Here is a 57120-nt window from a genome sequence, read left to right as displayed (position 1 = left end):
GGTGGCGAAATAATATGAACGGTTCCAGTTCATTAGTGCTTTATAATTATCGTAGGCTAAATACATACGCCCATCGACATTATCTGGCATCACCATCGCCGCTGTGATATCACGTTGCGGTAAGTCGCTGCCATCCATGCGTCGCACACCGAGTGCTTGCCACTGCGCTAAACTGCGCTCGGACTCACGCCAGTACTGCAACCATTGCTTATGGCTGCGGGTACCGCGCTGCAATATAGCGTTGCTGTCAAAATCCTTGGGTAATTTTACCTGTCGTCCCCAGGTCAGCGAGTCATTCCAGCCCACGCTTTTTAAGTAATTGGCGATGGAGGCAAACGCGTCTTCCTCGGTGGTCCAGATATCCTTGCGGCCATCGCCGTTGTAGTCTACGGCATAGGCATTAAAGGAGCTTGGCATAAACTGTGTTTGCCCCATAGCCCCGGCCCAAGAACCCTTGAAATGTTCAAGGTCAATATGGCCGTCTTTAAGAATATCTAACGCCGCCCAAAGCTGGCGTTTATATAGCGCCTCGCGGCGGCCATCATAAGCCAGTGTCACTAAACTTGAGATCACTGGGTGGCCACCTTGAATACGACCAAAGTTACTTTCTAACCCCCACAACGCAACGATAAAGCGGGCTTGCACGCCAAATTTATCAGCCACTTCTTCCAGTGTCTGTTTATGCTCTTTATAGAGTTTACGGGCGCGGTCTATTTTCCACTGAGGCACCCGTTTTGGTAGATAAGTCTCTAAGGTTTCTTTGACCTCAGGCTGGTTTTTATCGGCGCTGATCACCTTAGGCTTAAACTCTATGGTGGCAAACGCTGAATCAATTAAGGCTGCGTCATAGCCTTTTTCCAGCGCTTCGGAGCGCAGTTTTTTAACATAGGCGTCAAACTGCACCTGTTGTTGTTCAACACTTGCTACCTGCGAGTTTGCCAGAGACGGAAAAGTAATTGTTGCTGCGCCAGCCACACATAAGGTGGATAAGGCAACAGGCTTGAAGGCGCTGGCTATATACTTGCTGATGGTGTTAATCACGCTCTACTCCATTTTGCTGTCTTAATTCGTCCAACATATTCTCAGTTGGCGGTGGTAGTTGCAAATAGAACCCGTTGTCGCTTAATTCAGCCTTAACCTTGTCGATATCAGCAAGCGCCAAGCGCTTTTTTGTTGCTAAATTAATCAACATCACAAATTCTGGCGACCCAAAGCTGTCCATCAGCGGCTCAGGAACATCGTCAAAATGATCACGTTTGGGTACATATAAATAGGTATCTGCTTTTTTCTTGCTCTTGTATATGGCACATAGCATCTTAAGGCCTTTAAATTGTTGCGAAACACACCTTGACACTATACCATGAGAGCTAATCTATGTGGTAAGTTTAGTGGCCAAAGCTCAACGCTCATCACTGTTTGCGACTGCCAAGTTAAAAATGGCAACGCCACAGATAAGCGATAACAAATAATTCGGCCACACGAATACGAGCGCTTATGTCGGAACAATTATTCGAATTAAAAGGGAATCTCTTCACGTTATCCGTGTTGCGGTTATTAACACCGGATCTTGCAGCCTTATCTGAACAGCTTGATGCTAAAATAGCGCAAGCTCCGAAGTTTTTCGCAGGCGCGCCCATCGTTATCAATCTTGAAGCAATCCAAGATGCAACGCTTGATTTCACCCAGCTAAGAGACACATTAAAACGCCTTGCTTTTAACCCGGTTGGGGTATGCAGTGGCAGTGATAGTCAACATAGCAGTGCGAAAGAAGCCGGTTTATCGGTGCTTAACTATGCCAAAGACGCACAACAAAGCCAGCAAAAAGCCCCTTCTCCACAAGCTACAGCCAAAGTAGAAAATGAACCAACCTTGGTTGTAGAAGGCACCGTGCGTTCAGGTCAGCAGGTGTATGCTAAAGGACGTGATTTGATTGTCTTGGGCTCTGTCAGCCATGGCGCCGAGGTCATTGCTGACGGACACGTTCATATTTATGGCACTTTGCGAGGCCGAGCTATTGCCGGTGCGCAAGGTGACGCAAACGCCACAATCTTCTGCCAAAAACTTGAAGCCGAACTTGTTTCAGTCAATGGCAGCTATTGGATCAGTGATTCGTTACAAGGGGACTTATGGGGCCAGCCAGCCCAAGTTCGCCAACGCGATGACTCACTTCATTTATCAGCTTTGGTTAAAGGATAAAACACATGGCAAAAATTATTGTCGTTACTTCAGGTAAAGGTGGCGTTGGTAAAACAACTTCAAGCGCCGCAATCGGCACAGGCCTTGCCCTTAAAGGCTTTAAAACGGCGATCATTGACTTTGACATTGGCCTGCGCAACCTTGATTTAATCATGGGCTGTGAGCGCCGCGTGGTCTATGATTTTGTTAATGTGATCAATGGTGAAGCAAACCTCAACCAAGCACTTATTAAAGACAAGCGTGTTGATAAGCTGTTTTTGCTCCCCGCTTCGCAAACTCGCGACAAAGACGCGTTAACCAAAGAGGGTGTCGAAAAAGTCCTCAATGAAATGAAAGAGAGCTTTGACTATATTGTGTGTGATTCGCCAGCGGGTATTGAAGCCGGTGCGATGATGGCCCTATATTTTGCAGATGAAGCCATTGTGACCACCAACCCTGAGGTATCATCAGTACGCGATTCGGACCGTATCCTAGGTATTTTACAGAGCAAATCACGTCGTGCAGAGGAAGGTTTAGAGCCGGTAAAAGAGCATTTGCTGCTTACCCGTTATAACCCTGAGCGCGTGCAAAAAGGTGAAATGCTTTCGGTTGAAGACGTTAACGAAATTTTGGCTATTGATTTGTTGGGTGTTATCCCAGAGTCACAAGCGGTGCTTAATGCCTCAAACCAAGGTCAGCCTGTGGTATTGGACGCTGAGTCAGATGCCGGTCAAGCCTATTTAGATGCCATCAACCGTCTACTCGGTGAGCAAATTGAATTCCGATTTTTGGACGTTGAGAAGCGTGGTCTATTCAAACGGATTTTTGGAGGATAAGGTGTCATTACTAGATTATTTTCGTTCGCAGAAAAAATCCAGCGCATCGCTGGCTAAAGAGCGGCTGCAAATTATCGTCGCTCATGAGCGCTCACAGCGCGGCACCCCTGATTACTTGCCGCAGCTAAAACAAGACATCCTTGAAGTGATCCGTAAATACGTGGCCATTGATGCCGAAGCAGTGCAAGTGCAGCTAGAGCAAAATGAAGACGACTTAGCGGTATTAGAGCTCAATGTCACGCTACCTGATGACGAAAAATAACGTATCAGTGCAAATCACAAGAAAGAGGCTAAGTTAGCCTCTTTTTTTATCCTTGTCTCTTTTTGCACACAGACTGACCCAGCTCCAGATAATCGCTATCAGCAACAGCAAAGGCCAAGGGATGAGTAAGGCGTGGCTGTATTGCGCGGCGTTGATAAGCCCGACAATGATGATGCCCACACTCACTGCCAAGGCGATTATAAACGTAACCCATAAGCTGACTAAAACGCGGTCCAACCGCTTAGAGAGGGTCGGTGCATTCTCGGCGCAGGCCATGAACATCATCGCCATCGCAGCAAAGAACCCGATAAATATTTGCCCAATAAGCAATACCACTAGCAACCACGTAGGCATAAGGAACTCAGTTATCGTCACTCGTTGGAAGTAAGCACCCAATCAGAAAGTGCTTCGCGTACATAATCAAAACGCCAAGGTTGTAGTAAATCAGGCGCTAATAGCTGCTCGCGTTCATGCTCGTCGTACTTCCAATGCCAACTAATAAGTTGATTAATTTGTTTTTTACTGGCAAATACGTCGGCAGGTATACCGGTTTGCTTGGCAACGGTGGCTATCTTTTGCTTAATGTCTTTAGCCGTTTGTTTGTAGCCGCGATAATCCATTAATCTCGTTACGCGACTAGGAAGGCTTTGCTCAGGCACCGCTTTACCCCGCTCGATGCAAGCGAGGATTTCTTTACCTGAACGATTCACTTCCATCGGCTCGACGCCAGGGATATTACGCATACTATTGAGTGAGCTTGGCCGACGCTTGGCGATCTCTACCATATTGGCTTCTTTCAACACGAAATTAAGCGCTAAATTCTTTCGTTGTGCCTTTTGTCGGCGCCACATGGCCAGCTCTTTGAGTATCGCGAGATCCCGTGGCGCTAACTGCCAAGCCCCTTTCACCTCGCGGTATAACTGCTCATCGGGTATTTGATGGGCGCGCTTTTTCGACAACAACTGCGACTCTGCAATCACCAAATCAAACCACCCCTGAGCCCTTATCTGTGTCACTAATTCGTTATAGCAAGGCAATAGATGCGCAACATCAGCGGCGGCGTAGGCTAATTGGCTTTCTCTTAACGGCCGTTGTAGCCAATTGGTTCGCGACTCGCTTTTATCAATCTCTATATTAAGGCGTGAATTCACCATCGCTGCAAACCCCACGCAGTTCCCCTGCCCTAACAATTGCAATGCAAACTGGGTATCGAAAAGCGGCGCTGGCACAAAGCCGGCAAAGTTTTGGAAAACTTCGATGTCCTCAGAGGGGGAATGCAGCACTTTTAACACTTGTTCGCATTTAAGTAACTGCCAAAGTTGGGTGAAATCAAGAGGCTGTAACGGGTCAATAAGAGCAAGATGCTGACCATCAAAAATTTGCAGGAGTGCGATTTCGGGATAAAGCGTGCGCCGACGCATAAATTCAGTGTCTATTGCCAAGGTCTCAGCCTGACTAATAGCATTGACAAAGCTATCTAGTTCAGCCTGTTCAGTGATTAACTGGTAATCCACTTGTACTCCTTAAAAAACAAACCGGCGATTGCCGGTTTGTTTACTTATTCTTATTCGTCTTTAAGTGCGCGTCTGAGTATTTTACCGACGTTGGTTTTCGGTAATTCCTCTCTAAACTCAACTAATTTAGGCACTTTGTAATTGGTCAGGTTTTCGCGGCAGTGCTTAATGATGTCTTGCTCATTAATGGCTGCATCCTTTTTCACCACGAACAATTTAACTTGCTCACCACTGACATCATGAGGGACGCCAACAGCGGCGACTTCAAGCACGCCATCCATTGATGCGACCACTTCTTCTATTTCGTTCGGGAACACGTTAAAACCGGACACCAGAATCATATCCTTTTTCCGATCAACAATATAGAAAAAACCTTGGTCATCGTATGTAGCAATATCGCCGGTGGCAAACCAGCCGTCGCGCAGGCACTCTGCGGTAGCATCAGGGCGGTTGTAGTAACCTTTCATTACCTGAGGGCCTTTAACCCAGAGTTCACCGGGCTCGCCAGCGGGTGCTTCTTGGCCATCTTCAAGCATCAATTTGATGTCTGTGCTCGGTGCCGGCAAACCGATAGAGCCGTTGTAACCTTCCAAGTCATATGGGCAAACTGTGACCAACGGCGCACACTCGGTAAGACCGTAGCCTTCCACCAAACGCGTACCGGTTACTTTCTGCCAGCGTTCAGCAACCGGACGCTGGACCGCCATACCACCACCGAGCGACATTTTTAAGTTGGAAAAGTCTACGTCGGCGAAACCATCGGTATTAAGAAGACCATTAAATAAGGTGTTTACCCCAGTCATAACGGTGAATTTATTGTCGTTCAACTCTTTTACAAAGCCTTTCATGTCGCGTGGGTTGGTAATGAGTAGATTCAACCCACCATACTTCATAAAGGTTAAGCAGTTCGCCGTCAGTGCAAAGATGTGATACAGCGGCAGCGCCGTAACCACGATTTCTTTGCCTTTATCTAAAATATTATCGAGACAACCGGATACCTGTTCTAAGTTGCCCACCATGTTACCGTGGGTAAGCATGGCGCCTTTAGACACCCCAGTTGTACCACCTGTGTATTGTAAAAACGCGAGGTCGTCTAAGGTAATCTCTGGGCGAGTATAACGGCTGGCGTCACCGTTTTTTAACACATCCGTGAAAGCAATGGGGTTTGGCAGCTCAAAGCTCGGTACCATCTTTTTGATATGCTTAACAACGAAGTTGACCAGATGCTTTTTAAGGCCGCCCACCATGTCACCCACTTGGGTGACCACTATGTGTTTAACATTGGTTTTACCCAGTGCTTTTTCCAAGGTGTGAGCAAAGTTGGCAAGAATAAAAATGGCATCCGCTTCGGAGTCATTTAGTTGATGCTCCAGTTCACGCGCAGTATAAAGAGGGTTAACGTTAACAACCACGCACCCTGCCCGTAAAATACCGAGTATGGATACCGGTGTTTGCAATAAGTTGGGCATCATTACTGCCACTTTTGCACCTGGCTTTAAGCCCAGATCATTATTTATGTAGGACGCAACTTTCTTAGTTGCTTGGTCTAGCTCAGCATAGCTTAGCGTAACCCCCATATTTTTGAATGCAGGTAGTTGGGCGTAATCCGCAAAACTTTTCTCGAATAATGACAGTAAAGAGTCGTAATGAGCGGGATCGATGGTCTCTGGGCAACCTTTTGGATATCGCTTTAGCCAGATTTTTTCCACACTAAGCTCCTATTAATTTGTTCTTATAATGATTTGTCTTAGCAGTCATAAGTTTGGCAAATAGTAAGCACGACACTTAACCAATGCCCATATAGTTCGCTGTAGGGTGATAAACATTGCCACGCTTTTAGCGGGCTTGAGAGTTCATCGCCACAACAGTACTAACCTTAATCTAAGTTGCTATCTTTCACAATTGAGCAATTGCTCTAAATTGCTTTGATATTCCCACATTTATCGCAAAGTTACAATTATTCTGCGCTATTTTGATGCAAGTGCGCACCAATAAGGCGCGCGCATTGCTTCGGGCTTTGCATATGGCAATGATGGCCACCATCGACTGTATGTGTAACTAAGTCGTTGTAGCACTTACTAAATTCCTGTTCATTTTGGTGCACCATGGAATAACCTTGCGCCCCCTTTATCAATAAGGTGGGTACTTTTATAGGTGTTAACAAAGCATGCGCTTGCGCTTTAGTGTAGCGAAAAGCGGAATAATGCTTTAATCGCGGATCTGTTGTTAACATCACACCTTGCTCTTTTTTAACAATATTACGCGCCATTAGTTGCCGAGCGATATCAATATTGAAATCACTGACGGCCTCGCGGCGCTCATAGAGCTGTTCGGCACTTTCATAAATCGCCCCTTTCTTTGCGCGGGCTCGATGTTTAAGCGCCTGAATCAATAAATTTTTAGTGTCAGGCTCCTCTGCGGTGACCAGGCCAACCCCTTCAATGAGCGAAAGTGAGGTAATAGGCTCTGGAAAACACGCACAGTACAATGAAGCCACCATAGCGCCGAGGGAGTGTCCGATGATGTGCACATATTTGGCCTTGCAACGCGTCACAAGTTGATGAAGGTCATCAACATAATCAATAAAATAATAATGTGCGTCTTGGCCTCGCCACTGCGATAAACCGTGTCCGGGCCAATCAATTGCATAAACCGGTAAATCCTTACCTAAGGCAGACATTAAAGGCAAAAAACTGTTGCTGTTATCCTGCCATCCATGCACGGCGATCACCACGGTGTCAGTGTTATTTGTGATTGCCAACTCTGTGTTGCTTTGTCCTTGCAGCCGAAGATGGCGCAGTTTGACCGAAAAACTAGGCACTTGAACTCCTTTTTGCCGCATTGCGGTTTATTTATTGATTTGTGGGTTTAAAATGTTGCCAAGCCACAACAGGACTAAATTATGAAACGCACTCTAACATTCGCTTCGATGATCTGCGCAAGTTTTTTTGCCAACGCAGAGCAAGCAGCACCTAAGAACATTATTTATATGATTGGCGATGGTATGGGCCCTGCCTACACGAGCGCTTATCGCTACTACGTTGATGATAAAAGCACCAAGGTGGTAGAGCCCACCGTATTCGATTCCATCCTCGTGGGCATGGCACACACCTATCCTGATGACGATACCATCGTCACTGACAGCGCGGCTGGCGCAACGGCTCTGTCCACCGCAACGAAGAGCTACAATGGTGCCATCGCTGTGGATACTCACAAGCATGATCTTAAAACGATGCTTGAAATAGCCAAAGAACGCAAAATGACGACCGCGCTTGTCGCCACATCGCAGATCAACCATGCGACCCCTGCAAGCTTTGCTGCACATAACGAGTCTCGCCGTAACTACGATGACATTGCCAATGATTTCTTCGATAATAAAATCAATGGCGCTCTACCAGTGGATTTAATGCTTGGCGGAGGTACACAGTACTTTATTCGCGAAGATAGAAATTTAGTGAATGAGTTTATCGCTCAAGGCTATCAATACAGCGATAACCTCAGTCAATTAGAACAATTACAGCAAATTCCAGCCCTGGGTCTGTATGCCGCTAAAGGTTTGCCATTTGCCCTCGATGGAGAGAGTAAACGATTAACGAAAATGACCGATAAGGCACTGTCGCTACTCGCAGCCAATGAGAATCCGTTCTTTGTAATGATCGAAGGCAGCCAAATAGACTGGTGCGGCCATGCCAATGATATTGCTTGTGCCATGGCAGAAATGGACGATTTCGCCCATGCCATTGATAAAGCCAAAGCCTATGTTGATGCCCACCCAGACACACTATTGGTGATCACAGCCGATCACTCCACCGGTGGCTTGACCATAGGTGCCAATGGCCAATACTTGTGGCACGCCGATGTGGTTAAAGGCGTTACGGCCACAGCGGGTGTCATTGCTGAGCGATTGCTGGCGAGCGACGATATGACCACCGTATGGCAACAAACCACGGCATTGGAATTTACCGAAGCACGTAAGGTTTTACTTACCCAAGCGAAGAATGTGGGTGAAGATGCGCTGGTCATGACTGTTAAAAAGTTAATCAATGAAGCAAGTTTTACCGGATGGACCACCTCTGGTCATACTGCTATTGATGTTCCTGTGTTTGCCTATGGCAACGGCGCAGAACAATTTATAGGGTCGCAAAACAACACTGACATCGCACAAAAGCTAATTAACTTTATTAACAATAAATAACATTGTTGATCTTATTGTAATCATGCGTTAATGTTTTATTGCTTGTTAACATAGTTTAACAACCCTACTGAAAACTGAAGACTCAAAAGCCGCTCTTGGAGCGGCTTTTTTATTGCTTTAAATCACAGCTTAAGAACTACTGTATCTGCGCATCGCCTGTTCAAGCGTGAGTGGCATGTCAAAATAATAGCCTTGCATCAGATTCACAGGGAGCGTTGCTATGTAGTCAACGTGAAATGACGACTCCACCCCCTCAGCGACAACACTAAATCCTAACTTGTTACAAAGCTGTGACATATTTTCATATAAATAGGTGGCCTTGTCTTCGGCGTTAACCGGAAGCAAGCTGCGGTCAAACTTAATGGTATCGACATTAAGCTTACTTAAAATGTTTAAACATGAGTAGCCGGTACCAAAATCATCTACCGCACATAGAATCTGAGCGGCGCGCAATTTATCGACAATTTCTTTGGTGCGTTCAAAATTATTGTTGTAGGACGACTCAAGAATTTCAACCTCAACTTGCCCAGGAAACTTGGAGAACGCCTTGAGCACGCGGCGGTAACGACGGTTAATCAAATTATCGGGAGAAATATTAAAGCTAATTTTAGGGTTCATCTGATGGCGCTGAAACTGCAATAAATCAAGCTCTAACTGGTCAATCACAAAGCTGTCCACCACATCCATCATCTCAAAGCGCTCAAGCACGTCAATAAACCACGGTGCTTTGATTTGACCGTCCGCTTGCTTTAAGCGTAGTAGCGCTTCGAAGCCAATGATTTTATGCGTGGTGTTATCGACTTTGGGCTGGTAATACAAACACAGAGTGCCTTCTTTGAGGGCACTGATCACCTTATGTAGCTGGCGCTGGTCTGCAAACTGCGCGGTGTTACGCTTTGCGAATTGCGCTTCGACGTGGCGCTCAAGTTGCCGTCCTGCGCTGACTCGTTTCACTAAAATATCGAGCTCACGCCCACTAATATTATGGGCACTATTGGCGCGTACAAAGGGTAAATAAACAAGCGTATTGATAGCCACCAATCCCGCTTGCAGTGCCACACCAATAAAGCCACCAGTTAATAAGTAGCCGCTCAATAGCACCGGAGTGAACCAGGGTATCGAATCAATATTGCTTAGGGGTAAAGCGCCGCTTTGTAGTAGCGCATAGGCAATAGCTGCATTTACCAATGGACAAAGTAAAAAAGGAATAATGAAAAATGGATTAAACACCACAGGCACTGCATACATCATTATTTCACTGATATTGAAAAATGAAAATGGCGCGCTTAGTTTAGCAATCTGGCTCTCATGGCTTTGTTTTCCTTGTAATAAACAAGCGATTAGCAGACCCCAAATGCCACCACTGCCACCTAAAGCCACAAAGGTCGATAAGAAGCTGTAGTTACCTAGGCCGGGCACCACTTCGTAACCTGTGAGTTCTGCTGAGGCAAGTATGTGATAAGTGTTATCGCCATGAATACCAAAGAGCCAAAACACATGGCTAAATATAATTTGCGACATTAACTGCTGCCATTGGCCCCAATCGCTGTGACTTGCGCTTAGCCACGACAAGCAAGCGGCCAATCCAGAGTCAAAATAAGGAAATAAAACAAAGGTTACAAAAACGGTCAGCACATATGGCAGCATTAAATTGAGATGCTTGACCAAAAACAAGCTGACATTGCCCACAGACATAATTCTAAGCCAACGTAAGCTCAATGCAGAGCGCAACAGGTAGCAACAAAATATCGGCATAAGAATGGTGTACAGCACACCGGCGCGATTATTTATACCCACCCCACCGCTATCGAGCGCGTAGATATAGCCTGTAGCAACACAAAAACAAGTAAGCACTAAAATCGGTGCGGCGAAGGTATTTAACTTGAGGTTCTTCGCTAAATAGTAACTAAATGACAGCAATGTCGTTATCGGAAATAACGTCCATATTAGGTTATTAAAAGAATACAAATAGGCATAAGGGCCCTGTAAATGCTCGTAGCCAAGCCAGTGAGTCACCAAAGAAACTAGCGCCGCCATAATAAAGAATGGGATGAGGGCTATGTACCCTTCTCGCAGCGAGAGAATAACGGTGTTGGCCGCTAACTTGGCAGCGCCGCGAGCAAGTACATCAAATACGCGGTGAAGCACGAGTTAATCAACTTTTATTATTATTTTCTAAGAGCAGTTAAGTTAACGTTAATGAGAGGTAATGTCCATAATTTAAAAACGTCGCTCAGGTTATGCGTAGACACTCACGCTAAGCATGGACTGCACTTCTTGGCGACGCTCTAAAAACGCGTATTCTTTATACGTGGCAATCGCATTACTGGTGCGGGTATTGGCAGGTTGGTCGTAAATGGTCTGACGATATAAAGCATCCGCTAAGCGACGACCTTGACTGGAGTCTTTAACAGACGACGCAGGCTGCTCTAGAGCCGGTTTTTCTTGAGCGCGCCCATCTCCGACAGGCTGTTGATTTCTTTTCAGTTCCAGCGCTGGGTTAGTCGTGAGTGAATTGACCGTACGTATCGTCATACCATTAATATATAAAAATCTAGCGACTTATTGAGTGTGATATAAACAGCGAGTTTGCGCAATGTTTATTCGCGTCCGGGTAATTTCTTCCACGTTACCGTGTCACGAACATACACCGGCTGCGCTTCACTGGCACTGTGTTGTTGGCCTTGTGCAAATTGCTCTGCCACCAGCGCCAGCATAAACTGACTATTCGGTAAGGTAATATGCTCATCAACGCTAATGCCGGCTACTGAATGAGCTAAATCAGGGTAACTTTGCCACCCGGTGCCAACGGCAAGGGCCGCATCAAAAGGGACTGCGAGTGCTTCTGGCTTCACCACCTGCTGCGTGCCGACCAGCGTGGCAAGGCCATTGATATTCTCAAAAGCCCCCACATAAAGCTCACCCATACGCGCATCAATGGCCGACACTACTTGGTTTACACCACGTTGCTCTATCGCTTGCTGCGCCATCATGGCCAGCGAAGAGATACCGACAACGGGCTTTTGCGCTGAAAATGCGAGCCCTTGAGCCACCGAGACGCTGATGCGCACGCCGGTGAAGCTACCTGGTCCTTCGCAATAGCCGATAACGTCCACCTCTTTTAGCGCGCAATTGGCCTTGGCAAGTAGCGTGTCTATTTCAGTTAAAATACGTTGGCTGTGCTGCTGTGGACAGACATCAAAGAAACAATATTGCTGTCCTTGGTGGGTTAAGGCGATGGAAAGCGCTTCTGTGGAAGCATCGATGGCTAAAATGGTGTTGGTCATGGTTAATCTATTGCTGCTAAAAAGGCGTTTACTTCATTCATATCACGGCTACGACGCATATTCGGTAGGCTTTTTAGAAAGACTTGGCCGTAGTCGCGGGTGATCACTCTGTTATCACATAATACTAAAACACCGCGATCTTGGCTATCACGGATCAGCCGGCCAACCCCTTGCTTGAGCGCTATAACCGCTCTTGGCAGTTGAATCTGCGCAAACGGTTCGCCACCACTTTGCTCACAGTCCTGCATTCTCGCTTGTAACAATGGGTCGTCGGGGGCCACAAAAGGCAGTTTATCTATCACCACGCAGCTCAGCGCGCTGCCACGTACATCTACCCCTTCCCAAAATGACGCGGTGCCCATTAATACCGCATTGCCATGACGAGTAAAGCGCTCAAGCAACAAGCGCTTAGACATTTACCCTTGCACAAACACTGGATAGTCCATCTGTTGGCATAATACCTCAGCGACCATGTGCATGACACGATAGGAAGTAAAGAGCAAAAAACAACGCCCTTTTGCGGCGCGGATAACTTGCTGACAAATGCCCACCAGCGCCCTTGGCATGGCATCAGAATTAGCCTCAGGTAGATAGCGAGGTAAACAAAGCAGTGCCTGATGTTGATAGTCAAAAGGACTGGCCAGCATCAATGTACGCGAAGGAGATAAACCTAGCGCATCACTAAAATGTTGTAAGCTGTCATTGACCGATAATGTCGCAGAGGTAAAGACAAAACCCGCCTCTCGCTCGCTGAGCATCTCTTTGAATTTGGCCGCTATGTTCAACGGGGTAATGTGAATGGTCAAATGATAGCGAGTGGCTTCATACCAGTAACTATAGCCACGCACTGACACATCAAAAGCGCGATCGAGTTGGCCTTTCAATGTCATCAAGCGCTCTAACATCGGCTCCACCAATTCACTGCGCTCTAAGCATAACTTAAGCACTTGATTTAAAAATGCTAAGTCTTTATTAACACGGTGAATCGCGTCACACAGGGCTTTATCAGTCAGCGCTTTTCGCCAGTCTCCGCGCCCGCCGTCACTGCCAAAGGCCAAACGCATGTCCTTGGTTGCCGATTCTAATTTATCCAGCGTCTTTCCCAGTTGCAACATATCACGTAATTCGCTGCGATAAAGCATTCGCGCGTCGGTGATAAAAGCGAGAATCTTCTTCGTCGATATTGTTTCGCCAAAGTAGTCACTGGCAATATCGGCCAATTGATGGGCCTCGTCAAAAATATAGCCATCGGCCCCAGGTAACAACTCGGCAAAACCACTGTCCTTCACCGCCATATCAGCAAAGAATAAGTGATGGTTAATGACGACGATATCGGCATCTGCGGCGCGTTGACGGGCTTTACGAATAAAACAACTGTCGAAATCAGGGCACTCACGCCCAAGGCAATTATCAGCAGTGGAAGTGACGTATGGCAGAACCTTGGCATCATCTTCGATGCCGACGCAATCGGCAATATCGCCACTGCGTGTTTGTGCTGCAAACTTTGCCACCATGGCTAATTGATGCATGATATCGGCGTCGTCACTTGGAACATGAGCAACATGTTGATTAAGGCGATAATGGCACACATAATTAGCGCGCCCTTTTAATAGTGCTTTCTTTTTAGCACTGCCCAAGGCTTTGTATACAGTGGGTAAATCGCGGTGATAGAGCTGTTCTTGTAACGCCTTTGAGCCCGTGGAGATAATATATTTGCCCTTGTTCACCAACGCAGGAAGCAAGTAAGCAAAGGTTTTACCAGTGCCAGTTTCTGCTTCAACAATCGCTTGTTGAGAATGCTTTAATGCCGAGTCACACACCTGCGCCATATCTATTTGCGCTTGGCGAGGTTGGTAGCCTTTCAGTGCGAGAGCCAAAGGCCCGGTTTGCGAGAATAACTGCTCGATGGTCATGGATATTGCGCTCGGTGGACAGGCGCACATGATAACGAAAAAATCAGTTGCTACCAACAGGCCAATATTATGTTGTCATTTTGGCAACGCTCGGTTAATATTCTGGCGCTAAAACAACCCTCTAAAAGGACTTAACAATGAAACAATTAGTCGTTGTCTCTGCCGTTGTCGCCGCTGCACTTCTCAGTGGCTGTAAATCGACCCCACCGCGCGTTGCCCAAGATAAAACGGTTTCAGTAAACGGCACCGATTATGTATTCGGTGGTGTATACAATGTCGATAAAAATAAATTAGAGCTTAGTATTAATGGCGACCCAGCGATGAAGGGCAGTTTCCCTCCATATACGCCTACGTTGAATATGAGTACCAAGTACAAAGGCGAGGAGTTTTCCAGCTACTGCTACTTCGGTTCGGTACTTCAGGAGCAAGGCGGTGCTTTTGGCGCTATTGCCGGGGTGATCCAAGGCTCCAATAATAAATCGGGTGACAAGTGTGAGATTAAAGTAGCTGGTGAAATCAAAGAGCACCTTTACTTCTAAGCACTAGGCCCAGGTATCGAGGTGAGGCGATGAGTCCTTGCCTTTTTTCTTTTGCGTGTCTTCAACAAATGTTTCCTGCCCACGCGCTTCCTTGTCTTGTTTGCGCTCGTTGCGCACCTTCGCAACTTTGTTATCTTTAACACCGGCAACGTGAAAAGCGCCATTGTGGTGCACTTCTAGGCGCGTTATCCGCCCTAAAAAAGGGATCATAACATCCATACCGCTTTCCTTTTATCAACACTAACAAAGTAGTTGTACCTATAGACTATTATCGGCCGTTATACCTTATACTTTAATTTTTGTAAAAAAGTAGTTGCACTACTTATAAGAACTATGATTATCTATGTGCGTAGTCAACAAACAACGCAAACACACTAAAGAGCATACGACCATGACAACGATTCTGACAACTATTCATCATCATCACCACAGCACCGAATAGCCTGTCAGGTCTTTCGCTGGGGGGTTATTCCTAAAAGGAACCTCTGGCGACGATATAGCAAGATTCATTTTCGCCCCGAGGTTTCCCCTCGGGGTTTTTAGTTTTATCTATTAAGGAAATGAATTATGAGCAACAACAAACGTTTACGTATCGCAATCCAAAAGTCAGGGCGTCTTTCCAAAGATTGCCAAAACCTGCTTAAGCAACTTGGCGTTAAACTTAATCTACGTGAGCAGCGCTTAATTGCTCACGCCACCAACATGCCTATCGACGTGCTGCGGGTACGTGATGACGATATCCCTGGTTTAGTTATGGATGGCGTGTGCGATTTGGGGATCGTAGGCGAGAACGTGCTCGAAGAGGTGCAAGCCGAACGCCGCAACAGCAGCGCCAGCTTTGCCGTTAAGAAACTGGCAAAATTAGACTTCGGTTACTGTCGTCTTGCGTTAGCCTGGCCCCAGGAGCTCGGCGCACAAGACAAGCAGTGGTTCAACGGCAAACGTATCGCCACCACCTACCCTGAAATCCTAAGCCAGTACCTAGAGCGTGAGAACATTGACGCCAGTGTAGTTATGCTCACCGGCTCGGTCGAGGTTGCGCCGCGTGCTGGACTGGCTGATGCTATCTGTGACTTGGTATCGACCGGTGCCACCCTAGAGGCCAACGGCCTGATGCAAGGCGACACTATTTTAGAGTCCAATGCCTGCCTAATCCAAAATCAAGAGCTCGCTGATGACGATAAGCTGGCGCTAATCGACAAGCTGATGCCGCGCCTACGCGGTGTCAAACAAGCGAAGGAAAGCAAATACATCATGATGCACGCGCCAAAGGCCAAACTTGATGATATCTGCGCTTTACTTCCGGGGACCGGACAACCCACCTTGCTTGCACTCGCTGGCAGCGATGATTACGTGGCCCTGCACATGGTTAGCAGCGAGACACTATTTTGGGAAACCATGGAGTCGCTCAAGGCCCTCGGCGCTAACTCTATCTTAGTCATGCCCATTGAAAAGATGATGGAGTAATTAGCATGATTGTGTGGAACTCTTTGAGCGGCGAACAACAGCAGGCGCTATTACAGCGCCCAGGGGTTGCTGCTGCCGATAATGTGCGCCCCATCTGTGAAGACATTATGGCCAAGGTGCAACAACAAGGTGATAGCGCACTCAAAGCCATTGCCGCAAAGCTTGATAAGCGCTCGACTGAGGCGGAAATTTTATGTCCACAACAGGATATCATCGATGCCCAGCAACAGTTGAGCGAAGAACTAAAAGCGGCTATTGATCAAGCGTACACCAACATCAAACGCTTTCACCAAGCGCAACAACCGAAGTCAATCAGCCTGAGTACGCAACCGGGTGTTTCTTGTGAGCTGCGCTATGAGGCCATTGACGCGGTGGGCATTTATGTACCCGGCGGCAGTGCGCCGCTGCCCTCTTCGGTGCTAATGCAAGGGGTGTTGGCACAGCTCAGTGGTGCCAGCACCGTGGTATTGGCCACCCCGGTCAAAGGCGATGAGCAAGTACACCCGGCTATTCGCTATGCTGCCAAGCTATGTGGCATCACGCAAATCATGCAAATTGGCGGAGCCGCAGCGATAGCGGCAATGGCCTTTGGCAGTGAATCTATCCCGCAAGTGAATAAAATTTTTGGCCCGGGTAATGCGTATGTCACCATGGCCAAACAGCTCGCTGCACAACAGGTGCCTGGTCTTGCCATCGACATGCCTGCCGGCCCCTCTGAAGTGCTGATTATTGCCGATAGCCGCGCCAATGGTGAATATGTTGCCGCCGATTTGCTGTCGCAGGCCGAGCATGGTCCGGACTCGCAAGTGATTTTGCTCAGTGACAGCGATGAGGTCATTGCCGCCACTGAGCGTGCCTTAGAACGACAGCTGGCCACCCTTAGTCGCGCCGATATAGCCCGTCAGGCGCTTGCACACTCGGCGCTAATTAAAGTGACCGATATTGACCAAGCGGTGCGCATCTCGAATCTTTACGGCCCCGAGCACTTAATTTTGCAACTTGGCGACAGCACACCGTACCTAAACAACATAAAGAATGTTGGCTCCATCTTTGTTGGCGATTATACCCCTGAATCTGCCGGTGACTATGCCTCGGGCACCAACCATGTGTTGCCGACCTATGGGTATTCAAAAGTATATTCGAGCCTTAGCTTGCTCGATTTTTACCGCACTTACACGGTGCAAACAGTGACTAAAAATGGTCTTATTGATTTGGCCAACGCCATTATTCCAATCGCCGAAGCTGAAGGCTTGGATGCACATGCCAATGCAGTTCGCGTACGTTTAGGAGCGTCCTCATGACTACAGAGTTATTACCGGATAATATCGCCGCATTGAAGGCGTACAGCTCGGCAAAAAGTGAAAAACTCAGCGGCACTAGGTGGCTCAACGCCAACGAAAGCCCGTATAGTAAAGCCTATAACGTCAGCGCATCCAATTTGAATCGCTATCCCGACCCACAACCGCTAGCGGTGATCAAGGCCTATGCCCGCTACTGCGAGCTGCAACCAGAGCAAGTGTTAATGACCCGAGGGGCTGACGAGGGCATTGAACTCCTGATGCGCACCTACTGCCAAAGCGGAGTTGACAGTATTGCGCTGTTTACGCCCACCTATGGCATGTATAAAGTCAGCGCCGACACCCATAACATCGGCATTAATGAGCTTAGCCAAGCACAACTACAACAAGCCAGTGCCAGCGAGCTCAGCGAGTTAGTCGGTGAGGCTAAGTTGGTGTTTATTTGTAACCCCAACAACCCCACTGGCGCTCTTATCAGCGTTGACAAAATCGCCGAATTGGCTCAGCGTTTAGCCAAGCGCGCCATTGTTGTGGTCGATGAAGCCTACATTGAGTTTTGTTATCAGCACAGTGCTGCGCAGCTCATTAAAACGAACGCCAATATCGTGGTGTTGCGCACCCTTTCCAAGGCCTTTGCTTTAGCGGGGCTGCGTACCGGCTTTACCTTGGCGCAGCAAGATACCTTAGCACCGCTGCGCAAAGTGATCGCTCCCTACCCCGTTGCCACTGTTATCGCTGACATTGCTGAACAAGCCGTAAGTAGTGCCAACATCATTTCCATGCGCCGACAAGTGAGTATTCTCAATACGTTGAAGGCCCAGCTGGTCGATTGGCTGCAAAGCAGCGCGGCGATTAGCCAAGTACTCACTGGCGAGGGAAATTTTGTCACCCTCCAGCTCAGAGATAAAGCCGCGATTGGCCTGGCCTATGAGCGCGGCTTGGTAATGCGTCCCTTTACCTTGTTTGGTGAGGATAATTGGCTACGTATTTCCATTGGCAATGAACAAGAGTTAAATGAAGTAAAAGCCTGGCTGGATAGCTTAACCAGCCCAGCGCCAACAACCAAGGAACCACAATGAGCAACCCGTATTTATTCATTGACCGTGATGGCACCCTGATTGAGGAGCCGAGCAGCGATAAACAAGTCGACTCACTGGAAAAGCTTAAGCTGCTACCGGATGTTATTGTGGCGTTATTAGCGCTGCAAAATGCCGGTTATCGGTTAGTCATGGTATCGAACCAAGATGGCCTAGGAACTGAGAGCTTCCCACAAGCAGACTTCAGTCTGCCCCATAACGCCATGATGGAGATTTTTAGCTCGCAAGGTATCCACTTTGACGAGGTATTAATTTGTCCTCACTTCGACAGCGATAATTGCAACTGTCGTAAACCGAAAACCGGTTTACTGACGCAGCTGATGCGCTCAGGTAAAGTGGATCTGAATCGCTCTTATGTGATTGGCGACCGCCAGACCGATCTCGGGTTGGCAGAAAACCTGTGTATACGCGGTATTCTTTATAACAATAATTGGCCGCAGATTGTCACCGAGTTAACCACCGCTAATCGCAGCGGTGCAGTATCGCGCGATACCAAAGAAACGCAAATCTCCGTGGCCGTCAATCTAGATAGTAACGCCCAAGGCACTATCAGCACTGGGCTTGGTTTCTTCGACCATATGTTGGAGCAAATTCGTACCCACGCCAATATCGCTTTGGATATAAATGCCAGTGGCGACTTACACATTGATGAGCACCACCTAGTGGAAGATGTAGGCATTGCCCTTGGTCAAGCGCTGCGCCAAGCCCTCGGAACGAAATCACAAATTGCTCGCTACGGCTTTGCTCTGCCGATGGATGAGTGCAAAGCCGAGGCGCAAATTGACCTTTCTGGTCGTGCATCGTTCGTGCTGAATGCCGACTTTAGCCGCGATAAAGTCGGTGATTTGGATGTGCAAATGGTCGAGCACTTCTTCAAAAGTCTCAGTGACAATGCCGCGATTTCGCTGATTTTGTCTGTTTCACCGGGCAATTGCCACCACCAGGTGGAGGGGCTGTTCAAGGCCTTCTCTCGGGCACTGCGCATGGCCATCGCCCTTGATAGCTCTCAGCAAATGGCAAGCTCAAAGGGGGTGTTATGATTGCCATCATTAATACCGGCTGCGCCAACATTAATTCGGTGCGCTTCGCCTTTGAGCGCTTAGGGCAAGATGTCGAAGTGATCACCTCCCCGGAGCAGTTGGCCACATTTGAGCGCGCAGTGTTACCGGGTGTCGGCCATGCTAAGGTAGCAATGCAGCGCCTAAAGCAAGGCGGCTGGCAGCAAGCGATCAGCGAGTTTCAGCGGCCATTGCTTGGCATTTGCTTAGGCATGCAAATGCAGTGTGACTATACCGATGAGGGAGATACGCCGTGTTTAGGGGTTATTCCTGGGCACGTTAGTGAGCTGCAGGTGGGTACGCTCAGTGCACCGCATATGGGCTGGAATCGCCTGCACATCGAGCGTGAACACCCGTTAACTAAAGGGGTACGCAGCGACGACCAAGTGTATTTTGTACATAGCTTTGCCCATGCCTGTAATCAGGCGACCTTGGCCTCAAGTGAATACGGACAACAGTTTTCCGCCATTGTCGCCGACAATAACTTTGCCGGCATGCAGTTTCACCCTGAGCGCAGCGCAAAAGTCGGCGCCCGGTTATTGCAGAACTTCATAGATTGGCAAGTCTAAGGATTGAGTATGATTATTCCAGCATTAGATATATTACAACAACAAATCGTGCGCTTATTTCAAGGCAAGTACGATACAGCCCAGTTCTACCCCTTTGATTTGCAAGCGCGATTAAGCGAATATCAGGCCCAAGGGGCACAAAAGTTACACTTAGTCGATTTAGAAGGCGCGCGCGACCCAAGCAAAAAGCAATGGCAGCAAATCCAAGCAGCGACCGCACAGCTAAAGGTTCCCTATCAAATCGGCGGCGGTGTGCGTAGCAGCGCCGATGTCGAGCAGTGGCTAGAAGCCGGTGCAGCGCAAGTGGTTATCGGCTCCAAGGCGGTGAACGAGCAACAGCAAGTTGCCCAGTGGATCCGTGAATATGGCGCGCAGCACTTCGTTATCGCCCTAGATGTGAATAAAACGGACACTGGCTGGGCCCCTGCAACACACGGTTGGCTGCAAAGTGCAGATGTCTCGTTGTTTAGCTTAGTTGACTACTACAGTGACCTCGGGGTGCAGGATTTCTTATGCACCGATATCTCCAAAGATGGCACCATGAGCGGGCCTTCGTTTGCGCTTTATCAGCAACTGCAAGAGCATAACAGCCGTTTACGCATCCAAGCCTCCGGGGGCGTAAGCTCCTTAGAAGACATTGCCAAACTCAAGGCCATAGGTACGCAAGGCGTTATTCTTGGTAAATCCTTGCTTGATGGCGCATTCAACGTTGAGGAGGCGCTGGCATGCTATCAAAACGCATAATCCCCTGTTTAGACGTCAAAGACGGCCAAGTAGTTAAGGGCGTGCAGTTCAAAGGCCATGAGGTAGTCGGTGATATACTCGCTTTGGCAGAGGCTTATAGTGCAGCAGGCGCCGATGAACTGGTGTTTTATGAGATCAGTGCCAGTGTCGAAAAACGCCTGCTAGATGTAAACTGGGTAGAGAGCATCGCCCGGCACATCGATATCCCCTTTTGTGTTGCCGGCGGTATAAAATCAGTGGCTGATGCAGCCCGCGTCTTGGAGCGCGGCGCCGATAAAATCAGCATCAATAGCCCGGCCATCGCACGTCCCGAGCTTATTCGCGAATTACACGATGAATTCGGCAAACAATGTGTGGTGGTGGGCATCGACAGTTTTTACGATAAGGACAGCGATCAATACTTGGTGTATCAACTAACCGGCGACCCCAATGCTTCGTCGCGTACCCGCTACAACACCTTGGAATGGGTCGAGCGCGTGCAGCAGCTCGGAGCCGGTGAAATCGTACTAAACTGTATGAATCAGGACGGTGTGCGCAACGGCTATGATATTGCCCAGCTAAGCAAGGTACGCCAACGTTGCGATGTGCCGTTGATTGCCTCAGGAGGCGCAGGGACCATCAGCGACTTTAGCGATGTCTTTAACCAAGCCAATGTTGACGGCGCTTTGGCGGCCAGCGTGTTTCACAAAAACCTTATTAATATTGGCGATTTAAAACGTCACCTCGCCGATAACAACATAGCGACTCGATTATGCGATTAGATATTAGCAATGTAAACGAAGTAAATTTTGCCAAAGCGCCGTTAATTCCTGCGCTGATTCAAGATGTTGATACCGGACAAATTCTCATGCAAGGGTTTATGGATCAAGCGGCGTTAACGCACACCTTAGAAAGTAAAAAGGTCACCTTCTATTCACGCTCGAAACAGCGCCTGTGGACCAAAGGAGAAAGTTCTGGGCATTATCTCCACGTTGAGCGCGTGTACACTGATTGCGACCAAGACTCCATTTTAGTCTTTGCTCGCCCAGATGGGCCCACTTGTCATTTAGGCACGCAAAGTTGTTTTGGCGATGCAAAACCCAACTTAGGTTTTTTAGCCGAGCTAGAGCAAATTATCGTTGCCCGTAAGGACAGCGACCCGCAAAGCAGTTACACCGCCTCGTTATTTGCCAAAGAGCTCAGCCGCAGCTGTCAAAAAGTGGGCGAAGAAGGTGTCGAAGTGGCCCTGGCTGCCATGAAAAATGATAACCAGGAACTGACCAACGAAGCCGCTGACTTGCTTTATCACCTAATCGTGCTGTTGCAGCGACAAGGCTTGTCATTGTCTGAGGTGGTCAGTTGTTTACAATCACGCCACTAAGACCTATTAATTGACAGTAAATATTGCCAGCATGGCCTTTGGTTGGGTATCCTGTGGGTACCCCAATTAAGGAACTCATTGGCATGAAGGCAATTTATCCTACCTTAGCGGCGCTGGTTGTTATTAGTGGTTGCACCAGCCCGCAACAAAAAGAGAATCAAGCATATGTCGACCAACTCAGTCCCTGCGACAAAATAGAAGCGCTTGTTGGTGCATATGATAACCAATTTGAGGGGTTGAAGCTTGGACGCATTCAATCAAAGTACATGGATATCTGGCAATCACGCTATAACTTAATTGGTGAAAGCTGCCAAATAAGCGCCCTTAATGATAAAACCATGAACTATCATTGCCAAGAAAGTTATAAGGATAAAACCCAAGCCCTTAGCATTCATAACAAAGCGGTGGAGTTCACTCGTCAGTGTTTGGGCGAAAATTGGTTTGAAAAGCAAAAAGAGTCTGCCAACTCACTACGCACGACCTTTGTGCTTGATGAGTCTGCCCCCGTTGTTTCGATACATACTGGTAAATCTTTATCAAAACGAACCCCATGGATGACCTCTTATGAGGTAGGAACTAGCGTTAAATAAGGCATAAATACCACTGCTGCAGCGGCCTCTTAAAAAGGACAGCGGCCGCTGATGTCATCTGGTTGTCATTTTTTCTACATCTTACTGCCTTAAATATTCGCCACACTGGCCCCATACCCATCACAGGAGAGGATGATGGTTCCTATCTATGTCATTAACTTGGCTGGCAGCCAAGAACGCTTGGCTCGCGCCGAGCAACAGCTTCACGCCCAACAACTTGACTTTGAACGCATAGAGGCGGTTAACGGCAAAACCTTAACTGCAGAGCAAGTGTCCGCTGTTTACAGCGAGGCGGCTAATCGCCGTCATTTTTATCGCCCTCTTAGTGCCGGTGAAATTGGTTGTTATTTAAGCCATCGCCGCTGTTGGCAAACCTTGATACAAAGCGGGGCTGAGTATGCGGTAATTTTAGAGGACGACTTTACCTTGTGTGGTGATTTAGCCGACAGTATTTCGGCAATCATAAACACCAACATGGCTATCGATATCGTTAAGTTATGCAGTTATCAAGGCCGGGAACGGCCAGTGAAGTACAGTACTCAAATAAGTGGTGAACAGCACTTAGTGGTGCATGATAAGCCCATGAGTGGCTGCTGTGCTTATGTCATTAGCCGCCAAGGTGCGAAACAGCTATTAGCTCATAGTACCAAGATCAGCCGCCCGGTAGATACCGATATTCAATATTGCTGGGAAACCGGTGTTGACGTTGTCAGTATTAAACCTTATCCCGTCGCTCAAGATAACTTTTTTGACAGCGATATCGCCGCAAAAGGACGAAATAAACCCAAGCCCTACCCACTGCAAAAACAGTGGCTGGCGCTGACCACCTTGCCAGCACAAATCATGGCGAGGAAAAACTTGATTAAAAATCTCAAGAGCCATGCTCAGCATTAGACTCTCGCTCTCATTAAGAGTGGCGTGCAGGTAAAGCGCACGCCACATTTATGCGACTAGATTAAATCAACTCCCATCCAGGCTTTGAAAAGCGCTTGTTGCGCCGCTGTCGGGTTATCAACGGCCTTGATAGTCGCTGATTCATTGTATTCGCCACCGAGTGTAAGCGTGGTGGTTCTTAGGTTATCTCTGCGAAAATAAGTGATCTCAACTTGCTCACCCACCGCGAATTGCTCAACCAAGGTAGCTAAATCGCTGCTGACTCGCTTGCCGTTGATAGCCACGATGCTATCCCCTGCTGTGAGGTTCGCTTGCCAAGCAGCGCCATTTCTGCGCACATGGGTTAACTCAATCAAGCCATTGTCAAGCTTACCTTGCACATCTAGCGATGGGCTTTGTTTGGCATCTTCTGAGTAGGTTCGCTGCAGCCCTACCTTAGCCAATAAAGCATCAAAATCTACTTGTAAGGGGCTATCAACATGGTTTTGCCACCACTGCGTGTAATCTTGGCCGCTGATATCCTTGAGAATGGCCAACACATCCGCCTCGTTAAACCCTTCAGGCAGACGATGGCGCTTATACAGTTCACGATGTACATCACGGTAACTCACTGCGCCATCAGAGTCGCTTAGCAGCTTTAAATCTAATACCATGGAGATCAGCGAGCCTTCAGAGTAGATATTGGTACTAAAGTTACGACCATGATCGCCGCCAGCATTAATCCATTTATCAAAACTGGTATGTGCTGCACTTTGCACCTCGCGTCCTGGTGTCTTCAAATGGCGGTCTATGCGCTTACCCAAATCTTTAAAAAACTCTTCTTTGCTCATTAGCTCACTGCGCAGCAGAAGGTGATCCTCAAGATAGCTGGTCGACCCTTCAGCAAGCCACAATAAACGCGAGTAGTTAGGCGCTAGGTAATCATAAGGTACTAACCCTTCAGGGCGATAAGCTTTAACGTTCCAGGTGTGAATAAATTCATGGGCTGCGGTGGCAATAAAGCCCAAATAGTCTTCACGCTTGGCGAACTTGTCGCGATGACGTTGAATGATGGTCGAGTTCAAGTGTTCAGTAGCACCGCGAGCACCGGACGTTGCATGCACCATAAACACATAGCGCTGGTACGGGTAATCATCCCAAATGACATCACCGGTCTTTACCAAGGTGGTTAAATCAGTGACCATTTTCTCGGTGTCATAGTTACCTTGGCCCCAAATCACGAGCTCATAATCGCGCCCGTCAACGGCAAATTCATAATGGCTGTTAATACCGCTCTCAATGGGGGAGTCCACCAATACATCGTAATTATTGGCGATAAAGTGATGCTCATTGTCGCCATTATCCATTCCCGATACGGAGCGCCATTGCTTAGGAACATCAAGCTGCACAGAAACAGGCTCATTGCGGGTTGCTTCACTAAACATAAAAAAGCCAGAGGCATCGATAAAAGCGTGACTGTCGTCAATGTGGCGCGAACGCAGGCCTAGTTGATTGGCATACACTTGGTAATTCAAGGTCACCGCTGTGGGTTTATCCAAAAAAATGCGCCACGTGCTTTTATCTACTTTTTGCCATTTCAGCGTATCACCTTCACTGTCTAGGGCCTCGAAATAACGCACACCATTGGCGAGATTTAATATGTCGTAGCGCCCCGTGCGCCATGCTGGTAGCTTGGCATCGATATAGCTTTGTCCGATTTTATCAAATTGGACCTGTACATCACCCAAATGATGTGTACCGTCATCGATAGTTAATGTGTATTGCGTATCTGCCAGCGCGCAGTGGCTAAGGGCAACCATAGCGGCCCCCAGTAAAGCTTTTTTCACGTTCAAACCTAAAGAGAAATGATACTATGGCCGCCACCCTACCAAGTCGGGCGCACAAACAACAAGCATTTGCGCCCAATTACTGATTCACAACAAAAAATCGGTGAGTAGTTCAGAAAAGCGAAGAAAATTGTTGTACACTAAAATCTATAGTAAGACAGAAGGAAAACGGGTGTGTCTGAGCAGCTCGACGCCTTAAGAAAAAAGCTTAATTCCGCCGTCTCCCAACGGCAAACAATCGAGAACACCCGCCAAGAGCAAGTTCGTACCCTCGCGCAATTTATTGCCAAGTTATCCTTGGTGTGTAAAGGCATGGATATCGAGCTAGATAACCGTCTTGCCGCATTTAGAAAGTTGTTACACAAAGGCGCCAACTATCAAGACCTGCTCCCTGTGATAGACGAGCTCACTGACTTACTGTCTCGCCATGAAGCCAATCTGGAAGCGCGTTTTCGTGCCTTGCATCAGGGTGTGCAGGCGGCAGGCGTTAATTTGCAAAAGCGTAAAGGTATTCCCGCCGAGCTAAGACGCACCCTGCGCCATCTACTTAATACTGAGCTGGTCGACGCACAAACCGCTGTCGACTTTTTGCCGATACTAGAGCGATTAGTCACCATATACGACCAAGTGATGGCCAGTCGTAGTCAGCAAGGGGATGATGACACAAGCGATAATACTCAACTACAGCCCTTAATTGATGAGCTTAACGCGCTGAGCAGTGAGATCTCCTTAGAAGGGGAATTGGCTGAGCATCTACGGCAATTAAAATCACAAATTAATGCTGCCAGTACAATCGATAACTTACTCAATGCCAGCGTTGAAATTATGCGCGTCATCGTCTTGAGCCTGAGTAAAGAGCGCCAGTCTGCTCAGCACTTTCTCGCCGCGTTAAATCACAACCTGTCGGAATTGCAGCAAGCCATCGCTAAAACCAGCGACCGCTCCAAGCAATTAGATAGCAAAATCAGTGCTGTATATCGCCAAATTGATGAAAACATCAATCACTTGAGTGAGCAAACCGCGCAAGCGACCGATATTCAAACGCTCAAAGAAACTGTTGAATCTAAGCTCTCTGCCCTGACCGAGCAATTACTGAGTAAAGAGAAATTAGAGGCGCAGCAACGGGACACCCTAAGCCAAGCGTTGCACAGTATGCAATCTCAAGTCGAGGCGTTGGAGCAGCAAGTTGCACAATATGAAACCAAGCTTGAGCGTCAACGTCTGGTGTCATTGCAAGACGGGCTGACTAAATTGCCAAATCGTATTGCCTTTGATGAGCGCATGGATCTTGAGCTGAAACACTTTAAACGCCATCAGACCCCCTTGTGCTTGGTGGTCATTGATGTCGACCACTTCAAGTCCATTAATGATAGTTATGGCCACAGTGCCGGTGATAAAACCCTGCAAGTTTTGGCCACGGCGATGAAAAAATCGATTCGCAGTACCGACTTTATAGCTCGCTTTGGCGGTGAAGAGTTCGTAATGCTGATGCCAAACGTATCCATCGATAACGTAGTTCGTCCGCTAGAGAAGCTGCGCCACACTATTCGTAGTATTCCTTTTAAGTTCAAAAATGAGCAGGTGCAAATCACGGTGTCTATTGGGGTCACCCAAATTAACGCCGACGACACTGCTCTCAGTGCTTTCGACCGCGCTGATAAAGCGCTTTATGAGGCGAAGAATGCAGGGAGAGACCGGTTAATTTTGTCCAGTTAACCTCCAAGGCATTGCGTTATTGCTGTGACTGTGTCAAAAACAACTCAAGCTGACCATCTATTTTTAAGTGCTAGTCATTTTCAGCACTCGCCACATGCATAAAATTAAGGAGCAGCAATGCAAGTACAGCTTAATCCTACTGGCGTATTAAACCTTCTTTCACAATTAGAAGTAGATTTGCTTGCGCAATCGACCACTGACCGTTATCGGCTCTTTCGCAATTGTGCGCTCGCGGTCCTTAACGTGGGCAGTCATACCGATTCCAGTGCCGAAATTTACGATCGCTTTCAAGACTTCGACATTCGTTTAGTCGCCCGCGAGCGAGGAATCAAAATAGAGCTGACTAACCCCCCTGAAACCGCTTTTGTCGATGGCGATATCATTCGTGGTACCCATGAGCATATTTTTTCAGTCATTCGCGATATCTTATTCATTTGTCAAAAACACCAAGCGATGGTAGAACCCGATCCAAAAGCGATAACCCACATGGTCTTCGACATGCTTCGCAATGCCGATGCCATGCCAGTGAACACCGATCCGAACATGATAGTGTGTTGGGGTGGCCATTCTATTAATGAAGTCGAGTATAAATACACCAAAGAAGTGGGCTATCAACTCGGTCTGCGTGGCCTGAATATTTGTACAGGATGCGGTCCAGGTGCCATGAAAGGGCCAATGAAAGGCGCAACGATAGGCCATGCCAAGCAACGCGTTGACAACCCGCGTTACCTCGGCCTCACCGAACCCAGTATTATCGCTGCAGAGCCACCCAACCCGATTGTTAACGAGCTGGTCATTCTACCGGACATTGAAAAACGCCTGGAAGCCTTCGTTCGCGTTGCCCATGGCATTATTATTTTCCCAGGTGGCGCAGGCACTGCAGAAGAGCTGTTATATTTACTTGGCATCTTGTTGCACCCTGAGAATCAAAAGCAACAGCTGCCGGTGATACTTACCGGACCGGCACAAAGTAAGGACTATTTCGATGAAATAGTCAGCTTTGTACGCGACACCTTAGGCGAGCAAGCTCTGGACAAATTTGAGGTGATCATTGACGACCCGGCATTAGTCGCCAGTAAATTAAAAGCGCAAATGCAAGATGTGCGCGACTATCGTCGCCAACAGGGTGATGCCTACTACTTCAATTGGACGCTGCGTATTGAGCCTGAATTCCAGGCACCGTTTGCCCCAACCCATGAGAATATGGCGTCTTTGAACTTGCATTTAGAGCAGCCTAAGCAACAACTTGCCGCCAACTTACGCCGTGCTTTCTCGGGGATTGTTGCTGGCAATGTTAAAGATGAAGGGATCCGCGCTATCAAACAGCATGGGGTGTTTGAGCTATCTGGCGATCCTGAGTTAATGCGTAAGATGGATACCTTGTTAAGTGCCTTTGTGGCCCAAGGGCGCATGAAGTTGCCAGGCAGCACCTACATCCCTTGTTATACCATTAAGACATGATGCACTTTCTACTTATTGACGCGCTGAACTTGATTCGGCGCATTTATGCGGTGTGCGAGTCTCAACATGGTAGTGATAGCGATGCTGCCATTGAAGCAGCGCTACAGCGAACCAGTAACGCCATTAATAAGCTAATGCACCAATATCAGCCCCACTATGCGGTTGCGGCCTTCGATGGACAAAGCAGCTGGCGTCATGCTTACTACCCTGATTACAAGATATCACGCAAACCGATGCCAGAGCGCCTAAAAACTAATTTGGGCCGTTTTGCGCAAGCGTTTCACGCCGCCCAAATAAGCACCTTGAGTGTAGATAACGAAGAAGCGGACGACGTATTAGCGACCTTGGCCAGTAAAGCGCCTAAGACCATGCAATGTATTATTGTGTCCACCGACAAAGGCTACTTGCCACTGTTAAGTGAGCAAATCAAAGTATATGACTACTTTGGCAAATCTTTTCGCGATGCTCAGCAGGTACAAGACAAATACGGCGTTAGCGTGGCGCAACTGACTCAGTATTTCGCCTTGGTGGGCGACAAAACCAATGATATCCCAGGTGTAAATGGCATAGGTATAAAATCAGCAAAGGCATTACTCACTCAGTACGACAGCGTTCAACACGCCCTAGCGCAGGCACCTGAAAATAAAATTCAGCGACAATTAACCGATAATTTGCCACAGTACGTGCGCGCTTTACATTTGGTATCGCTGCGCTGTGATATTGATCTTGGCGTAAGTCTAAAGCAGTTTCGAGTTCACAACGGGGCGCAGCAAATTGTTCTTCCACCGCACTCGGCTTCGCAAAGCAGCGCCAAGCCCGGTATACTGAGTTAAATTGGCTGGTGGACGCAGTATCACAATGTTAAAAAAAGTATTACGTTATGTGGTGTTAGGTATTGGTGTGTATGCACTGATAGCGACGCTCGTGATGACCTTTTACAAGGATGACCCTGGCTCCATGGTATGGCAGGACAGAGAAGCCTATAACAAACGGTTTATCGCAAGCCTCGACTCTGCCGATTCAATGCCTATAGAAGAGGTCCTTGATACCTTAGGTACGCCGGATCTAACTTTTGTAAAACGCCGAGGCGATGATATTTACCAAATAGTCTTTTATCGCACTCAGCACAAAAAGGCCGATGGCATCACCACCAAAGATGAATGCACCGGGCTGCTGTTTAAAAATAAAAAGCTTTTAGTATGGGGGCAGCAAGCCGAGCTTGCCTATGACAAAGTCGACTTACAATCCTAAATACGTCGAGCAGTTCGACCGCGTTATTGACTACATAGTACGCTTTGATAAAGCCGCATTGTCGCGCTCGCAGTGGTCTAGCTTATACCCTGCCCTGCTCGGTCTCAGTGAGCGTTTAAGTGTGTTAGCCCATAAGCAAAACGGTTTGTTTCAATGGCTGCTATCGACCCACATACAAAACCTTGCCTATGCACAGAGCTTGCGTCTAAAACGCATCGCCATCGTGGCCGGATTGTGCCGCGCTCACAATTACCACCGCAGTGATACGCAAGTAATGATGATGGCGGCGCTCAGCGCTGACATATCAGTACTATCACTGCTCAATAAGCGCCATAATGGCGAGGCTCTAAGCAGTGCAGAGCGCCAACGGTTTAGCCAAAGCGCATTACTGAGCCTGAAGATGCTGTCCCTCAGCGGCGAAGAGCAACCTGCGCTAACGCAGATCATCGCCAAGCTAAAACGCTATCGCCGCGAAATTATCAGTCATCAACGCGCGCCTCTATATGATGGTTATACGCGCATCGTGGCCTGCGCCAGCATTTTAGCAGAGCAAATGACAGCAACACGGCCGTTGCACCTCTTTAATGCCTGCGCGCAGTTGTATAAAGCCACTCATAATGTTGCCATACAGCAAGACTGCGATACGTTGGTCAATTTCTATTCACCACAACTTCTTGGTTCGCGACAGCGCTTTGAAGAGAATGACTATTTATACATGGGCTGCCACCCTGATGGTCAGTATATTTTCACCGATGCGCAGGCCACTAAGTCCCGTTTTCGACTGCTCGCCAACCCTCACTGGCAATACCGCCAACCGGTGCGTTATCGCAGTTGGTCGTCAGTGAGTGCCCGCGCCAGTGTCCCTGTACAACGCGCCAGCTCTGCCGCTGGGGCGCAGCGCGATCATGATGCCATTGTCGCACAAATTCGTGGTGCCCATGGTTATAGCGATATTGAGAAAGTCATCGCACAAGACGACACGCTCGTTGCGCAAATCATGATGCAAGCGAGCCAATATAATCGCGGTGCACAACAGGCCAGCTCTTTGCGTCACGCGCTTTCCATGGTTGGGCTTTACAGCGTCGGGGATTTTATTGCCCGAGTGATGTTGGAAGAAAAGATGCTGCAACTGTGCCACCCAATGGCGCAGTTTCTCCAAGCTCGAGTACACAGTGCCATTCGCATCGTTGAAGATATCGCTAGGCAAACAAAAGACCTTCAGCATGAGCGACTATCAGCCTTATTACTATGTTATTTCAATTTCTTTATTTTTGAGTGCCCACAGCGGTTGTCTCGTACCATTGCGTTAAACCCGTTGAAAACACCCATGCAACAAGATATAGCGCGCCCATTGGCGACGCTCCTTGGGGTGCAACAATATGATAATGAAGCGTTGCGCCATTATTTGACCCGTCATATTGGCAACAATGAGTGGGTCAATGCGTTATTAAACAGCGAACAACAACCATTCGACCAGTTAAACAGCAATGCGCGACTATGCTGTACGTTAAAAATCATCTTGTTCTACACCTTCTCTGGGCCGGCGACGGCAAGTGCTTGGCAACAGCAGTTGGTTAAGCAAACCATGGTCGATTGGCAAGGACCCAGTACCAAAATCGAGCGGCTGGTCGATCGCGCCTTATCTTGCGCACCGCACAATGGCATTTAACTTAGCTTAATTCACCATATTTATAGTCGGTATAAGGTATATTTAAAAGCGATATACTGGAAAAATAACGCCTTTGCTGCTATAAAACGCCCCTGAATTCTCACGTAAATTTATCCACCCTAAACGTTCATTTTACTGTTCTTGGTAGCAGCGTTGGCGTCGTTGGTGGACACATCTATCAGTTTTAAGGAATAGGTTACATGGCTAAGCAAACCATTAGCGTCATCAAAGGCGATGGCATCGGTCCAAGCATTATCGACGCGGCAATTGAAATTCTTGATGCCGTCGGTTGTGAGTTTGATTACGAATACATTGATGCTGGTCTAGCCGCGCTTGAAAAAACTGGTGAACTTCTACCACCAGAAACGCTCGAAGCCATTTCCCGTAATAAAATCACGCTAAAGGGTCCATTAACTACACCAGTAGGCGAAGGTTTTACTTCAATCAATGTCACACTTCGTAAACAGTTTGGCCTATACGCTAATGTTCGCCCAGTAAAATCGTTTGCTGGCACCAAGGCGCGCTATGACGACATCGACATTATCACCATTCGTGAAAATACCCAGGGTATGTACTCTGGTCTAGGCCAGGTCGTTTCAGAGGACGGTAACGAAGCCGAAGCGATGTCTAAAATCACTCGCGATGGCGCTGAGAAAATCGTAACCTTTGCTTACGAGTTAGCACGTCGTGAAGGCCGTAAAAAAGTCACTGCAGTACACAAAGCAAACATCTTGAAATCAACCTCAGGGCTGTTCTTAAAAGTGGCTCGTGAAGTGGGTGAGCGTTACCCTGATATTGAATCAGCGGAAATGATCGTTGATGCAACTTGTATGAAACTAGTCATGAATCCTGAGGAATTTGACGTTATCGTAACCACTAACCTGTTCGGTGACATCCTTTCGGACTTATGTGCTGGTTTAGTAGGTGGTCTAGGTATGGCCCCAGGCGCTAACATTGGCGAAGACGCGGCTATTTTTGAAGCTGTTCACGGCAGTGCCCCTGATATTGCAGGCAAAAACCTGGCAAACCCAACATCCGTTATTCTCGCAGCCATTCAAATGCTTGAATACTTAGACATGGGTGACAAAGCAGAGCGAATTCGCGCAGCAGTTGCTGATGTCATTAAAAGCGGCGACCGTACCACTCGCGACTTGGGTGGCGAGCACGGCACCACAGACTTTACCGCTGCCGTTATTGAGCGTCTGTAAGCAGGAAAAAACTCTGCATACAGGTGGTCATTATGATTGAATAACCTGACTAAGACCGGTTCGATACCGGTCTTTTTTTTGCTAAAAACTTTACCATTAGGGCAACTTTATTCTAAGCAGGTTAATTTAAACTCTCATTACGTATTTTTTATTCAAAATTCATCTTGCTCGGGGTTGACAGTATGCTTTCAAAAGCTTAACAATAGAAGCCATTGTTGAGTATAAAAGTGTTTACCCATGTTTAATGTCGTCGTTCTCGTTGTGATTCTCGTGGTGGTCTTAACCAAGACTACGGGGCCTACGTGAGCGAACATATAACGCTAACAAACCCCCGCCCTTAAGCGGGGGTTTTTTTTTAAGGAATGAGGATGAATGAGCAACAGTTTAACGGTGGAGAGTTAGTCGTCGCCGCGCTAAAAGAACTAGGCGTTCAGTATATATTTGGCTATCCAGGGGGATCGGTATTAGATTTATACGATGCGCTATTTGAACAGCAGGACCTTGAGCATATTTTGGTGCGTCACGAGCAGGCAGCTACGCATATGGCCGACGGGTATGCCCGTGCGACTGGGAAAGTGGGTGTGGTCTTGGCCACTTCCGGTCCCGGAGCGACTAATTGCGTAACCGGTATTGCCACTGCCTACATGGACTCTATCCCCATGGTGGTGATCTCCGGGCAAGTACCCAGCAACCTTATCGGTGACGATGCCTTTCAAGAAACGGATATTGTCGGTTGCTCACGGCCTATCGTTAAACACAGTTTCAACTGCCGCAGCGCAAAAGATATTCCCACTATGCTTGCCAAAGCATTTTATATTGCCAGTAGCGGTCGCCCGGGTCCGGTTGTTGTTGAACTCCCTAAGGACGTACTTAACCCAACCCAGAAATTCCCATTTGAATTTCCACGTGACATCCAGATCCGAACCTATAACCCCAACAAGAAAGGCCACCCAAAACAAATTAAAAAAGCGGTCAATGCGGTTCTTAACGCTAAAAAATTGGTCATTTATTCAGGAGGCGGTATCGTTCTCTCCGACACCAGCGATAAGCTAACCGAACTGGTAGAGACGCTTAACGCCCCTTGTACTAATACGTTAATGGGACTCGGTGGGTTGAGCGGTGAGCATCCAAACTTTATCGGTATGTTAGGCATGCATGGCACTTTAGAAGCAAACAAAGCGATGGCCAATGCGGATGTTATTTTAGCTCTAGGTGCTCGATTTGATGATCGGGTTACCAATAACGTGAATAAGTTCTGCCCAGACGCAACCATAGTCCATGTTGATGTTGACCCAACTTCAATTTCTAAAACTATCAGCGCGCATATTCCGGTGGTTGGTTGCTTAGACACTGTACTGACACAATTATTAACCGCTATCAACACATCGAACATTGCCATTGATAGAAGCGCCCAAGAAGATTGGTGGCAGCAAATCAATCGTTGGCGTGAACAAAAATGCCTTAGCTTCAGTGCAGGCAGTGACAAAATCAAGCCACAAACGGTTATTCAAAAGCTTTACCAAGCCACTAACGGCGATGCCTACATCAGTTCCGATGTGGGTCAGCACCAAATGTTTGCTGCCCAGTACTACCCCTTTAAAAAGCCTCGCCAATGGATCAATTCCGGAGGCCTTGGAACCATGGGATTTGGTCTTCCTGCAGCGATGGGCGTTAAGCTTGCTTATCGTGATAGCGAGTCAATATGTATCACTGGAGACGGCTCCATTCAGATGAACATACAGGAGCTATCAACTTGTTTGCAGTATAACTTGGCGGTCAAAGTTGTATCACTGAACAATCGTTCCTTAGGCATGGTGCGTCAATGGCAAGACATGATGTACAGCGGTCGTCACTCGTCGTCTTACATGGAGTCCCTACCTGATTTTGTCAAACTGGCGCAAAGCTATGGCCATGTTGGTATACGCGTTGATCATCCCAATGAGCTTGATGGCGCCATTGATGAGATGCTCAGTATCAGCGATAGGTTGGTCTTTTTAGATGTGCGTGTTGATGAGCTAGAGCATGTTTACCCGATGCAAATCAAACTAGGCGCAATTGATGATATGTGGCTGAAAAAAGGAGTGAAAGCATAATGCGTAGAATATTATCAATCTTATTAGAAAACGAGCCTGGCTCACTTTCGCGCATCGTCGGCTTGTTTTCCCAGCGAGCTTATAACATCGATAGTCTCGCGGTAGGCACCACCGATGATGCATCGTTATCGCGCATTACTATTACCACGCAGGGCGGCGATCGTATCCTTGAGCAAATCCTCAAACAAGTTAATAAATTAGTGGGTGTGCTCAAGGTCATTGATTTAACCGAACAAAGTCATATTGAACGTGAATTGCTATTAGTTAAGGTTGTAGCCCAAGATGAAAGCACACGCGCAGCAGTAACCCGAGTTGTTGATGTATTTGGCGGCGCCATTTTGGATATGGGGCGGATCAGCTATTCATTACAACTCGCCGCAAGTACTGAGAAGCTAGAATCATTTTTGGATACCTTGCGCCATGAAACAGAGGTCATAGAAATGGTGCGTTCGGGGGCTATCGGTTTGGGACGTGGCGATAAAGCCTTGAAAGGGTAGCAACAAGACGGCTAGCATCTCATTGACTAATTATGAATTGCAGAGCTTTAAACGTAAAAAAGGGCGAAACCGCCCTTTTTTCACAATTGTTAGTAAACTGATTATGAGTTTACTGAGTCTTTCAGACCTTTACCCGCTTTGAAGCTTGGGATATTCGCAGCAGCGATTTGGATTTCTGCGCCTGTTTGAGGGTTGCGGCCGGTACGAGCTGCACGCTCTTTAACTGAGAAAGTACCGAAGCCTACTAGCGCGACAGAGTTACCATCTTTCAAAGAGTTAGTCACCGCACCTGTGAACGCGTCCAGTGCACGGCTCGCCGCTGCTTTTGAAATTTCTGCATCATTGGCGATCTTTTCGACTAATTGAGCTTTGTTCATTGTTTGATTCCTATTCGTTATTTTTTTGCCTTAGCAAATCTATCATTATGCATTTTTACTGACTTGGCAACCGCAAATCACACATTTTCTGAAAAAGTTCTCCTCTGGAGAGCCCTTAGGCACAGAGTTTTAGCGTTTTTCTATCACCAGCGTGATTTCGCCAACCTCCAATCCCAACTTATCAATTGCGGTGCGGTTGATCAACCTAGATTCTGTGACAAGGTACATCCAATCGTCTAGGTCTACCGTCATGGTATCGCCGTCATAAGGAATTTCGAGGGTGTACTTCCAGTTGAAGGCACTGCCTCTGGTCACCCCTTGCGCGGTGCCAACTACATCATTGGCGGTCCCAGTAAGAGTGCCATTTTCACCCAGCTCTATGCGCCATACACGGGTGTCCTGCTCGCCGTCTTGATAATAGAACTGCTCATCAATAACGCCCTTGTTTCCCTGCCATGAGGCCTGCATATCAACGCGAAAACGCCGTGTGACCTCGCCTGAGTAATCTTGCACTATGCCATAGGCAACTAACTCACCGGAAAAAAACTGTTTAAAATCAAATTTTGGTTCAGTTCCTTCATAATCCTCGATGGAGGCCGAACAGGCAGTCAATATCGCCAATACAAACACACCTAAATAAACGCGTAATGACTTCATTCACTTGCTCCTATTAACTTCTGACGTAGTTTTGGCTCGCTGGTGTTCGGCGACAACCATATTGCCAAAAACGCTTCGCTAAAAGCCTGTTGCTCGATGGTTTGTAACTTTTCACCGTTATAATAAAAAGTACCAACGCCCTGCTCATTGGTCTCAAAAGCCAATGAATCCCCTTCTGTGATATCCGGCCATAAGCCTTGTAACGTATCGCCATATTCACTGACGTACTGCGCCTTATCAAGGTGTCGCCACTGGTCAAATGTAGCTTTGACGATGTCGCTAGCTTCTATATCTCTGAGATAAGTGAGGGTCAAGCGCACTGGATGCTCTCCGGCTTGGTAGTCGCCATCGGTCGTTGCTAACTTAGCGCGGTATAGGTCCCAGAACATATAGCTCATAACCCCTTCACCAACCGCCTTGAAGGAGACCTGTGACCACGCCGGTGATGGCGCCATACCACCCAGGGTCAATGCCATAATGATAGGAAGGTATTTCATGAAAAATCATCCGTAATAACTAGGTATTATCTTCTACGCGCCCTGCAAGGCGATTGATCACAATAATCACGGTAAAAGCACTGGCCCAGAGCAGCCCATATACAAGGTAGAATTGCCACCAAGGCAAGGGCGTTGACAGCACGTCAAAGCGAGCAGCACCTAGGTAGCTAAATGGTGCACACACCCAGCACAAGACAAAGCATTGCCACAACGGCAATCGCGTAATGAACCGCAATGAATGATTGATAGTTAGCAGAAGGGAAACCCATAATAAGACGAGCCACCAGGGTATCCAAGCACCTTCGAATTGCAGTAGTGCAAATTGCGCAGCACTCGTTTCGAGTAATAAAGCAATGGGGAGACTGGCAAGTAACAGTATGTCTTGCTTGCGCTTATCAGAGAGCGCAAGCATCATCACAATCAGCGCCGCCATCATTGGCAACGCATCGTTTTGCCAAAAAAAAGCTGCCCACCAGCAGCTTTGAAACAAAACAAAATTAGTAGCTAAGCGCCACATGATCATCACCACCGTTGAAGCCTTGCTTACGCGCACTTAAATGCACAGTGCTAATTGCCCGCTGGCGAAATGCCCCTTCGCAATAAGCCAGATAATACAACCAAAGGCGATAGAAGGCGCTGTTGAATTTAGCTCCTTGCAATTGCGGCCACGCCTTTTCAAAGCGAGCGCGCCAATCAGCTAACGTCCGAGCATAATGAAGGCCAATATCATGTAATTCATGCATGACCAGGTCTGTGTTTTTACGCAAATGCTTACTCATTTCATCAACACACACCAAACACCCGCCAGGGAAGATGTACTGTTGAATAAAGTCAGTTTCTTTTACGTATTTACTGTAGCGCTGGTCATTAATGGTGATAGCCTGAATAAGCATGGCACCACTGGGCTTTAGAAGGCTGTTGCATTTGCTGAAGAACTCACCGAGGTACTCATGACCTACCGCCTCAATCATTTCTATAGAGACAAGCTTGTCGTAGTGTCCTTCAAGCAGTCGGTAGTCTTTCTTTAATAGGGTAATTTTATCTTCTAAGCCGTGCTGCGCGATTTTTTGCTGCACATAGGCATGTTGTTGATCTGAGATGGTTGTAGTCGTTACATGGACATCATAGTGGGTAGCGGCATAGATAGCAAAGGCGCCCCACCCTGTGCCAATCTCGACAACCTGGTCGCCATCGGCCAACTGTACACGCTCGCATATCAGTTTTAATTTATGTGCCTGCGCTTGCTCAAGGGTTGCATCTGCTTGAGGATAAACGGCACAGGAGTAAAGCATTTCATCACTTAAGAACGACTCGTATAATTCATTGCCCAAGTCATAATGAGCAACAATGTTTCTTTTGGAGCCTTGCGTGCTGTTACGATTACGCAAATGCTTGAGTCGGTATGCGATTGCGCTGAAAAAGGCGAAGCGGCCTTCAAATTCATCGAGCTGGTCTTGATTGAGAACAAAAATCTCCACCAAGGCAGTCAAGTTATCGCATTGCCAATGGCCATCGATAAAGGACTCCGCCGCACCAATACTGCCGCCAAAGGCAAACGCATCGAACATACGCGCATCGCTTATATCCACACGAGCTCTAAGCGAAGAGGTGTTATTACCAAACTGATAGCTCTGATCACGAAAATGCATTTCTACATAGCCGTGTTCTAAGGTTCTCATTGCTGCCAAGACAAAGCGTTTAGCGATCTGAGACTTCCAACTGATTGATTTTTTTGCTTCTACTTGGGTAACTCTATCCATCTTTCTTTCCTGGGTGAGCGTAAAACGGCACACGCTTTAACAATAACCTTAATGCTTGCCAGTATATCCCGCGCATGACACTCAGTGTCATTATAGGAAAACGCCGCAACACCTTAGTGAACGCACGACGCTCTAACCCTTGATGTTGCAATCGCATGGTGGCATCAAATAATTTCTGCCGCTGGCGTTTGTTCTCAATATGGATAAGCATCGCCCGGTTTTTGGCTTTCACTCGCCAATGGTAATGCATATCCAAATTCATAAAAGGCGATACGTGAAACTGCTTTTTAAAGTTCACTTTAGTTTGTAAATCAACTAAATAATAATGACGCTCATTCCAAGGAGTATTACTCACTTCGGCAACCATGACACTGAAATCGCTGTCACCACGATAACGATAAAAGTAAAAATTGGCCGGAGAAAAGTAAATACCGCAACAGCGCAGCTGCACCAACATGTAAACTTGGGCTATCTCTTGCTCTACGCCCAGTTGCTGTGCTTTAAGCACAGCGCGTTCAAACAGCGAGCCGTGTTCATCACGCAAGTAATCGCCTTGGTTAAACCGCAGCACCTTCCAGCCATGCGTCCCAACCAAAGGGTGTATGCCATCAAGCTGCTCTGGGTGCTGAGTATCAACCCACATCATATACAGTGGGTAATTAAAACCATGATAAACGGGCTCAAAACGCCGATGACGCACATCGCCAAGCATGATCGCGCACCCTTGGGTCAGTAGCGGTTCCTGCACGGCTTCAGTGCTCAAAGTCGACCCCTAGCGCTTTGGCTACATCTACAGCACTGCGCACGCCATCTTCGTGAAAACCGTTGTACCAGTATGCGCCGCAATAGTAAGTGGCTGCGAGATTAACCTCATCTCGGCGTTGTTGCGCGGCGATGCTGTCGCTATTGAATACAGGGTGATGATACGTGAAACGGCGCAACACCTTACTATCATCAATAGCCTCATCACAATTAAGAGTCACACACAACGGTGGGTTGCTGTGCAAACCTTGGAGGATATTCATTTGATAAGTGACAACTGCGGCTTGCTCAGTGTTGTTATCAAGGCGATAATTCCAGCTCGCCCACGCTGCACGACGCTCAGGTAACAAGCTAGTATCAGTATGTAGAACAACAGAGTTGGCAGTATAAGGCATCGCGCCCAGCACTTGCTGCTCGCTTTCGGTGGCATCGCCTAACAACGCAAGGGCCTGATCGGAGTGGCACGCAAACACCACCGCGTCATAATGGTAAATCTCGCCGCCTTGCATATGAATCGTCACGCCATCTGGGTGCCTAAACACCTTTTCTATGTTCGCATTTAGATAGATATTGTCTTTAAAGGGTTTCGTTAGCGGACCGATGTATTCACGAGAACCGCCTGGGATCACATACCACTGCGGGCGATTAGTAATATCTAACAGGCCATGGTTGTAAAAGAAGCGGATGAAGAACTCGATGCCAAAGTCTTGCATCTTTTTGATCGACGTTGACCAAATCGCCGCCCCCATAGGCAAAATATAATGATTGCAGAAGAAATCGTTAAACCCATGCCTATCAAGGAAGCGACCTAAGGTGTCGCCTTGTTCATATTCGCCGCTGTGATAAAGGTCCTTACACAACCGGTTGAAACGGACTATTTGCCACAACAAATGCCAAAACTTCGGTCGCAATAGATTGCGACGCTGAGCAAACAAAGTGGTCAATGTATGGCCATTGTATTCAAAGCCTGTGTCCACGTTGTGCACGCTAAAGCTCATTTGTGTAGGCTTGCGACCTATGCCAATTTCAGCGAGCAACTTTTCAAAACGCGGGTAGGTGCGATCATTAAAAACAATAAAACCAGTATCGACGCTGTGTTGCTGTCCGCCGACCTCAACATCCACTGTGGCGGTGTGCCCACCGATGTAATCGTTCTTTTCGAAAACATCAACATGATACTTTTTGCTCAACAAATAGGCACTACTGAGGCCCGCGATACCACTACCTATTACTGCGATTTTCTTCACCGCACCATTCCTTTTGCAATTTTGCGCCACAGCGGCCAAGGTAGCACGCGCAGCAGTTTTAAAATAAATGTGAATCTTTTTGGAAAATGAATCTCTTTGCGCCGTTTTTGCAGCCCCTTATACATGTATTCAGCGGCTTGCTCTGCACTGACGGCCATGGGCATAGGGAAATCATTGTTATCGGTCAATGGCGTTTTCACAAAACCTGGGTGGATAACGCTCACGTCAATGTCTTTGAGATCCACAGCCAGGGATTTTGCCAAATAAGTCGCGCCTGATTTCGATGCGCCATATGCCTCGCTCCGCGTCAGTGGTAAATATGTGACACTGGAGGAGACAATGGCGAGGTGGGCACCGGATTTAAGTTTCGGCAACAGCGCCTCAAGGCAATAACCAAGGCTCAGAAGGTTGATGGTAATAACGCGCTCGAACAATGCACTGTCAAAATGACGCGCATCATCAACGTATTCGCAGTTACCGGCGTTGAGCACCACCAAGTCAAGCTCGTCTATGTCGGTGGTGGCTGATTTTATAGCCTCTAATTCGGTGACATCAAACGATAACCCTTTTATATGCCCTTGGCCTTGGCTGTCTTCTAACTCTTTAAGCTTTTGTTCGTCTCGCCCACACGCTATAACATCGTGTTGCTGCGCATAGCGCTTAGCCAGAGCTTCACCGATACCCGATGTTGCCCCTGTGATTAATACTTTCATAGCCTAACTCCCTGCTTTGTTGTCAACGAGCTTGATTACTTTGCCAAGCAAAGGGATATGTCGGTATAACATAGCGCCTACATCAAAGTAATCGCGATGGTGGATGACTTTGCCTTGATCAAATTGCAAAAAGCTGTGCCCTGCAACCGAGACCTCATTGCCACCATTTAACTTGGGGTGTGAAAAGCGCATGGTCCAATACAAGAATGCATGATTATCAAAAGCAAATTGTTGGCTAATATCAAATGTGCAGTGATTAACATTGGCATACATGTTGGCGAAATATCGCCTTAGTTGTTGCAACCCTTTAACTTCATGAAGGGGGTCTTGGAAATGAATGGCTTCGCCATAAACTTCATGCAGCAAGTCTAGGTTATGCTTATCCAAACGCTGATAAACTGACACAAATTGCTCAAGCGCGTTATTCATCGTCCACCTTAAATCGTGCTAAGGCACGTTCGCGTGCCGCTTTATGATCAACTATCGCTGGCCAATACCTGTTGCTTTGAGTTGCTGCTAGATATTGGTGCGGAAAGTGGATCTGCTTAGCAGGCACTTTTTCTAACTCTGGTAGGTACTTACGGATGAATTCGCCATCTGGATCAAAACGTTCACTTTGCGTTATCGGGTTAAAAATACGAAAGTAAGGCTGCGCGTCACAGCCGGTGCTTGCCGCCCATTGCCATCCACCATTGTTTGACGCCAAGTCACCATCAATCAGGTGACGCATAAAAAACTGCTCACCAGCGCGCCAATCGATGAGTAAATGCTTGGTCAGAAAGCTTGCCACCACCATACGTAGGCGATTGTGCATCCACCCTGTTTGCACTAATTGTCGCATTGCTGCATCCACCAGAGGGTAACCCGTTCTTCCTTCGCACCAAGCGTTAAAATCTTTATCGCTTTCACGCCATTTCACGGCGTCGTACTTGGCGTTAAAGTTAGCGTGTTTGCATAAACGCGGATAAGCAACAATAAGATGGCGATAAAATTCTCGCCAAATCAGTTCGTTGACCCAACTAAAGAGGTTACTTTTTGCGCTTTGCAAAATATCAGGGTGGCGCTGCTGTACGTTAACGAGCAGTTGTTTAACGCTGATTATTCCAAGTGCCAAGTATGGGCTCAACCCGGAGGTGCCTTTAATCGCTGGAAAGTCTCGCTGCTGTTCATAAGTGGTGAGCTTATCGTCAATAAAGCGCTCAACAATCGCGCTAAGTGAATCATCATCAACCGGCCATTTTTGCGATTCACCGTCACTTTGCAAACAACGAGGCGTCTGCCACTTTATCGCGTTATGTAACGACGGCCATGACGGCAATGAAAAGTGGCTTTGCTCATACTGCTTTAGCCATTGACGCTTAAATGGGGTAAACACGCGAAACATGTCACCGCTTTTTGTACACACCGAGCCTGGCGGGGCAATTACATCGCCATCAAACCAATGAAACTCAAGAGCTAATTGCGCACATTGGCTGTCACGCTGGCGTTCATTCACTTCATATTCGCGGTTGGCATAAACATGCTTGACGCTCAAGCTGTTACATAACCCTTGTAACGATGCGGGTATGTCACTAAATTCATCAACATCCAATACGTGCAAGCGAATACCGTGCTCACTCAGGCGCTGACCCAAATAATCGACACGTCGCAGCATGAGATCCCGTTGAATGGGCGCCATGTCGTGCCGTTGCCACTGTTTCTCGCAGACAAAGAAAACGGCGTCTTTTGCGCCGTTGTTTAATGCTTCAATTAAAGCTTCGTTTGCATAAAGGCGCAAGTCGCGCCGAAACCAGAACAATGAACTCATTTAAATACCATACCTCAGCTTTAAATCGTTTGGGTGGGGATTAAAGTAGACTTGTTGCGCTAAATAGGGATTTGGGTGCACCGTAAGGTGGTGACGCAATAATGTCAGCGGCACATATAAAGGCACAAGCCCCTGGCGGTAGTCTTCGATTGCCGCACGTAATTCTTGCTTTTCCTCTTTACCGAGGTGCTGTTTGAAATACCCCTGCAAGTGCATCAAGGTATTAGTATGTGCTTTGCGCGACGCAGGCTTTTTCAACGCATTCATTAAGCCAAGGATATACTCATCGGCAATAGCTTCGATGTCATCCCCTTCGATACTGCCGAGCAACCGGCCTAAATCACGGTACGCTTGATAGTTGTGACTCATCAATAGGTATTTATGCAAAGAGTGAAAAGTAGTCAGCCGATGAGCGCTTAATCCTGACTCACGCAGCTTGCGCCAGCTATGATAAACATAAACACGCATAACAAAGTTTTCGCGCAGGTGCATGTCATTAAGTCGGCCATTTTCCTCACAAGGGAGTAGCGGATTAGCCTTCATTATTTCGGCGCTGAAAAAGCCTACACCCTCTGATGTATTGCCCGTCCCAGCTTCATTAAAGACTTTGACTCGTTCCATGCCACAGCTAGGACTTTTGGCACAGAATATAAACCCATCGAGGTGTTGGCCCTGATTCTGTGCCACCTGCTGCCCGTAGTTTTTAAGGTCGTTGCCAACTTCGCCACTGCCATCAGGGCGACACACAGTTATCACGTCGTCTTTACGCACTTGGCGAATGGTCGGCCTAGGAATGGGTAAACCAATTGCCACTTCTGGACAAAAAGGCACATACTGCACGTGCTTTGCCAGCTCATCCATGCAAAAGTTAGAGCGCTTGTGCCCAGAGTCAAAGCGAACTTTTTCGCCGGTAAGACACGCGCTAATACCTATTTTCAACGATTTATCCATTAATATATAAGCTCGCCAATGGGGTTCAGCAATTTACTTAAGCCTTTATTGAAGTGTAGTGCACTATTGACTACTGCCAAGCACAAACACCCCTGTTCGGTGTAAGGAGTATGGTCGTGCTTATGATCAAGCCATATAAAATCGCCTGGTTGATACTCTCCTTCTTCGTCGGTAAAGGTGCCATCAAGCAATAGCGTCAACTCAAAACCTGTGTGCGTATGCTCGGGAATAGTCCCCCCTGGAGCAATGTACAATAGGCTAGTGCGGATACTGCCCTCATCAAGCTCCAGGCGCGAACGCGCGAGCTTGCCGGCCTGAACAAATCTCGACATGCCCACATGACTCAATGCACGTGGTAACGTGATGTTTCTATCACCAACGGATATTTGCTTTGCACTTTGAATGGCAAAATCATCGACGTCTGTATCTGCAGTAATATCACTGAGCATGGCGCTCATCTGCGCATCAAGCAGCTCTTGTGACCCAGTGAGCTCCTCACCGGCGTCATCTGTAAACGTTTGTTCACCAATGCGCTGCTCTAATGCTGCGACGGTGTCGCAACAGTCATCGCAAAGCTCAAGGTGAGCTGAAATTGCCACGCTCAGCGAAGCTGGCAATGCGCCAAGCACATGTTGTTCTAACAACTGTGTGTTCGGGTGAAATTTAATCATGCTCTGCTCCCAGATGATTTCTTAGCTTTGAGAGCGCCAATCTTAACCGCGACTTTACGGTTCCAACTGGTACGCCTAACTGCTTCGCAAGTTGCTCTTGCGACATTTCTTGAAAGTACACTCCCTTAACCACCTCCTGCTGGGCGATGGGAAGCTTGTCTATATGCTGCTGCAAGAGTTGACTCTGTAAATGATCGCCAAACACTTCTTGCTCTTCTTCATGATGCTGCACCAACGGCCAGATATCTTCGCTTAAGGTATCTTCTTTATTGCTGCGCATTTTGCGCAGCGCATCGAAAGATGCATTACGCATTACGGTATAAACCCAAGTCGTCGCTGCACCTTTACTCGGATGGTAAAGGTGAGCTTTACGCCAAACTGAAGTCATGGTGTCTTGCACCAGCTCCATCGCCGACGCTTCGTTGTTGTATTGCTTAATGCCAAAGCGTTTTATCTTTGGTGCGAAATAAGAAAACAGCGTTGCGAATGCGCTTCTGTCCCGATGCTCTGCGACGCGCACTAACGCATCTGACAAATGCTCAGTTTCACTGCCCATGTTTCTTCCTTTGCTTTGATTGCCACCGCTTGGTGCAATACTTTGCTGCGGAGACTTGTTACACGGCTTGTCTAACACGCTTTGCAATCCCATTGGCTGCCTCAGTAATGCTTTTATTTGTGAGATTTACGCAAGGAGTGGCGCGATAGATCATCGCTCGTTGAAATTAATTACAGTATGGAGGAAGTCGAGCAGTTGTTCAAAGTCGTGATCACAGATTATTAACTTTTTTTGATTATAATCAACAGGTAATATCTCTAACCAGCGATAAGCAACCCACTTGGCATCGTCGTAGTTAGGGCAATCATATAGGCATTTGAGCTCTGGATTATTGTCTAACACCCATTTTAACGCCTGCGCCAAATCGGTATGTTCAACCTCAGGCACGGTCGCAGTCTCTATTTCAGTGGGGTGGGTACAATAGCGTAAGCCGTTATCGAGGTAGGTTATGTTGTCTATGCGCATCAGGCTTTCACCTTGCACAGTGATCAACAACTGGCCTGTCGGGTCTTGGTCAAAATCGATAATTTTAACTAGGCAACCAAATTCGCTTGTCTGGTCGTCATTTTCCTTGGCTAATGGGGTGATAACAAAGCCGCGTTGTTCGCGCAGACACTCTTTTACCATGTGAATGTATCGCTGCTCGAAAATTTTGAGCTTGGTCACGCCCTGCGGCAACAACACCAGCGGCAGAGGGAACACGGCATACTTCATAATAATCCTAGGACGGTGGGTAGTGCGTATACTACGTCATGTCTGTTAATGCCGATCAGATAGCCAGTGAAATAGTTAGGGTGAGGACAACTACTCTCCCCACCGACCGAAATTACGGCAGACACTAATGCCTAGGTAGGTACCAAACAAACTTGCTACGGGTAGCAGCATAAGCCCCAGTAAGGCAAAATTAAGCGTCATCACCCTGCTCCTTCGCATTCGTTTTATCAGACGCTTTATCTGATGCCTGGCGCTGCTCGGAAAATAACGTGTGAGTTGCATCACGTAGTGCCTGTTTCTGTGACTGGATGAGCGATGAATACGCTTCGTTTGCAGCAGAGCGAACAGCCTGTTCAATTTCTTGAGTGAGAGAGTTCGCATTTGCCATTGAACTTACAAATAAAGCGGAAGTCAGAATTGTTGCCTTGGTTAACGTTTTCATGATGATGTTCCTGTTGTTAAGGTATTGTTTAATTAGTCGCATCATCTATTACAAAGGTTGTGCCAGAACCAACAAATTTTTTAACCCCTTGTAATAACTGGACTTTTATTTTACAGCAGGCGAAGTACTAAATTAGCCATATAAAATAAAAACTATTTCTTAGCTTTTTTCACACTGCAATTAGCGATTTAAACCAACCGAGTTTTGTTCAGAATTAACACTTTTATTTGGGTGTACATGTGTACGCTGAACAGTTATAGTTGGTTCGTCGAAGCAAGTAATAATGAGTTAAAACAGATGCAAGTGAGTGGTTATTCCCCGTTTGAAGAAAAGTTAAACTGGTTAAGCCATGGTCTTGGTGCCTTACTCGCTATTGTGGCCTTGGTTGCTATGGTGCTCGTCAGCGAATCCATAACTGCTGTGGTAGCGACCAGCGTATACGGTGCCAGCCTCATTTTAATGTTCGTCAGTTCAACTCTTTACCACGCCAGTGTAAGTGACAAGGCCAAACGCGTCCTGAAAAAGCTTGACCACAGTGCCATCTACCTATTAATTGCAGGTACGTACACGCCCTTTTTATTACTTGCGCTAGGCGGATACTGGGCCTGGATAGGCATGTTTGCTATTTGGGGGTTGGCTTTATTTGGCGTGATATTCAAATTAACCGCAAAAATCCCGCGACCGAGAATTTCTTTGGCCACCTACTTGGTGATGGGGTGGATAGCACTTGCGTTTATCTATCCACTTTATCTTGCACTGCCCGGTGGCGCGATGTGGTTGTTGGTATTGGGTGGGGTATTATTCAGTGTGGGTACCTTATTTTACAGCGCCAAACATCGCCACCTCAGCCATGCCATCTGGCATTTATTCGTGCTGATTGCCTGTACCTGCCACTTTTTGGCCATTTACCTATACATTATTTAGTTGCCAATAACACACTCTCGTTGTTAGATATGCCAAGCGAAACGGCGCATATTGACCTTCCCGTCGATTACAAGCACGCCTTCGCCAAGCAGTGCTTGTTGTTGTCGTGTGAACCCATCACTGCCTTGCGCAAACGATATTTTGCCTTGGCTGTTTACCACCCGATGCCAAGGCAAGCGAGAGTCAGAGGGTAAGTTTTTCAGGGTATAGCCCACATAACGGGCATAGCCAGGTAGGCCAGCTCGTTTGGCTACTTCGCCATAACTGCATACCTTGCCTTTAGGAATGGCAGCGACCACTTGATAAATCATCGCGGCTTTATCCATGGGCTATTTCCTGCAATTTTGTCCACACATGTCGAGCTACCGGACCGTGATGACGGGAATGTCGGCGAAACGCACGAATCTGCGCGCGAAACGCGTGCTCTCTATCGCTAAGGTGAATCACTTGCAGTTGCCCGGTCGCTATTTCTTGTTGACACAAATCGAGACACATTAAGGCCCAGCCCGCCCCCGCAAGCAACATGGAGCGCAGCGCGAATATATCGTCGAGTTTCATCATCGCCGCTTGATTTAAAAACGGCATCCGCCCACTTTCGAAATGCAGATCACTTTCAAACATCGCCACACAGGGGTAACTTTGAAGCTCTCTGTAACTTATCTGAGTTTGTTGAATAAGCTCCGGTGAAGCCACAACACCCACTTCAATGTCTCCAAGCGGCAAACTTTCTAAGTCGCCGGTAGCGTGAAAAATATCAAACCAGGGGCCAATCCCTAAATCACTTTTACCGCTATTAACTTGCTCTAGCGCGGTGAATCGCCGACCACTGTCAATCTCAAACTCGGTGTGAGCAAAGGCATGATAGCAATCGCGCAGCAAAATACTGAGCTCTTCGCCAACACACACTTGCTCGTAGCTGATGCGAAACTTTGGCTCATTACCGTTGGCGAGCTCGCTGGAGAACTCACTCAATTCGTCCATATCGCGCAGCACATATTGAGCACGCCGACAAAACGCCTGGCCTTGTTCAGTGAGTGAAAACCGATAACCTTCGCGATTGACCACAGCAAAACCGACGCTCTGCTCTATTTTCTTGACCATCATCGTCAGCGCCGGCTGAGTTTTATGTAAACGCTTTGCTGCCTCACTGAGCGAGCGACACTGAGATAACACATCAAGTACTTTTAGCCATTCCAGCTTCATAACATTACCTTATGAAGTTATAAGTAATTTATAATTTTTATTTTAGTCTACGGCAAAGTAAGCTAACGCACCAGCGTGCTCTTATACTGGCATACATACACACTATTCACAGGGAGTCTCATTCATGTCTCGCAGTCTATTCGTATTAGTCTTGCTCGCGATGATTTCACTAACGGGGTGCTCACAAGAGCAACCCAAAACCGATAAAAAGCCACCCATCAGGCCGGTTAAACTCTTTACCGTGGGTCACGCTGATGAAAAGGTTATGCGTAGCTTTCCTGCCGAAGTAGTCGCCCACCAAGGCTCCTACTTAGCCTTTCGTGTCAATGGAGAGCTCATAGAATTTCCCGTGTTAGCGGGTCAGGAAGTGGAAAAAGGCGAGTTACTCGCTAAGCTCGACCCTGAAGATTTCCAGCTACAGTATGAAGAGCGCAAGGCCCGTTATGACCTGGCTCAGTCGCAGCTAAAGCGCGTAAAAACACTTTATGAGCGTAACATTGCCAGCCAAGCAGAACTCGATGAAGCAGTCGCCAACGCCCGAGTTGCCGAATCGGCATTCAATATTGCTAAAACTAACTTAGACAACTCAGAGTTAAGGGCGCCTTTCGCCGGTACCGTTGCCAAAGTATTCGTTAAGAATTTTGAAAACATTCAGGCAAAGCAAAATATTTTGCGCTTAGAAACCCGAGATTTAATGGACGTAGTTATCCAAGTACCCGAGAAGTTGGTGGCCCGCGTCAACAAGGATACCTTGTATCAACCCACGGTGATCTTTGACGGCTACCCAGATAAGGCCTATACGCTCACCATCAAAGAATACGACACCCAAGCCGACCCTGCTACGCTCACCTACAAGGTGGTATTTTCATTACCCGTGCCCGAAGATTTTAACTTGTTAGCGGGGATGAGCGGCCATGTGTATATTGATATCAGTAAAATCACCGGAAATGCCGAGTCTTGGCATAAAATTCCGGTGGAAGCGGTCTTTTCTGACTCGCAGCAAGGCCTAGCGAATAACAGCTATGTATGGATTTATAAGGATAACGCCGTGCATAAACGCCAGGTCGAGGTGGGGCAAATGCACCGAGACGGACTAGAGATACGCTCTGGCCTAAATAGCGGCGAGCAAGTGGTGGCCGCAGGCGTACACTATCTCAAAGAAGGGATGCAGGTGCGCCCGTGGCAAAAAGAGCGAGGCCTATAAATGAATCTTGCTGCATTTGCCATTGAACGCAAAGTTATTAGTTGGATGTTTGCGCTGTTCCTGCTCATTGGGGGAACGGTCTCTTACTTTTCTCTCGGACAGTTAGAAGACCCAGAGTTTACTCTGAAAAAAGCCATGGTGATTACCCTCTACCCTGGGGCCTCACCGCAGCAGGTAGAAGAAGAAGTAACATACCCAATCGAAAATGCGATTCAAGAATTGCCCTACGTCGACTATGTCACCTCCATTTCCTCTAACGGCAAAAGCCAGATTACGGTGGAGATGAAAAGCACCTATCGCAAAGAGGACCTAAGGCAAATTTGGGATGAACTGCGCCGCAAAATTAATGATGTTTCGGCATCTATGCCGCCAGGGGTGTACCCCAGTCAAGTCATTGATGACTTCGGCGATGTGTATGGTGTTACCCTTGCAGTGACCGGTGATGGCTACTCCTATGATGAGCTTAAAGACTATGTTGATTTTCTCAAGCGTGAATTGGTGCTGGTCGATGGCGTTGGCAAAGTCACTGTAGCCGGCGAGCAGCAAAGCCAAGTGATTGTCGAGGTGTCGACCCATAAGCTCGCGCAACTGGGACTCAGTCCTGAGCGCATATTTTCCCTGTTGCAAGCGCAAAACACCGTTTCTAATGCCGGTCGCGTCATGGTCGATGGCGAGTCTATTCGCCTGCATCCCACTGGCGAGTTTGACAATGTTGTTGAACTTGAACATGTGCTTATTTCTAAGCCCGGTGCCAGCGAGCTCATCTACCTCGGCGATGTCGCCAAGGTTTATCGCGAGTATGCTGAGGTGCCCTCGCATATGGTGCGCTACAACCAACAACAGGCATTATTAATAGGTCTTTCTTTTGCCAGTAACGTCAATGTCGTAGACGTTGGTCAACGTATCGATGCCCATTTAGCGGAGCTGGAGTATCAGCGCCCCCATGGCATGGAAGTCGCCGCCATTTACAACCAACCCCAGGAAGTCGACAAGTCGGTGTCCAGTTTTATTATCAGCCTGGTCGAAGCGGTGGCCATTGTTATCGTGGTGTTGCTGCTGTTTATGGGGGTCAAAAGCGGTATTTTAATTGGTGGTATTTTGCTGCTCACCGTGCTCGGCACCTTTATCTTTATGGTGCTCTTTGATATCAACCTACAACGCGTCTCCCTTGGGGCGTTGATCATCGCACTAGGGATGTTGGTGGATAATGCCATTGTGATCACCGAAGGCATTCTTATTAATATGAAGCGTGGGCAAAGCAAACTAAAGGCAGCAGTCAATATCGTTAACCAAACCAAATGGCCCTTACTCGGGGCTACGGTTATCGCCATTACCGCCTTTGCCCCCATTGGCCTGAGCTCGGATGCCAGTGGTGAATTTGCCGGCAGCTTATTTTGGGTGTTGATGATATCGCTATTACTGAGCTGGATCACCGCCATCACCCTTACGCCGTTTTTTGCTGATGTGATGTTCCGTACTCCAAAGAACAAAAACCAAGCCCAAGCAGGCGATGAAGATCCCTACCAAGGGTTTTTATTTAGTGGCTATAAGTTTATCTTGCGCCATGCCATGCATTACGGCAAAACCACTATCGTATTAATGCTGATCCTTTTAGTCGGCGCGGTGGTGGGCTTTAAATCGGTCAAACAGTCGTTCTTCCCCGCCTCTAACACGCCCATGTTTTACATAGATTATTGGCATTACCAGGGCGCTGATATTCGCACCACCAGCAAAGGTATCGCCAAACTCGAGCAGTTTTTACTCGAGCAGGAGTTGGTTGAGGAGGTCACCGCCACCATAGGTCAAGGGGCACCGCGCTTTATGCTCACTTATGCGCCAGAAAAACAATACCCTGCTTATGGTCAGCTGATTGTTCGGGTGAAGGACCGAGAAGCTGTATTGGCCATGATAGCTAAGGTGCGTGACTACGAGCGCAATCATATTGTTGACGCCAAGCTAAAGCTCAAACGCATGGAAATCGGGCCATCGACCGATGCCAAAATCGAAGCACGCTTTTCTGGCCCCGACCCTGTGGTGCTAAGACAGCTGGCTGAGCAAGCGAAGCAAATTCTCGCCAGTGACGCCGGAGCCTTTCACATTCGCGATGATTGGCGCCACCGCACAAAGCTCATCCGCCCACAGCTCAATGAGCAAAAAGCCCGCCGTTTGGGAATAAGTAAAACGGATTTAGACGAGTTACTGCTCACCAGTGTGTCGGGTAAGAAAGTGGGACTCTATCGCGACGGCACCCAGTTGTTGCCAATCATTGCCCGCTCTCCAGAAGACGAGCGTTTAAACGTTGAATCACTGCGCGACTTGCAAATCTACAGTCCAGTATTAGGCGTGTTTGTGCCAGTGACGCAAGTGGTGGATGACTTCACCGTACGCTGGGAAGACCCCCTCATCATGCGTCGCGACCGCAAGCGCACCATTACCGTGATGGCGGATCATGATTTACTTGGCGATGAAACCCCTGCGAAGTTGTTCGCCCGTGTACGTGGCGATATCGAAGCCATCCCCCTCCCCCGAGGCTATGAACTGCAATGGGGTGGCGAGTATGAGTCTGCCAACAAAGCACGCTCAGCCATTTTTGGCTCGCTACCACTGGGTTATCTAGCGATGTTCGCGGTCACCGTGTTGCTGTTTAACTCAGTGCGTAAACCTCTGGTGATCTGGGCCACGGTGCCTTTGGCCATCGTCGGTGTCAGCGCTGGCTTGCTGGCCATGGGCGCATCCTTTGGCTTTATGTCACTGCTGGGACTATTGAGCCTCTCAGGCATGTTAATTAAAAACGGCATCGTGTTGCTGGATCAAATCAATATCGAGTTAGCTGCAGGTAAAGACCCTTACGAGGCGGTGTTTGACTCTGGCGTTTCCAGGGTTAGGCCGGTTTCCATGGCGGCTATCACCACAATTTTAGGGATGATCCCGCTGCTATTCGATGTGTTCTTTAAGTCCATGGCGGTGACCATTATGTTTGGTCTCGGCTTTGCCACCATACTCACGCTAGTTGTGGTCCCGGTGCTTTATTGTAAGTTCTTTGCCATACACAGCCACCGTCGCAATGGATAATACCAGCAGTCATTAAAAAGCCAGCTTAAGCTGGCTTTTTTTTGTTAGCGTTCAACCTCTATCACATCGGCTATGGCTAACGCTAGGCGTCGATAGCCTCGGTCATTAAGATGAATAGCGTCAGATTTAAAGCGGTTATCGCCTAGTAATTCAGACAGTATATCTGCCACCAGCACCACCTGATACTGCTCGCTTAATTGTTGATACAGCGGCGCGTCAGACAAAAACAAAGACTTGGTCGGCACCGCCACAAGGATCACTGCAATCCCTTTACTTTGCGCATGCGTTATCATCGCGCCTAGGTTCGCTTTTGTTTGCCCGCTATCTTGGTTACGCAAAAAATCGTTTCCGCCTTCAAGTAACACCACCGCCTGAACCTGGTGCGTGTCGAGTGCACGTTTAAAGCGCTCAAGGCCCTGCGCTGTTTGCTCGCCAGAGACACCACTGGCTATCACTTCCAGCCCTGTTAGCTGAGCGAGTTGCTGGGGATAGGTGCTGTTTTTTGCACCCACTGACACGGTTAAACTATCACCGAACGCTAAAATAGAATCGCCAGCATGCAACGTCACTTTGTCTGATTGCGAGCAACCGGTTATAAAAACAAGCAGCACAAGGCCAATAAAGCGCATCATTTCTTTAGCCTCAATGTTCCTTTCACCCGCTTGTTTGCCTTACTTTTTGGCTTGTGTACAGGCGCTGTGCGAGCCCGAGGTACGGCTTTGCGCTTTGGTTGTGCAGTCTTCGATGTATTGGAATGTTGCTCAGAGGGCACACTGTGCTCAGTTTTAGAATGCTCTTCGGTTTTACCAGAGTCCGCTATTAGATCATTAATAGTGGCCATTTCTGCATCACTTAAATGGCGCCATTGGCCACTTTTTAGCCCGGCTAATGTCACATTCATGATACGCGTGCGCTTGAGCGTAACTACTTCATAGCCAAGATACTCGCACATACGACGAATTTGCCTATTCAGGCCTTGAGTCAGTATGATGCGAAAGCTATCCGGCCCGGTTTGCTCAACCTTACACTTCTTGGTAACAGTGCCAAGAATGGGAATACCCGCGCTCATACGCTCAACAAAGCGCCGATTTAAGGGCTTATCAACCCGCACTTCGTACTCTTTCTCGTGGTTATTCCCTGAGCGCAATATTTTGTTGACGATATCGCCCTCGTTGGTGAGGAAGATAAGCCCTTCGGAGGGCCTATCTAAACGGCCAATAGGGAAAATACGCTCGGGATAATTAATCGCTCGCACAATATTACTTTTTATTTTCTTTTCAGTGGTGCAAGTTATGCCCGTTGGCTTGTTGTAGGCGATATAGACACGTTTAGGCTTAGTTTTAAGCGCTTTACCATCAATGTGAATGGTGTCGGCATCGGTCACTTTATCGCCCATTTGTGGCGCATGACCATTTACGCTGACTCGCCCCGCACTGATCAGCGCATCCGCCTCACGGCGCGAGCAAAATCCGGTTTCACTTATGTATTTATTAAGGCGCGTAGGTTGACTCATAGTTCTACTTGTTGCTTCTTTTTCACCTGCGCATTGTAAAGCAGTTACCAACAAAAATCAGAATTAAAAGTGTTGATTGAGGATACTTTGCACATCGAAGGGGTACTCATCAAGTGTGCTGTTATGGGTTCTTGTGTAGCTTTTAAAATCAATTTGCTGCCAATTATCGGGGTCCACCAAAGGGAGGATGCGCTTGACGTTTCCCTGATGCGCGATTGCCAATTTAAAGCGCACTTCTTGAGTACTGCTTTTTGACACTGAAAAACGGTGATCATAGGCTTTGACCAAAGCCCAAGCCCCCATCAAAAAGTGTCCACCCACCGACGCCGTTTGCCTACCATCGGCTATAGCGCTCAAGGAGTCGGCCAGCCAATCAAAACCACCGATAAACATATCTTTATTGACCACTTTGCCATGTTGCTGAGCTTGTTGTGCAGCCGCCAGCGCCATGGCGTCCGAGGCGCACCAGATGATACTTAACTCAGGATAGCGCCGTAATAGTTTGGCTGTTTGTTGACGGGCAATTTCTTGCTGCCAACGACCATGCACGACTTGCACTAGTTGTCCTTGGTGGTCTGCTAAAAAGTCGCGCAATCCATTCACACGCAGGTTTGTTTCTCCTCCGTAGTGCCCCCCTATCGCCGCCACCAGCGGTGACTCTATGCCTTGCTCAACGGCTTTGTTGTGCAAAAAAGAAGCGAGTTGCTGCCCAGCGTGTTGGTTGTCATGGGACAGCTCCGCCAACCAATAATGGAAGCGCTCACCAGGCTTTTGCACAAGCTCCCGCTCTTGTTGGGACAGTGTCTCTTCCAACGTGACAAAATAAACCTCGCGCTGCTCCAGTAACTGCATAGACTGACCACTGCCGCCGGGGTAATTGATAAGCACCGCATAATCCGGCGCAGGATGAGTGGCTAAATACCGGGCGATGGCTCGATGCTGAAACTCTCGATGACCGTCGCCATAAACAATGTCTAAATTGATGTCTAAGTCCCCGGCAGCTTGCACCGCAAAAGTCTCTACTTTATGCCAAAAAGGGTCGCCCGCTGTAGATGGGTTAACAAACAGCACCCGCATTGCGCCATGTGCGCTAAAGCAAGATGACACATAAAGGATGGCAAATAAGATAACATGGTTTTTCACAGGGACTCCTTGGCTAGCGCTGAGTATAGTTTATGTTGATGGTATTAGCGCCATCGCTCTACCGCTTTGCGCCAAGCCCATTCTACGGGGCCTTGAGTAAAGATGCGCAGATACGCGTTCGCACCGAGCAATTGCACAATGATAATGGCAAAGGCCAATAGCGCGTAATGCGCTAGCGCAAAGTTTTGTGCGATATACAATCCAAAGTAATGGGTAATGACCAGCATCAATGCGCTTTGTGCCAGATAACAACTGAGCGATAAGCGCCCAACATTGGCAAGCAGCCTAATCCCTACACCAATACGTAGGCGTCTACGACTGAGCCAATGCAAGGCAATCAACGCCGTGATTGTGCCACTAATGGAGTTCGCAATAAGGCTTAGCGTTGCCGTAAAGCTATTACCATAGCTAAGATGAATGCCGCTGAGCAGTAAACAGAGCAGCAACCCAGCTCCGACAGAGAGCTTCACCTGATGTGGCCAAGGCGATGATAAAAAACCACTGCGCCATGTCGCTGCAATCAACAGCATCGCCCCTAACTCCAGCCACAGCACAGAAAATAGGGATACCAAGGTCATCAGCAGCATATTGATAGCGTTGCTTGAGCGCGTAGCTAAAAAGTGAAAGTTATCTTGATTGAGATACCCTTGGTATTGCTCGTCGTCATAGGTGAGTGCAGGTTCAATATACAACCCACTTAAGGTCAATAGCACTGCACTTCCAACAACAATAAACAGTATGCCTTGACGCAGTTGCTGTTTCGCGGGTGAATCTAACATCGTCACTAACAACAGCCCGGCAAGGGCATACCCGAGTAAGATATCCCCCGCCCACAATAGCATCCCATGCACCAGACCAATGACCGCTAAGCAATAGAGTCTGACGCGTAAATAGTGCATAGGTTCGTCGCGTGAGTCCGTGGCACGGCGCTGCCACTGGACAATTAACCCCACCACAAAGAGCGCCACAAACAGTCCCCGAAAGCGCCCATCAAGTAGTAGAACCTGTATGCCATAGAGCAGCGAGTCGACTAAATGGGTACCGGGCGGTGCGATATAACCATAATCGAAATAAATGAAAAAAGGGGCATTCAAGAACAACAAACCAAGGATAGCTAGCCCACGCAACGCATCAATTTCAGTGCGGCGCGCATCGGTGATTAATTGCCGATAATACCCTTGTTCGGCGAACAAACTGGCCTTAGACACTCCCCCTCCACGATACAAATAGCGCTGACATTGTCGATAAAAAACATTACCATAGCACGGTTGTATTTATACGCGGTATCAGTTTCATGCATTCCTTCATCTGTTGTTCCCCCTCTAATAAGCACCGCTTGCAAAAGGGTTTTACCTTGATTGAACTCATCATCGTGATAGTTATTCTGG

59 protein-coding genes and 1 pseudogene (2 of these 60 cut by a window edge) are annotated in these 57120 nt (G+C 47.7%); 27 read left to right on the top strand and 33 right to left on the bottom strand.

What is annotated here, in order from left to right; all coding sequences use genetic code 11:
• Both PRUTH_RS18875 and PRUTH_RS18870 read right to left on the bottom strand, forming a co-directional pair.
• Window positions 1-903, bottom strand: partial view of a lytic murein transglycosylase gene (locus PRUTH_RS18875; RefSeq protein ID WP_371741536.1) — the 5' portion only. It extends 48 nt beyond the left edge of the window; 903 of the gene's 951 nt are visible here — the first part of the coding sequence; its start codon is at window positions 901-903; its stop codon lies beyond the left edge, outside the window.
• Between the two features lie 130 nt (window positions 904-1033).
• Entirely contained in the window at window positions 1034-1315 is a 282-nt protein-coding gene (locus PRUTH_RS18870) for a YcgL domain-containing protein (protein ID WP_138548241.1), read from the bottom strand.
• A 179-nt stretch (window positions 1316-1494) separates the two neighbouring features.
• Between PRUTH_RS18870 and minC the strand changes: the two genes are divergently transcribed.
• The 3 genes from minC to minE are packed head-to-tail and all read left to right on the top strand — an operon-like array spanning window position 1495 to window position 3273.
• Window positions 1495-2196, top strand: a complete 702-nt coding sequence (gene minC / locus PRUTH_RS18865; protein ID WP_022946850.1) for a septum site-determining protein MinC — start codon at window positions 1495-1497, stop codon at window positions 2194-2196.
• Window positions 2197-2201: 5 nt separating this feature from the next.
• On the top strand, window positions 2202-3011 hold the full coding sequence (gene minD, locus PRUTH_RS18860; protein ID WP_022946849.1) for a septum site-determining protein MinD: 810 nt from the start codon (window positions 2202-2204) through the stop codon (window positions 3009-3011).
• Window position 3012: 1 nt separating this feature from the next.
• Window positions 3013-3273 (top strand): cell division topological specificity factor MinE, encoded by a 261-nt coding sequence (gene minE / locus PRUTH_RS18855; protein WP_022946848.1) that lies wholly within the window; start codon window positions 3013-3015, stop codon window positions 3271-3273.
• A 33-nt stretch (window positions 3274-3306) separates the two neighbouring features.
• Here minE and PRUTH_RS18850 read toward each other — a convergent pair whose 3' ends face one another.
• The 4 genes from PRUTH_RS18850 to PRUTH_RS18835 form a co-directional block, all read right to left on the bottom strand.
• Window positions 3307-3627, bottom strand: a complete 321-nt coding sequence (locus PRUTH_RS18850; protein WP_151174204.1) for a hypothetical protein — start codon at window positions 3625-3627, stop codon at window positions 3307-3309.
• A 17-nt stretch (window positions 3628-3644) separates the two neighbouring features.
• Complete coding sequence (rnd, locus tag PRUTH_RS18845; protein ID WP_151174203.1) at window positions 3645-4787, bottom strand: ribonuclease D; 1143 nt, start codon at window positions 4785-4787, stop codon at window positions 3645-3647.
• Between the two features lie 50 nt (window positions 4788-4837).
• Entirely contained in the window at window positions 4838-6496 is a 1659-nt protein-coding gene (gene fadD, locus PRUTH_RS18840) for a long-chain-fatty-acid--CoA ligase FadD (RefSeq protein ID WP_151174202.1), read from the bottom strand.
• Between the two features lie 248 nt (window positions 6497-6744).
• Window positions 6745-7608 (bottom strand): alpha/beta fold hydrolase, encoded by an 864-nt coding sequence (locus PRUTH_RS18835; protein ID WP_170269020.1) that lies wholly within the window; start codon window positions 7606-7608, stop codon window positions 6745-6747.
• Window positions 7609-7689: 81 nt separating this feature from the next.
• On the opposite strand from PRUTH_RS18835, the gene PRUTH_RS18830 reads away from it, so the two are divergent.
• Entirely contained in the window at window positions 7690-8982 is a 1293-nt protein-coding gene (locus tag PRUTH_RS18830) for an alkaline phosphatase (RefSeq protein WP_151174200.1), read from the top strand.
• 129 nt (window positions 8983-9111) lie between these two features.
• Here the strand turns inward: PRUTH_RS18830 and PRUTH_RS18825 are convergent, their stop codons facing one another.
• The 4 genes and pseudogenes from PRUTH_RS18825 to yoaA all read right to left on the bottom strand — a co-directional run bounded on the left by PRUTH_RS18825 (window position 9112) and on the right by yoaA (window position 14182).
• Window positions 9112-11130, bottom strand: coding sequence for an EAL domain-containing protein (locus tag PRUTH_RS18825; RefSeq protein ID WP_257221096.1), 2019 nt, complete (start codon window positions 11128-11130; stop codon window positions 9112-9114).
• 90 nt (window positions 11131-11220) lie between these two features.
• Window positions 11221-11517, bottom strand: a complete 297-nt coding sequence (locus PRUTH_RS18820; protein WP_151174199.1) for a hypothetical protein — start codon at window positions 11515-11517, stop codon at window positions 11221-11223.
• Window positions 11518-11582: 65 nt separating this feature from the next.
• Window positions 11583-12269, bottom strand: coding sequence for a tRNA (adenosine(37)-N6)-threonylcarbamoyltransferase complex dimerization subunit type 1 TsaB (tsaB, locus tag PRUTH_RS18815; protein ID WP_151174198.1), 687 nt, complete (start codon window positions 12267-12269; stop codon window positions 11583-11585).
• Between the two features lie 2 nt (window positions 12270-12271).
• A pseudogene (yoaA, locus tag PRUTH_RS18810) lies at window positions 12272-14182 on the bottom strand (DNA repair helicase YoaA).
• A 137-nt stretch (window positions 14183-14319) separates the two neighbouring features.
• Between yoaA and PRUTH_RS18805 the strand changes: the two are divergent.
• Window positions 14320-14721 (top strand): hypothetical protein, encoded by a 402-nt coding sequence (locus PRUTH_RS18805; protein ID WP_022946838.1) that lies wholly within the window; start codon window positions 14320-14322, stop codon window positions 14719-14721.
• 3 nt (window positions 14722-14724) lie between these two features.
• On the opposite strand, the gene PRUTH_RS18800 is transcribed toward PRUTH_RS18805, so the two are convergent.
• Window positions 14725-14940: a hypothetical protein gene (locus PRUTH_RS18800; protein ID WP_053909412.1), complete on the bottom strand. Its 216-nt coding sequence runs from the start codon at window positions 14938-14940 to the stop codon at window positions 14725-14727.
• Window positions 14941-15288: 348 nt separating this feature from the next.
• Here PRUTH_RS18800 and hisG point away from each other — a divergent pair, with 348 nt between their 5' ends.
• From hisG to PRUTH_RS18750, 10 genes are all read left to right on the top strand, one after another.
• Window positions 15289-16188 carry an ATP phosphoribosyltransferase gene (gene hisG / locus PRUTH_RS18795; protein WP_045979979.1) on the top strand — a complete coding sequence of 300 codons (900 nt, stop codon included), beginning with the start codon at window positions 15289-15291 and terminating at the stop codon, window positions 16186-16188.
• Window positions 16189-16193: 5 nt separating this feature from the next.
• On the top strand, window positions 16194-17489 hold the full coding sequence (gene hisD / locus PRUTH_RS18790; protein WP_151174197.1) for a histidinol dehydrogenase: 1296 nt from the start codon (window positions 16194-16196) through the stop codon (window positions 17487-17489).
• Complete coding sequence (gene hisC, locus PRUTH_RS18785) at window positions 17486-18565, top strand: histidinol-phosphate transaminase (RefSeq protein WP_151174196.1); 1080 nt, start codon at window positions 17486-17488, stop codon at window positions 18563-18565. Before hisD ends, hisC begins: the two co-directional genes overlap by 4 nt.
• A complete protein-coding gene (gene hisB / locus PRUTH_RS18780; protein WP_151174195.1) occupies window positions 18562-19623 on the top strand; it encodes a bifunctional histidinol-phosphatase/imidazoleglycerol-phosphate dehydratase HisB in 1062 nt (353 codons plus the stop codon). Before hisC ends, hisB begins: the two co-directional genes overlap by 4 nt.
• Entirely contained in the window at window positions 19620-20210 is a 591-nt protein-coding gene (gene hisH, locus PRUTH_RS18775) for an imidazole glycerol phosphate synthase subunit HisH (RefSeq protein WP_045979975.1), read from the top strand. Before hisB ends, hisH begins: the two co-directional genes overlap by 4 nt.
• A 9-nt stretch (window positions 20211-20219) precedes the next feature.
• On the top strand, window positions 20220-20954 hold the full coding sequence (locus tag PRUTH_RS18770) for a 1-(5-phosphoribosyl)-5-[(5-phosphoribosylamino)methylideneamino] imidazole-4-carboxamide isomerase (RefSeq protein ID WP_022946831.1): 735 nt from the start codon (window positions 20220-20222) through the stop codon (window positions 20952-20954).
• Entirely contained in the window at window positions 20936-21715 is a 780-nt protein-coding gene (gene hisF, locus PRUTH_RS18765; RefSeq protein ID WP_045979973.1) for an imidazole glycerol phosphate synthase subunit HisF, read from the top strand. Before PRUTH_RS18770 ends, hisF begins: the two co-directional genes overlap by 19 nt.
• Complete coding sequence (gene hisIE, locus PRUTH_RS18760) at window positions 21706-22314, top strand: bifunctional phosphoribosyl-AMP cyclohydrolase/phosphoribosyl-ATP diphosphatase HisIE (protein WP_022946829.1); 609 nt, start codon at window positions 21706-21708, stop codon at window positions 22312-22314. Before hisF ends, hisIE begins: the two co-directional genes overlap by 10 nt.
• Before the next feature lie 83 nt (window positions 22315-22397).
• Window positions 22398-22904, top strand: a complete 507-nt coding sequence (locus PRUTH_RS18755; protein WP_151174194.1) for a hypothetical protein — start codon at window positions 22398-22400, stop codon at window positions 22902-22904.
• A gap of 132 nt (window positions 22905-23036) precedes the next feature.
• On the top strand, window positions 23037-23798 hold the full coding sequence (locus PRUTH_RS18750) for a glycosyltransferase family 25 protein (protein WP_082079340.1): 762 nt from the start codon (window positions 23037-23039) through the stop codon (window positions 23796-23798).
• Window positions 23799-23854: 56 nt separating this feature from the next.
• Here the strand turns inward: PRUTH_RS18750 and PRUTH_RS18745 are convergent, their stop codons facing one another.
• Window positions 23855-25624, bottom strand: a complete 1770-nt coding sequence (locus PRUTH_RS18745) for a M61 family metallopeptidase (RefSeq protein WP_257221095.1) — start codon at window positions 25622-25624, stop codon at window positions 23855-23857.
• 174 nt (window positions 25625-25798) lie between these two features.
• Here PRUTH_RS18745 and PRUTH_RS18740 point away from each other — a divergent pair, with 174 nt between their 5' ends.
• The 8 genes from PRUTH_RS18740 (at window position 25799) to ilvN (ending at window position 35519) form a co-directional block, all read left to right on the top strand.
• Entirely contained in the window at window positions 25799-27340 is a 1542-nt protein-coding gene (locus PRUTH_RS18740; protein WP_151174193.1) for a GGDEF domain-containing protein, read from the top strand.
• Window positions 27341-27457: 117 nt separating this feature from the next.
• The gene (gene ppnN, locus PRUTH_RS18735; RefSeq protein WP_151174192.1) at window positions 27458-28801 is read left to right on the top strand and encodes a nucleotide 5'-monophosphate nucleosidase PpnN; all 1344 of its coding nucleotides are present in this window, start codon (window positions 27458-27460) and stop codon (window positions 28799-28801) included.
• The gene (gene xni, locus PRUTH_RS18730; RefSeq protein ID WP_151174191.1) at window positions 28798-29634 is read left to right on the top strand and encodes a flap endonuclease Xni; all 837 of its coding nucleotides are present in this window, start codon (window positions 28798-28800) and stop codon (window positions 29632-29634) included. Before ppnN ends, xni begins: the two co-directional genes overlap by 4 nt.
• Before the next feature lie 25 nt (window positions 29635-29659).
• Window positions 29660-30052 (top strand): DUF3192 domain-containing protein, encoded by a 393-nt coding sequence (locus PRUTH_RS18725; protein ID WP_022946822.1) that lies wholly within the window; start codon window positions 29660-29662, stop codon window positions 30050-30052.
• Entirely contained in the window at window positions 30027-31721 is a 1695-nt protein-coding gene (locus PRUTH_RS18720; RefSeq protein ID WP_151174190.1) for a hypothetical protein, read from the top strand. The genes PRUTH_RS18725 and PRUTH_RS18720 overlap by 26 nt, the downstream gene beginning before the upstream one ends.
• A 200-nt stretch (window positions 31722-31921) precedes the next feature.
• Complete coding sequence (locus PRUTH_RS18715; RefSeq protein WP_022946820.1) at window positions 31922-32929, top strand: isocitrate dehydrogenase; 1008 nt, start codon at window positions 31922-31924, stop codon at window positions 32927-32929.
• Window positions 32930-33297: 368 nt separating this feature from the next.
• Window positions 33298-35022, top strand: a complete 1725-nt coding sequence (locus PRUTH_RS18710) for an acetolactate synthase 3 large subunit (protein ID WP_151174189.1) — start codon at window positions 33298-33300, stop codon at window positions 35020-35022.
• Window positions 35022-35519 carry an acetolactate synthase small subunit gene (gene ilvN / locus PRUTH_RS18705; protein ID WP_151174188.1) on the top strand — a complete coding sequence of 166 codons (498 nt, stop codon included), beginning with the start codon at window positions 35022-35024 and terminating at the stop codon, window positions 35517-35519. Before PRUTH_RS18710 ends, ilvN begins: the two co-directional genes overlap by 1 nt.
• 101 nt (window positions 35520-35620) lie before the next feature.
• On the opposite strand, the gene PRUTH_RS18700 is transcribed toward ilvN, so the two are convergent.
• The 15 genes from PRUTH_RS18700 to PRUTH_RS18630 form a co-directional block, all read right to left on the bottom strand.
• Window positions 35621-35896, bottom strand: coding sequence for an HU family DNA-binding protein (locus PRUTH_RS18700; RefSeq protein ID WP_022946817.1), 276 nt, complete (start codon window positions 35894-35896; stop codon window positions 35621-35623).
• 129 nt (window positions 35897-36025) lie between these two features.
• The gene (locus tag PRUTH_RS18695; RefSeq protein WP_045979968.1) at window positions 36026-36553 is read right to left on the bottom strand and encodes a DUF3833 domain-containing protein; all 528 of its coding nucleotides are present in this window, start codon (window positions 36551-36553) and stop codon (window positions 36026-36028) included.
• On the bottom strand, window positions 36550-37050 hold the full coding sequence (locus tag PRUTH_RS18690; protein ID WP_045979967.1) for a chalcone isomerase family protein: 501 nt from the start codon (window positions 37048-37050) through the stop codon (window positions 36550-36552). The genes PRUTH_RS18695 and PRUTH_RS18690 overlap by 4 nt, the downstream gene beginning before the upstream one ends.
• A 19-nt stretch (window positions 37051-37069) precedes the next feature.
• Window positions 37070-37567, bottom strand: a complete 498-nt coding sequence (locus tag PRUTH_RS18685) for a DUF2878 domain-containing protein (protein ID WP_151174187.1) — start codon at window positions 37565-37567, stop codon at window positions 37070-37072.
• Window positions 37548-38810 (bottom strand): SAM-dependent methyltransferase, encoded by a 1263-nt coding sequence (locus PRUTH_RS18680; RefSeq protein WP_045979965.1) that lies wholly within the window; start codon window positions 38808-38810, stop codon window positions 37548-37550. The genes PRUTH_RS18685 and PRUTH_RS18680 overlap by 20 nt, the downstream gene beginning before the upstream one ends.
• The gene (locus PRUTH_RS18675) at window positions 38803-39522 is read right to left on the bottom strand and encodes a DUF1365 domain-containing protein (RefSeq protein WP_151174299.1); all 720 of its coding nucleotides are present in this window, start codon (window positions 39520-39522) and stop codon (window positions 38803-38805) included. Before PRUTH_RS18675 ends, PRUTH_RS18680 begins: the two co-directional genes overlap by 8 nt.
• Before the next feature lie 40 nt (window positions 39523-39562).
• On the bottom strand, window positions 39563-40819 hold the full coding sequence (locus tag PRUTH_RS18670) for an NAD(P)/FAD-dependent oxidoreductase (RefSeq protein WP_151174186.1): 1257 nt from the start codon (window positions 40817-40819) through the stop codon (window positions 39563-39565).
• Window positions 40816-41532 (bottom strand): SDR family NAD(P)-dependent oxidoreductase, encoded by a 717-nt coding sequence (locus tag PRUTH_RS18665; RefSeq protein ID WP_138548263.1) that lies wholly within the window; start codon window positions 41530-41532, stop codon window positions 40816-40818. The genes PRUTH_RS18670 and PRUTH_RS18665 overlap by 4 nt, the downstream gene beginning before the upstream one ends.
• A gap of 3 nt (window positions 41533-41535) precedes the next feature.
• On the bottom strand, window positions 41536-41961 hold the full coding sequence (locus PRUTH_RS18660) for a nuclear transport factor 2 family protein (protein ID WP_053909393.1): 426 nt from the start codon (window positions 41959-41961) through the stop codon (window positions 41536-41538).
• Window positions 41954-43339 carry a deoxyribodipyrimidine photo-lyase gene (gene phrB, locus PRUTH_RS18655; RefSeq protein WP_151174185.1) on the bottom strand — a complete coding sequence of 462 codons (1386 nt, stop codon included), beginning with the start codon at window positions 43337-43339 and terminating at the stop codon, window positions 41954-41956. Before phrB ends, PRUTH_RS18660 begins: the two co-directional genes overlap by 8 nt.
• Window positions 43340-44290 (bottom strand): YbgA family protein, encoded by a 951-nt coding sequence (locus PRUTH_RS18650; protein WP_045979960.1) that lies wholly within the window; start codon window positions 44288-44290, stop codon window positions 43340-43342.
• Complete coding sequence (locus PRUTH_RS18645; RefSeq protein WP_022946806.1) at window positions 44290-44961, bottom strand: ChrR family anti-sigma-E factor; 672 nt, start codon at window positions 44959-44961, stop codon at window positions 44290-44292. The genes PRUTH_RS18650 and PRUTH_RS18645 overlap by 1 nt, the downstream gene beginning before the upstream one ends.
• Complete coding sequence (locus PRUTH_RS18640; RefSeq protein ID WP_045980206.1) at window positions 44954-45517, bottom strand: sigma-70 family RNA polymerase sigma factor; 564 nt, start codon at window positions 45515-45517, stop codon at window positions 44954-44956. Before PRUTH_RS18640 ends, PRUTH_RS18645 begins: the two co-directional genes overlap by 8 nt.
• A gap of 150 nt (window positions 45518-45667) precedes the next feature.
• The gene (locus tag PRUTH_RS18635) at window positions 45668-46231 is read right to left on the bottom strand and encodes an LON peptidase substrate-binding domain-containing protein (RefSeq protein WP_151174184.1); all 564 of its coding nucleotides are present in this window, start codon (window positions 46229-46231) and stop codon (window positions 45668-45670) included.
• Window positions 46232-46421: 190 nt separating this feature from the next.
• The gene (locus PRUTH_RS18630; protein ID WP_151174183.1) at window positions 46422-46673 is read right to left on the bottom strand and encodes a hypothetical protein; all 252 of its coding nucleotides are present in this window, start codon (window positions 46671-46673) and stop codon (window positions 46422-46424) included.
• Between the two features lie 297 nt (window positions 46674-46970).
• Here PRUTH_RS18630 and trhA point away from each other — a divergent pair, with 297 nt between their 5' ends.
• Complete coding sequence (trhA, locus tag PRUTH_RS18625) at window positions 46971-47597, top strand: PAQR family membrane homeostasis protein TrhA (protein WP_151174297.1); 627 nt, start codon at window positions 46971-46973, stop codon at window positions 47595-47597.
• A 23-nt stretch (window positions 47598-47620) separates the two neighbouring features.
• Here the strand turns inward: trhA and PRUTH_RS18620 are convergent, their stop codons facing one another.
• Together PRUTH_RS18620 and PRUTH_RS18615 are read right to left on the bottom strand one after the other, a co-directional pair.
• Complete coding sequence (locus PRUTH_RS18620) at window positions 47621-47923, bottom strand: MGMT family protein (protein ID WP_151174182.1); 303 nt, start codon at window positions 47921-47923, stop codon at window positions 47621-47623.
• A complete protein-coding gene (locus PRUTH_RS18615) occupies window positions 47916-48800 on the bottom strand; it encodes a LysR family transcriptional regulator (RefSeq protein ID WP_138587412.1) in 885 nt (294 codons plus the stop codon). The genes PRUTH_RS18620 and PRUTH_RS18615 overlap by 8 nt, the downstream gene beginning before the upstream one ends.
• Before the next feature lie 124 nt (window positions 48801-48924).
• Between PRUTH_RS18615 and PRUTH_RS18610 the strand changes: the two genes are divergently transcribed.
• On the top strand, window positions 48925-50004 hold the full coding sequence (locus PRUTH_RS18610; RefSeq protein ID WP_151174181.1) for an efflux RND transporter periplasmic adaptor subunit: 1080 nt from the start codon (window positions 48925-48927) through the stop codon (window positions 50002-50004).
• On the top strand, window positions 50005-53076 hold the full coding sequence (locus tag PRUTH_RS18605; RefSeq protein ID WP_151174180.1) for an efflux RND transporter permease subunit: 3072 nt from the start codon (window positions 50005-50007) through the stop codon (window positions 53074-53076). It abuts the gene before it with no gap.
• 44 nt (window positions 53077-53120) lie between these two features.
• Here the strand turns inward: PRUTH_RS18605 and PRUTH_RS18600 are convergent, their stop codons facing one another.
• From PRUTH_RS18600 to PRUTH_RS18585, 4 genes are all read right to left on the bottom strand, one after another.
• Entirely contained in the window at window positions 53121-53708 is a 588-nt protein-coding gene (locus PRUTH_RS18600) for a GDSL-type esterase/lipase family protein (protein WP_151174179.1), read from the bottom strand.
• On the bottom strand, window positions 53705-54589 hold the full coding sequence (gene rluF / locus PRUTH_RS18595; protein WP_151174178.1) for a 23S rRNA pseudouridine(2604) synthase RluF: 885 nt from the start codon (window positions 54587-54589) through the stop codon (window positions 53705-53707). The genes PRUTH_RS18600 and rluF overlap by 4 nt, the downstream gene beginning before the upstream one ends.
• 63 nt (window positions 54590-54652) lie before the next feature.
• Entirely contained in the window at window positions 54653-55732 is a 1080-nt protein-coding gene (locus PRUTH_RS18590) for an ABC transporter substrate-binding protein (protein WP_151174177.1), read from the bottom strand.
• Between the two features lie 44 nt (window positions 55733-55776).
• Complete coding sequence (locus tag PRUTH_RS18585) at window positions 55777-56940, bottom strand: DUF418 domain-containing protein (RefSeq protein ID WP_151174176.1); 1164 nt, start codon at window positions 56938-56940, stop codon at window positions 55777-55779.
• Between the two features lie 86 nt (window positions 56941-57026).
• On the opposite strand from PRUTH_RS18585, the gene PRUTH_RS18580 reads away from it, so the two are divergent.
• Window positions 57027-57120: the 5' end (the start) of a prepilin-type N-terminal cleavage/methylation domain-containing protein gene (locus PRUTH_RS18580; RefSeq protein ID WP_051034508.1), read on the top strand. Its footprint extends 449 nt past the window's final position; 94 of the gene's 543 nt are visible here — the first part of the coding sequence; the start codon lies at window positions 57027-57029; its stop codon lies off the right edge, out of view.

Source organism: Pseudoalteromonas ruthenica (genome assembly GCF_008808095.1).
Taxonomy (GTDB): domain Bacteria; phylum Pseudomonadota; class Gammaproteobacteria; order Enterobacterales; family Alteromonadaceae; genus Pseudoalteromonas; species Pseudoalteromonas ruthenica.
Note: the sequence above shows the minus strand (reverse complement) of the source record. Positions and strands in the feature narration are given on the sequence as shown.

Excerpts from the sequence above, each read along its gene's own strand:
- PRUTH_RS18700 (WP_022946817.1), bottom strand. The coding sequence starts at position 35,896 with ATGAACAAAGCTCAATTAGTCGAAAAGATCGCCAATGATGCAGAAATT.
- ilvN (WP_151174188.1), top strand. The coding sequence starts at position 35,022 with ATGCGTAGAATATTATCAATCTTATTAGAAAACGAGCCTGGCTCACTT.
- PRUTH_RS18640 (WP_045980206.1), bottom strand. The coding sequence starts at position 45,517 with ATGGGCAGTGAAACTGAGCATTTGTCAGATGCGTTAGTGCGCGTCGCA.
- PRUTH_RS18680 (WP_045979965.1), bottom strand. The coding sequence starts at position 38,810 with ATGGATAGAGTTACCCAAGTAGAAGCAAAAAAATCAATCAGTTGGAAG.
- PRUTH_RS18850 (WP_151174204.1), bottom strand. The coding sequence starts at position 3,627 with ATGCCTACGTGGTTGCTAGTGGTATTGCTTATTGGGCAAATATTTATC.
- PRUTH_RS18715 (WP_022946820.1), top strand. The coding sequence starts at position 31,922 with ATGGCTAAGCAAACCATTAGCGTCATCAAAGGCGATGGCATCGGTCCA.
- PRUTH_RS18690 (WP_045979967.1), bottom strand. The coding sequence starts at position 37,050 with ATGAAATACCTTCCTATCATTATGGCATTGACCCTGGGTGGTATGGCG.
- rluF (WP_151174178.1), bottom strand. The coding sequence starts at position 54,589 with ATGAGTCAACCTACGCGCCTTAATAAATACATAAGTGAAACCGGATTT.
- minD (WP_022946849.1), top strand. The coding sequence starts at position 2,202 with ATGGCAAAAATTATTGTCGTTACTTCAGGTAAAGGTGGCGTTGGTAAA.
- PRUTH_RS18600 (WP_151174179.1), bottom strand. The coding sequence starts at position 53,708 with ATGATGCGCTTTATTGGCCTTGTGCTGCTTGTTTTTATAACCGGTTGC.
- PRUTH_RS18870 (WP_138548241.1), bottom strand. The coding sequence starts at position 1,315 with ATGCTATGTGCCATATACAAGAGCAAGAAAAAAGCAGATACCTATTTA.
- ppnN (WP_151174192.1), top strand. The coding sequence starts at position 27,458 with ATGCAAGTACAGCTTAATCCTACTGGCGTATTAAACCTTCTTTCACAA.
- PRUTH_RS18695 (WP_045979968.1), bottom strand. The coding sequence starts at position 36,553 with ATGAAGTCATTACGCGTTTATTTAGGTGTGTTTGTATTGGCGATATTG.
- PRUTH_RS18710 (WP_151174189.1), top strand. The coding sequence starts at position 33,298 with ATGAATGAGCAACAGTTTAACGGTGGAGAGTTAGTCGTCGCCGCGCTA.
- tsaB (WP_151174198.1), bottom strand. The coding sequence starts at position 12,269 with ATGACCAACACCATTTTAGCCATCGATGCTTCCACAGAAGCGCTTTCC.
- hisG (WP_045979979.1), top strand. The coding sequence starts at position 15,289 with ATGAGCAACAACAAACGTTTACGTATCGCAATCCAAAAGTCAGGGCGT.
- PRUTH_RS18820 (WP_151174199.1), bottom strand. The coding sequence starts at position 11,517 with ATGACGATACGTACGGTCAATTCACTCACGACTAACCCAGCGCTGGAA.
- hisD (WP_151174197.1), top strand. The coding sequence starts at position 16,194 with ATGATTGTGTGGAACTCTTTGAGCGGCGAACAACAGCAGGCGCTATTA.
- trhA (WP_151174297.1), top strand. The coding sequence starts at position 46,971 with ATGCAAGTGAGTGGTTATTCCCCGTTTGAAGAAAAGTTAAACTGGTTA.
- PRUTH_RS18755 (WP_151174194.1), top strand. The coding sequence starts at position 22,398 with ATGAAGGCAATTTATCCTACCTTAGCGGCGCTGGTTGTTATTAGTGGT.
- PRUTH_RS18605 (WP_151174180.1), top strand. The coding sequence starts at position 50,005 with ATGAATCTTGCTGCATTTGCCATTGAACGCAAAGTTATTAGTTGGATG.
- hisH (WP_045979975.1), top strand. The coding sequence starts at position 19,620 with ATGATTGCCATCATTAATACCGGCTGCGCCAACATTAATTCGGTGCGC.
- PRUTH_RS18645 (WP_022946806.1), bottom strand. The coding sequence starts at position 44,961 with ATGATTAAATTTCACCCGAACACACAGTTGTTAGAACAACATGTGCTT.
- PRUTH_RS18615 (WP_138587412.1), bottom strand. The coding sequence starts at position 48,800 with ATGAAGCTGGAATGGCTAAAAGTACTTGATGTGTTATCTCAGTGTCGC.
- PRUTH_RS18650 (WP_045979960.1), bottom strand. The coding sequence starts at position 44,290 with ATGGATAAATCGTTGAAAATAGGTATTAGCGCGTGTCTTACCGGCGAA.
- PRUTH_RS18630 (WP_151174183.1), bottom strand. The coding sequence starts at position 46,673 with ATGAAAACGTTAACCAAGGCAACAATTCTGACTTCCGCTTTATTTGTA.
- hisIE (WP_022946829.1), top strand. The coding sequence starts at position 21,706 with ATGCGATTAGATATTAGCAATGTAAACGAAGTAAATTTTGCCAAAGCG.
- PRUTH_RS18660 (WP_053909393.1), bottom strand. The coding sequence starts at position 41,961 with ATGAATAACGCGCTTGAGCAATTTGTGTCAGTTTATCAGCGTTTGGAT.
- PRUTH_RS18665 (WP_138548263.1), bottom strand. The coding sequence starts at position 41,532 with ATGAAAGTATTAATCACAGGGGCAACATCGGGTATCGGTGAAGCTCTG.
- PRUTH_RS18725 (WP_022946822.1), top strand. The coding sequence starts at position 29,660 with ATGTTAAAAAAAGTATTACGTTATGTGGTGTTAGGTATTGGTGTGTAT.
- PRUTH_RS18830 (WP_151174200.1), top strand. The coding sequence starts at position 7,690 with ATGAAACGCACTCTAACATTCGCTTCGATGATCTGCGCAAGTTTTTTT.
- PRUTH_RS18635 (WP_151174184.1), bottom strand. The coding sequence starts at position 46,231 with ATGAAGTATGCCGTGTTCCCTCTGCCGCTGGTGTTGTTGCCGCAGGGC.
- PRUTH_RS18750 (WP_082079340.1), top strand. The coding sequence starts at position 23,037 with ATGATGGTTCCTATCTATGTCATTAACTTGGCTGGCAGCCAAGAACGC.
- PRUTH_RS18675 (WP_151174299.1), bottom strand. The coding sequence starts at position 39,522 with ATGCTTGGCGATGTGCGTCATCGGCGTTTTGAGCCCGTTTATCATGGT.
- hisB (WP_151174195.1), top strand. The coding sequence starts at position 18,562 with ATGAGCAACCCGTATTTATTCATTGACCGTGATGGCACCCTGATTGAG.
- xni (WP_151174191.1), top strand. The coding sequence starts at position 28,798 with ATGATGCACTTTCTACTTATTGACGCGCTGAACTTGATTCGGCGCATT.
- PRUTH_RS18720 (WP_151174190.1), top strand. The coding sequence starts at position 30,027 with ATGACAAAGTCGACTTACAATCCTAAATACGTCGAGCAGTTCGACCGC.
- PRUTH_RS18610 (WP_151174181.1), top strand. The coding sequence starts at position 48,925 with ATGTCTCGCAGTCTATTCGTATTAGTCTTGCTCGCGATGATTTCACTA.
- PRUTH_RS18805 (WP_022946838.1), top strand. The coding sequence starts at position 14,320 with ATGAAACAATTAGTCGTTGTCTCTGCCGTTGTCGCCGCTGCACTTCTC.
- PRUTH_RS18800 (WP_053909412.1), bottom strand. The coding sequence starts at position 14,940 with ATGGATGTTATGATCCCTTTTTTAGGGCGGATAACGCGCCTAGAAGTG.
- hisC (WP_151174196.1), top strand. The coding sequence starts at position 17,486 with ATGACTACAGAGTTATTACCGGATAATATCGCCGCATTGAAGGCGTAC.
- phrB (WP_151174185.1), bottom strand. The coding sequence starts at position 43,339 with ATGAGTTCATTGTTCTGGTTTCGGCGCGACTTGCGCCTTTATGCAAAC.
- PRUTH_RS18770 (WP_022946831.1), top strand. The coding sequence starts at position 20,220 with ATGATTATTCCAGCATTAGATATATTACAACAACAAATCGTGCGCTTA.
- minC (WP_022946850.1), top strand. The coding sequence starts at position 1,495 with ATGTCGGAACAATTATTCGAATTAAAAGGGAATCTCTTCACGTTATCC.
- PRUTH_RS18685 (WP_151174187.1), bottom strand. The coding sequence starts at position 37,567 with ATGTGGCGCTTAGCTACTAATTTTGTTTTGTTTCAAAGCTGCTGGTGG.
- PRUTH_RS18620 (WP_151174182.1), bottom strand. The coding sequence starts at position 47,923 with ATGGATAAAGCCGCGATGATTTATCAAGTGGTCGCTGCCATTCCTAAA.
- hisF (WP_045979973.1), top strand. The coding sequence starts at position 20,936 with ATGCTATCAAAACGCATAATCCCCTGTTTAGACGTCAAAGACGGCCAA.